The organism is Bacillus cereus group sp. RP32, assembly GCF_040459735.1.
In the GTDB taxonomy this organism is placed as follows: domain Bacteria; phylum Bacillota; class Bacilli; order Bacillales; family Bacillaceae_G; genus Bacillus_A; species Bacillus_A wiedmannii.
On the sequence record NZ_JARVHO010000001.1, the window covers coordinates 754,138 to 810,121 of the forward strand.

Genomic DNA, 55,984 nt, shown 5'->3' on the forward strand with positions numbered 1-55,984 from the left:
ATTGCGCAATTTAATGATCAATTTCGTGATGGGATAAAAGGGAGTACCTTTCATATAAATAAGCGTGGGTTTGCATTTGGTGGGCATGTAGACTGTAATCATTTGCAGTATATAGCATCGGGAAGTCTTTTGAGTATGAAAGAAACAGGTCTGTTTCTAGAGCCTGTGCAAAGCATTAACTATGTAGAATGTCATGACAATATGACGATGTGGGATAAACTAATGCGGAGTAATGAAGAACCAGAAGAGATTTTGAAAAAACGTCACCTTCTAGCGAGCGCAATGGTGATTCTTTCGCAAGGCATTCCTTTCTTACATGCTGGGCAAGAGTTTTATCGTACGAAGCAAGGAAATGAAAATAGTTATAATGCAAATGATGAAATTAATCAATTAGATTGGGATCAAAAAGAGGAAGAGATAGAGACCGTTAACTATATAAAAGGTTTAATTGCGATTCGCAAAGAGCACAGAGCATTCCGATTGCAAAACGCAGACCTTATAAAAAAGCACATGACTTTTTTGCACACATCTCCAGAAGTACTTGCATATCACCTAGAGCATGCAGAATCATTTGGACCGTGGAAAGAGATTATAGTTTTATTTAATAGCGGTTTAGAAGCTAAAACGGTGCAACTTCCGAAAGAAGAAACGTGGCATGTGTTAGTAAACGAAAAGCAAGCGAAAATAGAGCCAATTTCTTCATTTAGAGGAAAGGAACTTAGGCTCGCTCCGATTAGCACGTATATATTGACGATAATGTGACAAATCGCTACTTGACGATGAGAATGTAATAAATGTAGAATTGACAAAGGTGACGATTTTGATAAGTTGTCATTCTATGACAGGTTTTGTAAAATAAAATAGAGAGTTTTTGGCTTATGCCAAGTTTTCTTTTCATTTACAGTAAAATATATGAATCCACAACATATGTAGAAATGTTGCGGTTTTTCTTTTCATAACTATAAAAGATAAGGATTTGTTAACGGGTAATGAATATGGAATGGTTGGAACAATTATTAGGAAAAGAGTGGAGTCTTGTACCGGCTGGTGGAGTAACGGGCGATGCGTATATTGCGCAAAACGGACAACAGAAGTTATTTTTAAAGCGGAATACATCGCCCTTTTTAGCGGTATTGTCAGCAGAAGGAATTGTTCCAAAATTACTTTGGACAAGAAGGGTAACGAACGGTGATGTAATTTCTGCTCAAAAATGGCTTCCGGGACAGAAGCTAGAGCCAGAGGATATGAAACTAGAACGTGTTGCGAAGCTTTTGAAGAAAATACACTCTTCTAAAGCGCTTGTACAGATGATTCAAAGACTTGGGAAGCAGCCGCTTCACGCACAAGAGTTATTACAACAACTGCAACTGGTTTTAAGAGGAGATATAAGGGATGATGAAACAATTCAGCAAGGCCTTCAATATTTAATGGATTCATTAAAAGATATTGAATACAATGAATTCGTTGTATGCCATTGTGATGTGAACCATAACAACTGGCTATTGTCGGATGAAGATGAGTTGTTTTTAATTGATTGGGATGGAGCTGTAATTGCTGACCCAGCTCTAGACCTCGGTATGTTATTATATTGGTACATTCCGCGCCACGAATGGAGCGAGTGGCTCAAATATTATGATATTGAAATGGATGAATCGCTGCTTAGGCGTATGAGATGGTATGTAATAGCACAAACGATTTTGTCTATGCAATGGCACACAACAAAAAAACAGCAAGCAGAAGCTGAATATTGGCATCAATATTTACAGCAACTACTTGCTTCAGAGTAATACTTAAGAAAAATTGTCCATTCCAGCAATCCACTGAGTAAGTTGTTCTTGATTATTGGAAATGTGGTTGTCCAAATTAGAGGAAGATTTACCCGATTGACTATAAGAATATACATCGTTTAGCATTGCTTTAGCGTCACTACTTATACTATCGTTTGCGAGTAACGATTGAATGAGACGCTCTAATTGCTCGCATTCAGAAACTGTCCCGCAACAATCACTTTGGTGATTGACTAAAATATCTTTCAGCACTTCTAATTGATGTTGTTGATTAATTGGCATGAACGGATCATCCTTTCGATTGTTTTTCTCTTCAAATGTACGAGAAAAAGCTGTTTCGTCATGGAATGTTTAATGCTGTATGTAGTTTTTATCAAAATGGTACATCTTATACTTGAAAGAAACGGACCGAGTGCTCGTACGTACTTGGTTTTTTGTTTGGGAGATTTATTAAAACAGAGAGAAGGAATTATTCCTTTAAAATAGCTATGTAAAGAGAGGGAGACATCTATGCGTTTAAGACATAAACCATATGCAATGGATCGAATTAATGAGTATTCACATATCGTAATTGGAAACCCAGAGGAGCGCGCTGGTAACTGGAAAGAAGTATTTGGAAATGAGCAACCAATTCATATTGAAGTAGGTACAGGTCGTGGCCGCTTTATGTACGATATGGCAAAAGCAAACCCACATATTAATTATATTGGAATTGAAAAATTCACAAGTGTTGTTGTAGATGCACTTGATAAATTAATTGAAGAAGAAGTACCGAACTTAAAGTTAATTAATAAAGATGCTGAAGATTTAACAGTTTTCTTTGCAAAAGGTGAGATTGACCGCGTTTATTTAAACTTCTCAGACCCATGGCCGAAGAATCGTCATACGAAGCGTCGTCTAACGTATAAAACATTTTTACGCAATTATGAAGAAGTGTTAGTAGAAGGCGGAGAAATTCATTTCAAAACAGATAACCAAGGTTTATTTGAATACTCTCTAATGAGTATGGCTGAGTATGGTATGTTATTAACTTACCTGAGCCTAGATCTTCATAATAGTGATTATGAAGGAAACATTATGACAGAATACGAAGAGAAATTCTCAAGTAAAGGTCATCGTATTTACCGAGTTGAAGCAAAATATCGCACAGAGCCTATGCAGTAATGCATAGGTTTTTTTGCAACTAAAATAATCGGAATTTTATGTTAATATTGAAAGGAAAGGGGGATGAAAAATGGAACAGTTACAAATTGGAGATATAAAAGTGACGTGGCTAAAAGGCGGGAACACACATTTAGATGGGGGGGCAATGTTTGGTGTTGTACCGAAAGTGCTTTGGTCACGTAAATATAAACATAATGATACAAATCATATTTATTTACGAACAGATCCGTTACTTTTGCAAACGAAAGACGGTAATATGCTCATTGATTCCGGAATAGGAAACGGTAAATTGAATGAGAAGATGAAGCGAAATCAAGGTGTAACAGAAGAGTCATCGGTTTATAAATCATTAGAAAAACTAGATTTAAAACCTGAAGATATTCAGTATGTCTTAATGACACACCTGCATTTTGATCATGCATCTGGTTTAACGAAATGGGAAGGTGATCACCTTGTACCATCGTTTCCGAATGCGAAAGTTTACGTAAGCGAAACAGAATGGAATGAAATGAGGAACCCAAATATCAGGTCGCGTAATACATATTGGAAGGAAAATTGGGAGCCGATTGTAGATCAAGTTGTTACATTCCAGCAAGAAATAGAAATTACGGATGAAATAAAAATGGCGCATACAGGTGGTCATAGTGATGGGCATGCAGTTATTACTTTAGAAAGCAAAGGTGAAACGATGATTCATTTAGCAGACCTATTGCCGACGCACGCACATCAAAATGTACTATGGGTGATGGCCTACGATGATTATCCAATGACATCAATTGAAAATAAGAAAAAGTGGATGGAGTATGGCGCTGAAAACGATGCTTGGTTTACGTTTTATCATGACGCGTATTACCGTGCAGTAAAGTGGAATAAGGAAGGACATATTGTAGAAAAGATAGAGCGGAAAACGAGTGTAGAAGCATAAAAATAGGAGGTTGTTCCAGAAGCCAGTTGGGGCAGCCTTTTTATTATTTTCGTTTTTTGTCGGTAAGTCGATATATTTAAAAAATCGCTGATATAATTTCAATTACTATCCAAAATTAAAAAATAAGAGGTTCACCTAATGGGAACCCTCCTTTTTATGCTGCTATAACCTCTAAAACAGTACCTGTTTTAGCATCAACTAAAAATTCAAATCGTTCTTGTATATCATCTAACATTGTTGTAAGACCGCCACGATAAACTTCGTATGCGACATCATATTTTTCAAATGCCTCTGGAACCATATGTACCCAAGAGCCAGTAATTTCACCTTTATGACTTAATGCTTGTTTCACCATTTTCAATGCTTTTTCTGAAGAAATATGGGATTGTTCTTGTACTTTGTTTGCAACAAGATAACCAGCTGCGAACCCAACGCCAAGACCTGCTACTAAACCTTTCCAGCTCATATATTCACCTCAATTCTATAAAATAAAAATAGTGTACCAATAATAATTATAAAGCAAATACAGTTAAAAAAGAAGAAACTAGAAACATTTCGAAAATTTCGTTACAATAAAAGAGGTATTCTACTAAGGTTTGAAAGAAGGGGACTTCGTGAATAAAGAGACATTACAATTATTTCGTACGTTAACAGAATTACAAGGTGCATCAGGTTTCGAACATGATGTACGCCGTTTTATAAAGCAAGAATTAAGCAAATATGCGGATGAAATTGTGCAAGACGGTTTAGGTAGCGTATTTGGTCTGAAAAAAGGGGACGAAACTGGCCCACGTGTTCTTGTAGCAGGTCATATGGATGAAGTAGGTTTCATGGTTACGCAAATTACGAAAAACGGGATGCTTCGTTTTCAAACGTTAGGCGGCTGGTGGAGTCAAGTGTTATTAGCGCAACGTGTACAAGTTATGACGAAGAATGGTCCTGTTATTGGGGTTGTTGGTTCTATTCCTCCTCATTTATTAAGTGACGCGCAACGTGCAAAACCGATGGATATAAAAAATATGTTAATTGATATAGGTGCAGATAGCTACGAAGATGCGATTGAGATTGGTGTAAAACCAGGACAACAAATCGTGCCAATCTGTCCGTTTACGCCGATGGCAAATGAAAAGAAAATTATGGCGAAAGCTTGGGACAACCGTTACGGATGTGGCCTTGCAATCGAATTATTAAAAGAATTAAAAGAAGAAACATTACCAAACACATTATACTCTGGTGCGACTGTACAAGAAGAAGTTGGTCTTCGCGGTGCACAAACTGCTGCAAATATGATTCAACCAGACATTTTCTATGCGCTTGATGCAAGTCCAGCAAACGATGCATCTGGTGATAAAACGCAGTTCGGTCAATTAGGAAAAGGTGCTCTTCTTCGTATTTACGACCGTACAATGGTAACACATAGAGGAATGCGCGAATTCATTTTAGATACAGCAGAAACACACAACATTCCGTACCAATACTTTATTTCACAAGGTGGTACAGATGCGGGCCGTGTACATACAAGTAACTCAGGTATCCCATCAGCAGTAATTGGTGTTTGCGCACGTTACATTCATACACATGCTTCTATTTTACATGTTGATGATTATGCGGCAGCAAAAGAACTCATTACGAAGCTTGTAAGAGCAACGGATAAAACGACGTTAGAGACAATTAAGAATAACGCGTAGAGGAGAAGGGCGAAAAACCCTTCTTTTTTTAGGTTGAATAGATGCCCCAGCGGTGTGTGGTGGCGGTTAGTGCTTAATAGGTGCTCGAATGGTGTATTAAGACCGTGGGTAGGAAGAAAGAAGAAGCCTGTTTTTTTGTTTAGGACCAATAATATTGCGGAAAGCCATCTTCTTTTATAGGTAAAAGGGATTCCACTGTGGTGTGTGATAGTGGTTGGTACTTAATTTGTGCCGAAGCGGATATTGGATGGAACAAAATGATGAATTTTTATAGAGGTGAACGAAATGAAAGTAGTAGTTGGATCGAAGAATAAAACGAAAGTTGGTGCTGTGGAGAAGGTTTGGAAAGATGCTACAATCACATCTCTTTCTGTTCCTTCAGGGGTAGCAAATCAGCCGTTTACAGATGAAGAGACGATGCAAGGAGCGGTTAATAGAGCGAAGCGAGCGCTACAAGAAGGAGAAGCTCAAATTGGTATTGGATTAGAAGGTGGCGTAATGAAAACGGAGCACGGTTTATTTATGTGTAACTGGGGCTCGCTAGCAACAAATACCGGTAAAACATTCGTTGCAGGCGGTGCACGTATTAAGTTACCAGATGATTTTTTAGCACCTCTTGAAGATGGCAAGGAGTTAAGTGAAGTGATGGAAGAGTTTGTACAAAGAAAAGATATTCGTAGTCACGAAGGTGCTATCGGTATTTTTACAGATGATTATGTCGACCGCACGGAATTATTTGTACACGTTGTTAAGTTACTTGTTGGGCAATATAAGTATGACGAAAAGCAAGCATAAACCTTGCACCATGCGCGATGTATGGTAGTATAAAAGAAAGATTATAACATGAAAAAATGCACTCGTTAGAGGAGGAAATATAGATGAAATCATTAGAAAGCATGGAGCAATTCCAACAATTGAAAAATGAAGAGAATGTAGTCTTTATGTTCTCAGCAGAATGGTGCCCAGACTGCCGTTTTGTAGACCCGTTTATGCCAGAAGTAGAAGAGAAATATAGTGATTTCTCATTTTACTATGTAGATCGTGATGAGTTTATTGATCTATGCGTAAAATTAGACGTATTTGGCATTCCGAGCTTTGTAGCGTACAATAAGGGTGAAGAAACAGGTCGCTATGTAAACAAAGATCGTAAAACACAAGAGCAAATCGAAGAGTTCATTGAAGGTTTAAAATAAGGCAATTTGCCAATTGAATTGTAAAACAACCTCTACCTTCGCGGGGGAGGTTATTTTTTTGGAAGGGAGGAAAAAGAGATGAAGATGACAAGTAAAAAGATGAAAGACGAGTTAATGAAGAAATTATCTCGCCCAGAATGGGACTTTCAGTATGATAGCGAGAAAGAAGTTCTACGTATAGAACAGAAAGACTCGAAAAAAGGTATTAACGTATCGCTTCCAGGAGTTGTGGCAAAATGGGAAGTGAATAAAGAAAAAGCAATTGAAGAGGTTGCTTATTACGTACAAGAAGCGTTAATTGCGATGCATAAAGAAGAAAATAGCGCAGCGAAAATTTTACCTGTTATTCGCTCTACTTCTTTCCCGAAACAAGCAGAAGAAGGAAATCCGTTTATTATGACGGATCATACGGCGGAAACACGTATTTACTACGCGTTAGATTCGAATAAAACGTATCGACTCATTGATGAGCGTCTATTACAAAAATTAGAACTTACAGAGCAACAAGTGCGTGAGATGGCATTATTCAACGCTCGCTCATTAGGTTATGAATTTAAACAAGAAACAGTAGCAGGGAATACATTCTACTTTTTAAACACAAATGATGGGTATGATGCGACGCGTATTTTAAACGAATCGTTACTACAATCGATGCGTGAAAAGATTTCTGGTGACATGGTTGTTGCTGTTCCTCACCAAGATGTATTAATTATTGCTGATATCGTCAACGAAATCGGTTATGATATTATTGCACAAATGACAATGAAATTTTTTGCCGAAGGGCATGTTCCGATTACATCACTTTCATTCATATATGAAGATGGAGACTTCGAGCCAATCTTTATTTTAGCGAAGAATCGGAAGAAGACAGATGGAAAAGAGAAAGGATGAACGAAGTGAACGTTTTTTACAACCTTGAAGGAATTGGTGACACTCTAATTGTTGCCTTACAAGATATTACTTTAGAGAACCGTACTTTTGATCGCAAAGGAGATGTTGCACGCGTATACGATCGTGAAGGCAATGTAACAGCAGGATTCAACATCTTTAATGCGTCTTCTTACTTAGAAGTAAAAGAAACAGGTAACCTAACATTAACGAAAGAATTTGTAGAAAAAATCAACGGAATTTTAGCGAAGAACGGCTTTGAAGAAACAGTAGAAGCAGATCTTTCTCCAAAATTTGTTGTAGGCTATGTAGCTGAAAAAGAGAAGCATCCAAATGCTGATAAGCTAAACATTTGTAAAGTAGAAATCGGTACAGAAACATTACAAATCGTATGTGGCGCACCGAACGTTGATGCAGGACAAAAAGTTGTCGTTGCAAAAATCGGCGCTGTAATGCCAAGCGGTATGTTAATTAAACCAGCTGAACTTCGCGGTGTTCCTTCTTCTGGAATGATTTGTTCAGCACGTGAATTAGAGCTTCCAGATGCTCCACAAGAAAAAGGTATTCTTGTATTAGAAGATAGCTTTGAAGTTGGACAAGAGTTCAAATTTTAATTGATGTAAGAAAAGAGAGGTTGTCCTTTTGGACAGCCTCTCTTTTCTGTTGAATCATTGATATATTGCGAGTTGTGACAGATATATTCAAAAAATCGTTCATATGATAAGGATGTCACCTTTTTTCTCAAAAACTATATTGTATTTTATAAACAAACTAGTTAAAATTTAGAAAAGTAGAAGGGGATAGACGTATGAAACAACAACTAAAAATCGCAGAACTTCTGAAACGAATTGAAACTTCAAAACAGCAAGATATCGAACTAGGTTCCTATGAAATATATGTGTTTAGCGAAAATGAATTAGAAAAAGGACAAATCGGTTATCGATATGATAAACATAAAAATTCATTAATAAGTGAAGAACATGGAAAATGGAAAGAAGAATGGATTGTTATCGGATACGAAACAGATATGGGGGATCCGATTTTCGTAAATATGGCTGATGGTGCGTATTTAGTTTATACGGCAGAGCGTGGTACAGAAGCGTGGCAACCCGTTCATATTGGAAATATGGATGAGATTATAAAACAATTATAAAAAACTTTGAGACCGGTGCAAAGTGATGGGAGAAACACATGAAGTATATAAAAATAATGAGCATAATTGTATTCATTGGAATATATATGGGAGGTTGTTCGCAAGAAGAGCCGAAAAAAGAAGTAACATCTTCTATGCAGGAAAAAAAACAAGATAACAGGGAAGACGCACCGGTAGAAAAGCAGCAAGAAGAACAAGAAAAGAAAGAAGAACCGCAAGCAGTTCAAACGAATGAGCAAGTGGAGCAGAAGCAGGAGGAAGTGCCGGCCGAGGAAAAGAAAGAGGAAGCTACGCCAGCGCAGCCAACAGAGCAACCGCTGCAAAATAATGAACAAAAAGTAGAGAGTAATGAAAAACAAGGAAAGTTTCTTGTTGTTATTGATCCGGGGCATCAACAAAAAGCAAATTTAAATTTGGAGCCGATCGGGCCAGGAGCAACGACGCAAAAATATAAAGTGACAGATGGTACAACTGGTGTTGTGACGAAAAAAAGAGAGGCTGTTCTTGTATTAGAAATGGCTTCCGTATTAAAAGAAAAGTTAGAAGCAAAGGGAATACAAGTATTAATGACGAGAACGTCACAAGATGTGGATATAAGTAATAAAGAACGCGCGACATTTGCGAATGATCATAAGGCGAATTTATTTTTACGTCTTCATGCAGATGGCTCTGAAAATCCGAATCAAAGTGGATTTGCTGTATTAACGCCGGCAGAAGGAAGTCCGTACACGAAAGAGATTTATGCTGAAAGTCTTCAAATCTCTCAAACGATTGTAAATAAAATGAGAGAGAATCATCAAGTGAAAGTAAATGGAATTAAATTCAGGGATGACCTTTCTGGATTTAATTGGGCAAAGGTTCCTGGCGTACTATTAGAACTTGGATTTATGTCAAATTCTGAAGAAGATAAAAAATTATCTGACCCACAGTATGTAAATTCTTTATTGCAAAGTGTAACGGATAGTGTAGATGAGTATCGGAAGAGTGAAGCTTAAACGCAGTCTTACATGGAAGGCTGCGTTTTTCCATATGAAAACACTCGTAAATTAGAATGTTGTGGATAAATATGACATGCTTAATTTTACCTGCACTTTTTGCCGAATGCTGATACAATAAAGGATGTTACTATTTAGTAGAAAGAGTGGTAAGCATGTTAGATTGGATGAAAAAGCTGTTTAACAAAGAGGAAGAACAAACAGCGATAAATAAAGAAGTACCAAAGCAAATCGAAAGTCAGCCGAAGATCCCTCGTGTAAACCACTACACTGAAGCAAGAGAAGCACAAATGGCAAGTCGGAATGCAGGTAAATGCCGTTTTCCATTAGTACCGGATAATGGGTTTGATGAAGAGGATGTTATAGCAACAGGGCATTTTGAAGAACAACCTGTTCAAGTTGTAACATATGAAAATCAGCCTACTCAAAAAGGGATCAAAGTGGAAAGAAGTAGACGACAGTATGTGGAAAAGGTAGTTTCTACATATGAAGAGCCGGCAGTACAATATGAACCGGAGAGAGAGCCTGTCGTAAAGAAAGCATCTGCACCTTCGCAAGAAAGTAACCGTAGACCATTTCGTCCAACAGAAATGATCTCGCCAATTTACGGATATAATCGTCCTTCTGTAGAGAAAAAGGTAGAAAAGCAGGAGGAAAAAAAGGAAAGAGAAGATCTTGAAATATCTGTAGAGGGCAAATCAGTCGTTGATGCATGGTTAGAGAAAAAAGGATATACATTATCTGATTTCTCAGAAGGACAAGCAACGAATTCTTCCAGTCATGAAGGTGTTGATCAGCGAGATCAACAAAGTAAAAAGGAAGAAAAGTCAGTTGTCGATCAATGGCTAGAGAAAAACGGTTATGAAACTGAACGCCAAGAGCCTATAGTAGAAGAAAAAGAAGTGGTTCAAGAAATTAGTGCACAGCAGGCAGTTCCAGCGGGTGAAGTACCTCATCAAACAATTGCTGAGCGTATGGAAGATGCTAAGCAAGAAAGTGATGTAGTGGTCAAAAACATTCTACAAACAGAATTAGTAGATTCTAAAGTAGAGCACGAGGATACAATATTATCAGAAGAAACTAAACGTAATACAGAAATAGAACAACCTACTATTGAAGTAGAAAAGCAAGCTCCAGAAGAATCAGTGATTGTCAAAGCAGAAGAAAAACTTGAAGAAACAATCATCGTGGAAATACCAGAAGAAGTGGAAGTAATTGCAGAAACAGAAGAGTCAGAAGAAGTGGAAGTAATTGCAGAAGCAGAAGAGCTAGAAGAAGTGGAAGTAATTGCAGAAGCAGAAGAGCTAGAAGAAGTGGAAGTAATTGCAGAAGCAGAAGAGCTAGAAGAAGTGGAAGTAATTGCAGAAGCAGAAGAGCTAGAAGAAGTGGAAGTAATTGCGGAAGCAGAAGAGTTAGAAAAAGTGGAAGTAATTGCGGAAACGGAAGCGCCAGAAGAAGCAGAACCTGTAGCACTTGAGGAAACACAGCAAGAAATGGTTTTAAATGAAGCAATTGAACAAACGAATGAATTCATACATGTTGCAGAGGCTGAAGAACAAGCGAAGAAAGATGTTCAAAGCTTTGCGGATGTTTTAATTGCAGAAGAACAACGAGTTGTAGAAGAAGCACCGATTGCGGAAGAGCAACGAGTTGTAGAAGAAGCACCAGTTGCAGAAGGACAACGAGTTGTAGAGGAAGCACCGATTGCGGAAGAGCAACGAGTTGTAGAAGGAGCACCAGTTGCAGAAGGACAACGAGTTGTAGAAGAAGCACCAGTTGCAGAAGGACAACAAGTTGTAGAAGAAGCACCGATTGCGGAAAAGCAACGAGTTGTAGAGGAAGCACCGATTGCAGAAGGACAACAAGTTGTAGAAGAAGCACCGATTGCGGAAGAGCAACGAGTTGTAGAGGAAGCACCGATTACGGAAGAGCAACGAGTTGTAGAGGAAGCACCAGTTGCAGAAGGACAACAAGTTGTAGAGGAAGCACCGATTGCAGAAGAACGACAAGTTGTAGAGGAAACACCGGTCTCAGAAGAGCAACCAATTGTACAAAAAGAAGAACCAAAACGTCAGAAAAAGCGCCATGTCCCATTTAATGTTGTTATGTTGAAACAAGACAGAACGCGATTAATGGAAAGACATGCGGCTAGAGTAAATGCAATGCAACCTTCTATGAGTGAACGAGTAGAGAATAAGCCTGTCCAACAAGTGGAAGAAAAGCCAATGCAGCAAGTAGTAGTGGAACCACAAGTGGAAGAAAGACCAATGCAACAAGTGGCAGTAGAACCACAAGTGGAAGAGAAATCAATACAACAAGTGGTAGTGGAACCACAAGTGGAAGAGAAACCAATGCAGCAAGTAGTGGTGGAATCACAAGTGGAAGAACGTCCAGTGCAGCAAGTGGTGGTAGAGCAAGTACAAAAGCCAACTTCAAGTACGGAAGTACAAGAGAAAGCATATGTTGTAAATCAAAGAGAGAACGATATGCGAAATGTATTGCAAACACCACCGACATATGCAATTCCGCCATTAACACTGTTGTCAATTCCGCAGCAGGCAGCGTTAGATAATACGGAATGGTTGGATGAACAGAAAGAATTATTAGATACAACATTTAATAATTTCCACGTTGGTGCACATGTTATTAACGTATCGCAAGGTCCAGCGGTAACTCGTTTTGAAGTACAGCCAGACCCAGGTGTGAAAGTAAATAAAATTACAAACTTAAGTGATGATATTAAACTGAGTTTAGCAGCGAAAGATATTCGTATTGAAGCACCGATTCCAGGGAAGAGTGCGATTGGAATCGAAGTTCCAAATAAAGAAAGTAAGCCAGTATTCCTTCGTGAAATTTTAAGAAGTCCTGTGTTTACAAAGAGCGAATCACCGCTTACAGTTGCGCTAGGACTTGATATTTCAGGCGATCCAATTGTAACGGATATTCGAAAAATGCCACATGGACTTATTGCGGGTGCAACGGGTTCTGGTAAAAGTGTGTGCATTAACGCAATTTTAACGAGCATTTTATATAAAGCGAAACCGCATGAAGTGAAGCTAATGTTAATCGATCCGAAGATGGTTGAGCTTGCACCATACAATTCTGTTCCGCATCTTGTAGCACCTGTTATTACGGATGTAAAAGCAGCGACAGCTGCATTAAAGTGGGCGGTTGAAGAAATGGAGCGTCGTTATGAATTGTTTGCGCACGCTGGTGCTCGTGATTTAACTCGTTATAATACGATTGTAAGTGGGCGAGAAATTCCAGGAGAGACATTACCTTATATCGTTATTGTCATTGACGAGTTAGCCGATTTAATGATGGTAGCACCTGGTGATGTTGAGGAAGCGATTTGTCGTATTGCGCAAAAAGCACGTGCTTGTGGTATTCATTTATTAGTAGCAACGCAGCGTCCGTCTGTAGATGTTATTACAGGTTTAATTAAGTCAAACATTCCAACGCGTATTGCGTTTACTGTATCATCTCAAGTTGATTCGCGTACGATTATTGATATTGGGGGCGCGGAGAAATTACTTGGCCGTGGTGATATGCTATTTTTAGGAAACGGTACGTCTAAACCAGTTCGTGTACAAGGTGTATATGTATCGGATGATGAGATTGAGAAAACAGTTGATCATGTGAGAAAGCAAATGAAGCCGAATTACTTATTTAAGCAAGAGGATTTATTAGCGAAAACAGAACAAGCTGAGTCGGAAGACGAATTGTTCTTTGATGCATGTCAATTTGTTGTAGAACAAGGGGGAGCGTCCACATCTTCTGTACAGCGAAAATTCCGCATCGGTTATAATCGCGCGGCACGTCTCATTGAAGAGATGGAATCGCAAGGGATTATTTCTGAAGGAAGAGGAACGAAACCGAGAGATGTCCTTATTTCTGAGGATGAATTCGCTGCTATGCAGGAAACAAATGTATAGTAAACGGTTTTGCTGTATACTAATAGAAAATGTTGGATAGTAAAGTAGGGAGTAAAGCGACATGAAAGAAATTGAATTAAAATTAAAAGGTGAAATAAATAGACTAACAAATAGAACATTTAAATTTGACGAACGTGTTGGAGAAGGTTGGTTCTCCGCCGTTTACTTTTTAAAGACTAGAGAAATCATTGAAGAATTTCGCCCGAAAAGTGTTGTGACGATGCAATTTTTCCAAAAGGAAAATGCAGTTCTTTGCGGAACAGATGAAGTGATTGCGTTGCTACAAACATTTGCCAAAAATCCTGAGGAACTTGAAATTAATTCTTTAAAAGATGGCGATAATATTAGTCCGTTTGAAACAGTGTTAACAATTCATGGTCCTTATGAAAATTTCGGATTTTTAGAAGGTGTCATTGATGGGATTTTAGCCCGTCGTACATCAGTTGCGACAAACGTATATAACGTTGTCCAAGCTGCGCGTAGCGTAGATAAAGAAAAACCAGTTATTTTCATGGGAGATCGTGACGATCATTATACGCAACAAGCTGGTGACGGTTATGCAGCATACATCGGAGGTATGAGCGCACAAGCGACGCATGCGATGAATGAATGGTGGGGTAGAAGTGGTATGGGGACAATGCCTCACGCATTAATTCAAATGTTTAATGGTGATGTTGTGGAAGCGGCAAAAGCATATCATAAGAAATTCCCAGAAGATGAATTAGTTGTATTAATTGATTACAATAATGATGTCATTACAGATGCACTTCGCGTAGCGCGTGAATTTGGATCAACATTAAAAGGTGTACGTGTAGATACGTCGCGCACGATGATTGATCAATACTTCATTCGCCATCCAGAAGTACTTGGAACATTCGATCCACGTGGTGTAAACCCATCACTTGTATTCGCACTTCGTAAAGCACTTGATGAAGAAGGATTCCAGCATGTAGACATCGTTGTAACTGGTGGATTTGATGAGAAGCGTATTCGTGAATTTGAAGCTCAAAACGTACCTGTTGATATATACGGAGTAGGAAGTAGCTTATTAAAAATGAATATTGGCTTTACTGGTGATAACGTAGAATTAAATGGAAAACCAGAAGCGAAAGCTGGTCGTAAATATCGTCCAAACCCACGTCTAGAGCGTGTTCAATTAGAAAAAAGAGAAGATATGTAAAAGAGAGAAAAACTGATAGGTGATTGACCCTATCAGTTTTTCTGTTATCATAGTATAGCGGCTTCTTTTTTGCTATAATGGATTTGTTATGGACATAAAAAAGAAGTACGTACGAGTTTATCCTGATAAGTGAAGGGAAAGAATAACTTCACTACATCAAAAATGTATGATGATTACCAAAATAAGAAAAGATTCATATACTGTCTTATAGATAGGCCGTTGTATTAGTTCGAAATGTTGGAGGTTCTTTAAGATGACAGTTTACCATTTTGTAGGAATTAAAGGAACAGGAATGAGTTCATTAGCTCAAATTCTTCATGACATGAAGCATACTGTTCAAGGGTCTGATTATGAAAAGCGTTTCTTTACACAAACAGCGTTGGAAAAGCGTAATATCTCGATCCTTCCTTTTGATAAAAATAATGTAAAAGAAGGACAAGTGATTATTGCAGGAAATGCATTTCCTGATACGCATGAAGAAATTGTAGCAGCAAAAGAATTAAACATCCCAGTACATCGTTACCATCACTTCTTAGGTGATCTTATGAACCAATACACAAGTGTTGCTGTAACTGGTGCACATGGAAAAACATCAACAACTGGTTTGTTAGCCCATGTAATGCAAGGTGCACACCCTACATCTTACCTCATTGGAGATGGAACAGGGCATGGGGTAGAAAATAGTAAGTATTTTGTATTTGAAGCTTGTGAGTATCGTCGTCATTTCTTGTCTTACAATCCAGACTATGCAATTATGACAAACATTGATTTTGATCATCCAGATTATTTCTCAGATATCAATGATGTATTCAATGCATTCCAAGAGATGGCATTGCAAGTGAAAAAAGGTATTATTGCATGTGGAGATGATGAAGAACTTCAAAAAATTCAAGCGAAAGTACCTGTTATTTTCTATGGATTTGGAGAAGATAATGATTTCCAAGCACGTAATATTCAAAAGAGAACAGATGGTACTATTTTCGATGTATTCGTTCGTAATACGTACTATGACACGTTCAAAATTACAGGATACGGCAACCACAGCGTATTAAATGCATTAGCAGTAATCGCGCTTTGCCATTATGAAAACGTTGATGTAGAAGCAGTTAAGCATCAGTTAACAACTTTTGAAGGCGTAAAACGTCGCTTTAATGAAAAGCCAATGGGAGAGCAAGTTATTATCGATGACTACGCACACCATCCGACAGAAATTAATGCAACGATTGAAGCAGCTCGTCAAAAACATCCAGAGCGTGAAGTTGTCGCTGTATTCCAGCCGCATACATTCTCACGTACAGAAAAGTTCTTAGATGAGTTCGCTGAAAGCTTAAGCAAAGCTGACCAAGTATACTTATGTGATATTTTCGGATCAGCGCGCGAAAACAAAGGTGAATTAACAATTGAAGATCTGCAAAAGCGTATTGACGGTGCAGAACTAATTACAGATACAACAACGGATGTATTAAAGAAACATAAAAACGGCGTTCTAATTTTCATGGGCGCAGGAGACATCCAAAAATTCGAAGCAGCTTACGTAAAAGAAGTTCAAGTTGCAGAGAAGTAATAGAAAAGACGTATAGCTGTGGCTGTGCGTCTTTTTTTGTTGTGTTCGATATATTTTAAAAAGCGTTAATCTGTTGATATTGTTTATTCTTTTTGTATAGTTGTTTTAATAAAAAGATATATAGTGAACTAAAAAATACATATCCGATTAAATAATAGAATGAAAACATATCGAATTGTTTTGTTATCATAATTCGAATAGCGAAAAAAGTAAACGGAAGAGCGATTAAAAGCCTTGAGCTAATGGAAATTATTGTTTTAAAGTATTTTAATAAATCTATATTCCAATGGTTTTCTCTAAAGATAAACCAAATGTTGCTTGCAATAAAGGCTAGTAAAAATGGTAAATTTGCAGAAAAATTTATAAAACCGAGTACAATAGGCACTGATAAAGCGCCGAGTGGAGCGATAGATAGGCCGGAATAATATTTAATAAATGTATTTGTAGATTGCTGTGCATCTTGAATAACATCTGTATATTCTCCTGCAATTTCCTTTGCTAATTCTTTTGGAGGAAGAAATTCTTCAATCACTTGTGAAGGAATGCTCGCTAATGGTATCCCTTCACTTTCTTTACATAATGCATTTTCATATAAATCCGATTTGATCTCTAGCACATGTTGTTCTCTTGCTGACGTAGGTAGGTTCATTAAACCTTTATGAAGATCGTGTAAGAAAGAAGTAATGAGTTCATTTGAAAAGAATTGTTCTTTATTCATTTTTTATCCTCTCCTTTAGCTAGTAACATTAGAGCATGATACACTGCATCATAATCATGTAAGCGACTATTTAAAATTTCTCTCCCTTCGTCTGTAATTCGATAGTATTTTCTTTTTGGGCCATCACCGGACTCTTCCCAATAGGAAATAGCCCAATTGTTTTTCGTGATTCGATTTAATATGGGGTAAATCGAACCGTTTGGGATATGAAACACAGGGATATCTTGTAATGTACTTGTAATTTCGTATCCGTACATAGGTTGTTTACTTATTAAAGACAAAATAGCGAGATCAAAAACACCTTTACGTAATTGAATTATAAAATTATCATTTTTTTCCATACTTTAACTATATATGACTCATATCTAGATATCAATCATATATAGTGGTTGTTCATATATAAAATTCAAAAGAAAGTGTGAATATTTAACAATTTACATCTGTAAGTGTTAGAATAATAAGAAAACTGAAAGGGAGCTAAAAAACATGTTCACACTTCGAGTAGACGATGAAATCGAATTACAGTTATTAGAGAAGCATCATAAAGAGGAACTATATCAATTAATAGACCAAAACCGTAATCATTTACGAAGATGGCTTCCTTGGGTAGATGGGATGAAATCAGCTGGTGCGTATGATGAGATTTGTCCGATGTGGTTAAAGAAGTTTGCAGAGGGAGACGGTTTTGAAAGTGGCATACGTTATAAAGGAAAGCTCGTTGGGATGGTAGGCATTCATCCGGTAAGTTGGGGAAAGAAAGCGGCCAGTCTCGGATATTACCTGGCAGAAGATGCTGGTGGGAAAGGTATTATGACGCGTAGCGTGAAAGCTGTACTTCACTATGCATTTGAGGATTTAAAATTAAATAAAGTGGAAATTAGATGCGGTGTTGAAAATGTGAAAAGCCGCGCTATTCCAGAGCGTTTAGGTTTTAAGTTAGATGGTATTTTAAGAGATGATGAATGGCTATATGATCATTTTCACGATATCGCTGTATATAGTTTACTAGCTTCAGAGTGGAAGGAGATTCGATGAACGAGAAGATACGTATTATTCCGTATGAAAGTACGTTTCAAGATGAAGTAGTAGATCTTATCGTGCATATTCAGCAAAAAGAGTACAATGTCCCCATTACGAAAGAAGAGCAGCCAGACCTGCTTGAAATAGAAACATTTTATCAAAGGAATCATGGAAACTTTTGGGTAGCAACTTATGATGATAAAGTAGTTGGAACAGTAGCTTTATTAGATATTGAGAATCAGCAAGTAGCGTTAAGAAAAATGTTCGTAAAAAAAGAATTTCGCGGAAAAGAGTGGGGCGCATCATATAAGTTGCTCCAAACAGCAATTTCGTGGGCTGAGAATAAAAAGCTGAAAGATATTTACTTAGGAACGACAGTGAAGTTTTTAGCAGCGCATCACTTTTATGAAAAGAATAATTTCCAAAGTGTGAGTATAGACGAGTTACCAAAAAGTTTTCCAGTGTTACAGGTAGATAAGAAATTCTATAGGTACATTGTTTGAAAAGGTCATTCAGAAATGGCCTTTTTTTATGAACTAAAATGGAAAAAGTGGTATAATTTGGGGTAGGGGGTGCGTGTATGAACATTCCGATTCAAAGAAGTAAATCGGTAGTAATTTTCGTTTGTCTCACGTTAGTTTTTATGTTCGTATATCCACTTGTCATGATTATCTCAAATAAAGAGCAGTGGATGTCTGCGTTAATTGGAATGGGTTTATGTTTCCTTGTAAATGTACCACTCGTTTGGGAAGTATTTATTAAAAAGCATAAAGTAGAAAATGGTGTATTAAAGTACGGCATTTTAAATAACGATATTGTATTGAAAGAGATACGAATGGTTCGTCAAGTTGGGAAATCCCTTGAAGTTACGACGAATGCATATAAAGTACATATAATTGCGATGCCGCAAAATATGGAGCAGTTTTTGGAGCTTGTAGAAAAAGAGAACCCACATGTGAAAATAGAAATGGTAGGTAAAAAATGAAATATGTAAAACCTTTATTCTGTTTAGAAATTTTGTTTGTGCTTGTTGGTTGCACTAGAGTATATATGAAATGGGATCTGCCTCTATATGTACCAATATTAATAGGTACTATCGCAGTGGCGCTTTTATATTATTTTCATTTTCAGCAAACAAAAATTGAGAAAAGTAGCTCTATGTAGTACAGAAGGGTTAGAAATGAAAAAAATCTGTATGTTGTTTTTGTTTCTGATAACAGCATCCTTTCTTGTAATAGGGTGTAGTACGAAGAAGGAAAAGGCAGATATGAACTTAGAAAAGGCACAAAAGGTTGAAATTGAAACACTTACGGATTCAAGTGATAAAAAAGTAATTACTGATAAGAAAGAAATTGAAAAGCTGTTTGAAGTCATGAAAATGGATAAGTGGGAAATGCAGTCGGCTCCTTTAGATACTCCGCAAGGGAAAACATTTAAAATGTACCAAGAGGATACAAAAAAATTATCGGAGTCGAGTAATGATAAAAAAGAGTTACATGAAATTGGTACGATGACAGTATATAAAGATGTCCCTTATGTCGAAGTTGAAATGAAAAATAAGAAAATGAGTTTTAAAGTGCCAGAAGATGTGGCGAAAGATTTATTAAATTATTAATAATAAAAACGCTCGGAGAACATCCCGAGCGTTTTTATTATTATTTTAAGTTCTCTGGGTTTAAAGCTTCTAGTTCAGATACAACGAAGCGTCCGTCTTTACGGATTAGTACGTCGTCGAAGTAAATTTCGCCGCCGCCGTATTCAGGGCGCTGGATGCATACTAAATCCCAGTGAATGTTCGAGTTGTTGCCGTTCCATGCATCTTCGTAAGCTTGTCCAGGTGTAAAGTGGAAGCTGCCATCGATTTTTTCATCGAATAGGATGTCTCCCATTGGATGTAAGATGTATGGGTTTACGCCAATTGCGAACTCACCAACGAAGCGTGCGCCTTCGTCTGTATCGAAGATTTTGTTAATGCGCTCTGTATCGTTTGCAGTTGCTTCAACGATTTGACCGTTCTCAAATTTAAGTTGTACATTTTCAAATGTATAACCGTTGTAAGGAGATGGTGTGTTGTAAGAAACTGTACCATTAACAGAATCGCGAACTGGTGCAGAGTATACTTCACCGTCTGGAATGTTTAAATGACCGGAGCATTTAATAGCTGGAATATCTTTAATAGAGAATGTTAAGTCAGTTCCAGGGCCAGTTAGGCGAACTTTATCAGTTTTATTCATTAATGTAACAAGGCTATCCATCGCCTTATCCATTTTACCGTAGTCTAAGTTACAAACTTCGAAGTAGAAGTCTTCGAAAGCTTCTGTGCTCATTTTAGCAAGCTGCGCCATAGAAGCATTTGGGTAGCGAAGAACAACCCAGCGCGTTTTCGGAACGCGGATGTCTCTATGAACTTTCTTACCAACTGTTTGACCGTGAATTTGCATTCTTTCACTTGGCACGTCAGCTTGTTCGTTAATGTTATCGCCAGAGCGAAGACCGATATAAGCGTCCATATCTTTCATTACGCTTGCTTCATATGCAGCGATTTGTTCAAAATGTTCTTCAGTAGCACCCATTAATAAAGAGCGATCTACTTGATGATCTTTTAAAGAAACGAAGGGGAAACCACCAGCTGCATATGCTTCTTTTACAAGTGCAGTTACAAGTTCTTTTTGTAAGCCAAAGTTTTCAATTAATACTTTTTCGCCTTTTTGTAAGCGGATAGAGTAGTTAATTAAATTGTATGCTAACTTTTCAATGCGTGGATCTTTCATATGTAAAGCCTCCCTACTAATTATGTATCCTCTCCTATTGTAACCTACTTAGTGGAATTTGTTGAATCATTTATGTTAAAGTTAACGAATAAGTATGAAAATTCTAATGAAAAGATAGGGATTAGAACGAAACGGAAAATGATTGTATAATAGGGGAAAGTATGAAAAAGATAAAGGAAGTGATGAAATGCAAGTTCTTTTATATGTAAGTGCGGCTATTATCGCGGTTGCTTTCGCTGTATTAGTAGTATATGTATGCAGAACGTTGTTATCGGTTCAAAAGACGTTAGAAAACGTTGCAAGCACGTTAGAAGGTTTAGAAAAGCAAATGCAAGGGATTAGCGTAGAGACGGAGCAATTATTACATAAAACAAATGCGTTAGCTGATGACATTCAACAGAAGTCACAATCATTAAATAAAGTAGTATCGGGCGTAGATGGAATTGGAACGACAATCCATTCTTTAAATACGAAACTTCGTAATGTATCAGATTCTGTTACGGACGAAATTGAAAACAATGCAGATAAAGTAGCGCAAGTTGTACAGTGGAGTAGCGCAGCAATTGAAGTATACAATCATTATCGTGCGACAAGACAAGAGAAAAAGGTTGAAAAAGAAGAGCGTAAATTAGAAAGACTTGAGAAAAAAGCTGAAAAGAAAGAAAAGCGCTCTAGATTTCGTATGAGAGGTGAATCGTGATGAATATGACAAAAATTGAAGTAATTGAAGAACTTGAAGTATTAGTAGAAAAAAACGAGCCTTATGTTCTTTTTAAACATAGTACGACATGCCCGATTAGTCACGGTGCATATACAGAATTTCAAGCGTATTGTAGTGAAGAAAGAGCAGTACCAGCGTATTACTTATACGTACAAGATGCGAGAGATGTTTCGAATCGTGTTGCAGAACAGTACAGCATTAAACATGAATCTCCGCAAGTGTTATACATAAAAGATGGGATGGTAGTATGGAATACGTCTCATTGGAACATTAAAAAAGACGCTTTAGAAGAGAATATTAAGTAAAAAGAAGCAAGCTAAAGGTGCTTGCTTCTTTTTTTTGTTTTTGTTGAAATATATTTAATGGTACACTGTTAATAGTTCAAATTAAATAACTAGATTGTTGAAAGTAGGTTTTAAGTAATGAAGAAAATGGCATTATCCTTCGCGGTCGTAAGTTTATTACTGGGAGCTTGTAGTAATAATACGATTAGTAAGAAGGATGAAGTTATACAGAAGGATACGAAAGAAAAAAGCATGATCCCGAGAACTGCTGTTTCGAAAGATTATTATAGAACTGTAATTCCTTTAAAAGAACAAAAGGTTATAAATACAGCTAATATAAAAACAAATTCTAAATTAGATTTAGCAGAGTATGAAAATGGTTTAATGAATATTGCAGCGCAGCAATTTGATACAGAAAATCATGTACTACAATTAAATCAGTATATTCCAGAGAAGTTAGTTGATGAACTAGTCGCAAAAGTAGAAGCGCCAGTTTTGACGAATATTATAGAACAAGACTATTTCGGAAAACAGAATTCAAACGAACTAAGTTTATCTGGTGTTATGATCGGTTTAGCCATGTCTTCAAGTGTATCGAATGAAGAAGCTATGTCTAAGGGTATTGAAGTTGCCAAGCAACTTATTGAAGCGATTAATAAAAATGACAAGTATAATAAGTCTCCAATTACGTTTGCTATCTTTAAGCAAGAAAGTACAAGTTCTTTAAAAAATGGAACGTATATTGCTAGTGCTACCGTTCAAAAGAATGATACGAACCTTGGAAATTGGAGTACGATCGATGAACAAGTGTATTCATATCCTTCTGATGAATTTAAACAAGCACATGGAGAAGATAATACAAAAATAACTGACTTTGCTGATGCGATGAAAGGTTTTTCTACTGGAGACTTTATCCCAGTAAATGCTAAGGTTTCTTATAAGAAAAATCAAATGGATACATTAAATATGAATATTGTTATTAAATATAACGGTAAAACAGAATTAATGGCTCTTACCCAACTGGCTGCTCAAAGTATGTTAGAAAAATTACCTAAAGATGCGAAAGTACAATTGCAGATAAAGTCTGAGAGTAAAATCGAGGCAATTATTATAAAAGAGAAAAACAGCGAAAAACCGTTTGTTTCCTTCTTATAAAAAAGACAGTGTTTAAACTGTCTTTTTTTTATTGTAAGTGAAAATGTACGAAGGGAAAGAGCGACGCGTAATACGCTTCCTATATCCGCTGCGCCGATTTTAAAGAAAGTAACACATTTACCTGTCGTTGCCGATGTAACGCATTCTACAGGGCGCCGCACACCTCCAAATCCAGCGCATCAAATGACTACCATTGTCGTTTTCTGTCGGTAAGTCGATATATTTAAAAAATTGCTGATATAATTGGAGTTGTGGTCGATATATTTGGAAAATCGCTCATATATTTCGAGTTGTGATCGATATATTCGAAAAATCGCCGATATAAATTTCATTTACTATCTACTATCGTATTGCTTAAAATAAGGTTTCTACGTATTGAATATCTATATTTTTACAAAAAATGCCCTTTTTTTCATGAAAAATACGAAAATACGAGAAAAGAAGCGAATTTTTTCGAAACTTTTGCGGGAAAATATTGTATGAGCCTGCGTTTTTATCGTATCATTAGTAAAAGGAAGAACTCGGGACGATTGGTGGCATCTGCAAATAGAGTTGATGTCTTTTTTTCATTCAAGTAACCGATACATAAAAATAGATAACAAAAATAGAAGGAGTGTGCGATGAGATGAACGTAACAATTTATGATGTAGCGCGTGAAGCAAACGTTTCAATGGCTACCGTATCTCGTGTAGTGAACGGTAATCCAAATGTAAAGCCTACAACAAGAAAGAAAGTATTAGAAGCAATTGATCGTTTAGGGTACCGCCCAAATGCGGTAGCACGTGGACTAGCAAGTAAGAAGACAACTACAGTAGGTGTTATTATTCCTGATATCTCAAATACCTTTTATGCAGAACTTGCTCGTGGAATTGAAGATATCGCAACAATGTACAAATATAACATCATTTTAAGTAACTCTGACCAAAACAAAGAGAAAGAGTTCCATTTATTAAATACGATGCTTGGAAAACAAGTGGACGGAATTGTTTTCATGGGTGAAGATATTACAGACATTCACATTGAAGAATTCAAAAAGTCTCCAGTACCAATCGTATTAGCAGCGTCATTTGATGAGCAAAATGAAACGCCATCAGTAAATATTGATTACACGCAAGCAGCTTACGACGCAATGAAGCACTTTATTGAGCAAGGGCATACGCGTATCGGTTTCGTCTCTGGTCCTTTCATTAATAAAGCGGGAAGCGCGAAGAAGTTACAAGGTTATAAAAAAGCTTTAGAAGAAGCAGGTATTTCATATGATGAAAATCTTATAATCGATGGAGATTACACATATGATTCAGGTATCGAAGCATTCGAAAAGCTTTGGAGCAGTGATGAAAAGCCAACAGCAATCTTCGTATCTTCTGACGAAATGGCACTAGGTGTAATCCATGCAGCACAAGATGCTGGATTAAACGTACCAACTGATGTAGAAGTACTTGGTTTCGATAATACACGCCTTGCATTAATGGTTCGTCCGCAACTTTCAACAGTTGTACAACCAATGTATGATATCGGTGCAGTAGCAATGCGTCTATTAACAAAGTATATGAACAAAGAAAAAGTGGAAGATCACACTGTTATCTTACCTCACCGTATCCAATTTAGAGATTCAACGAAATAATTATAAAAAAGCTCACAGCAATTGCTGTGAGCTTTTATTCGTATTCAGGGTAGTATGTTTTAACTATTGTATCTACCGTTTCATTTTTTTTAACGTGTAAAAATCTTGCGTACAACTCTGTTCCTGTTTCAAATGAAGTATCATTTAATTCAAATACATGTAGCACTTTTCGAAACTTCCATGTGACTTGTTCACCGTACACATTATCGTACGATTCTTCAGAGTGTATAGCTATTTTTTTGCCTAATTCGTGAGCTTCCTCTAGGTCGTTTGCTTTAACGAGGATAATACTTTCTTCAAAAAGTTTATCGTGATTTTCTTCATAATGCTCATCCATTTTCGTAGGATGAGGCTCACCAGAATGAACAGATTCAAATAATAATTTTACAGCGTACATATTATGCTGCATGTTTCACCTTATAAATAATACTTGCGACAAGCGAAGCAGGTATTGTAAATACGTTGCTTTGATAATGATAGTGTATTTGGGATTCTTCATAAGACATGTTGTCATATAGTTCGTTTTGTGAAACGTTCATTTTTTTCTGTTTTTTCTTTAATATCTTAATATAGTTATACTGTATTGGGACGAGAATGATGAAATAGGCTAATACGATTAGTGAAATCCAAACCATTATGAACACTCCCTTGTAAAGAATATTTATATATGGTAATTATATATATTTATATAAAAAATATCCATTTTTCTGGTGGTCAATTTTCTTTCCAAAATGCAAAAAGATCTTCAGGACTTCGTAAATTATGTTCCAGGCATGTTTGTGAAGTGCGCTTAAAACTTTGTATTAACTGTTCTAACCGAGAAGGATCATATTGTTTTACATTGCCAGCAATAATAGTTTCATCTTTATCTAAGTTAAGTGATAATTTTAGCAAAGTTATATTTGTTTCTAATTGTACAACTTCGACATAAAAAAACTTTTTGTCTAAGTCGATTGTAATATAATCGAATCGCTCTACTTGTTTAAAATATCCTACAATATTATTTTCCAATTGAAATCCTCCTGGATATATGGCCTATTGGTGACTTCGCTACAAAATGGTATTGTTCCTTGTTATATGTCACATAAGTGCAAATTTAACTATTATAGGGCAATGTCATGTATAATAGAAAGAAAAGGCTTGTGAGGGGGGAGAAGAGATGATCGTTCTTTGGATAATTACGCTTTGTATGACTGCTATTTTTGCATATATGACGTTAAAACAAAATGGCTTAAAGCGATTTGTTCCAGGAAGTATTCTTGCAGGAATTGCCCTTATCACGTATGTAATTTCTATTTTTATTGAAAGTGTATCAGTGGACATGAGCACAAGTTTAATGTTCATGGGTATTACACTATTTGCAGGTAGTATTATGGTACTTATGGTTGCAGGTATTATTTTATTTATTCATATGAATTCGGAAACGTTATAGCATATAGAAAAGGCATGTCCCGAGGGGCATGCCTTTTTATCCGTTCAATTATGCTCTATCTTTAGAAGAATTTTGTTGTTTTAATAAGTCGCGAATTTCGCTAAGAAGAACTTCTTCTTTTGTTGGTTCTGGAATTTCTTCTGTCTTTTCTTCTTCTTCTCTTTTAGATGTTAGTTTGTTGAACACTTTAACGAACATAAAGATAGAAGCTGCAATAATTAAGAAATCAAAAATAGTTTGGATGAAGTTACCATACATAACAGCAGATTTACCATATCCAAAATGTAAATCTGTAAAGTTAACGCCACCTAATACCATACCAAGTAATGGTGTGATAATATCTTTTACTAAAGAACTAACGATTTTACCAAATGCAGCACCGATTACAACCCCGACAGCTAAATCGATTACATTCCCTTTGAATGCGAACTTTTTAAACTCGTTCCACATGTGTTAATCCCATCCTTTCCACGATTCAATATGAAATTTATAATTCCTATCAACATATTCTATAGAAATTTGTGAGAGAAATAAAGGGGAAATGGGAATGAAAGTAAATTCTGAAAAATGTATCCGTTTTAATTTTTGTTTACATTCTCCAGTAGAGATTGCAGCAGCTGCTGCGTTTTTAATCCTTCTAATCCATCTACAACAGGCTTTGTATCTCCTTGTACACATTCAATAAAATGATGAACAGCATCTTCAAAACCACGTTGTTTTAACGTCGTATCCCATGATGGTGAACCAATCTGAGAAACTGCATTTTCCTGCTCAACTTCAAATGTGTTCATATTTTTTACGCGAATGATTTTACCTGTCGTTACAAGTTCAATTTGTTCTAAATTTGTACCGGCGTGGCGGTGCATTGCGGTAGAAAGTAACAGTCCACTTGGCGTTGTATATGTGTGATGTCCGTAAAGAAGTTCATTCTTTTCATTTATTTGCATCATATTATGAACGACGTTAAGATCATCATTAGCTAACCAGCGAGCAGTATCTACAATATGTAAGTAATCATCTAACATAGTAAAGTCGTACGTATATGGCCCCACTTTATTTGTGCGGTGTTTTTCAATTCGAACCCATGAAATATTATGAGCTTGCTCTTTTGCAGCAACATACATAGGAACGAATCGGCGATTAAATCCGACCATTAACTTTCTGTTATGCTTTTCGCTCAACTCGACTAGTTGCTCAGCTTGTTCCACTGTAGCTGCTAGCGGCTTATCAACATAAACGTCAATTCCTTTTTTCAGAAGTTCAGAAACGATTTCATAATGTGTAGCAGTTGAACTATGGACGAAGATTGCATCACATTCTGAAGCTAACGTTTCAATAGAATGAAAGTCTTGAATGCGGTATTGTTGGCAAACTTGTTTCCTTTTCTCCGCGTTAGGTGTAAATGCCCCTACAAAATTCCAATTTGTTTCTTTTGTAAGTGTTGGAAGATAGGCCTTTTGCGCAATACTTCCAAGTCCAATCATCCCAATTTTAGGTTTGTTCATGTTTATTCCCACCCTATTAATATTGATGTAACAGGCTAAATGTAGCATAGGGTGGGGGAGGAAGGCAAAAAATAGCTTTTTACTTATTCCCTTCTAACAAAATCTTCTCTATCTCTTCAAAGTTATGAGCGCGAGCATGCTCTAACGGGGTAACACCATCGTTGTCTGGAATATTTACATCTGCACCGTGCTCAATAAGAAGGCGAATGACTTGTTGCTGTGTTTCATTTCCGTTACTTAGTACGATGGCTTCCATTAAAGCGGTCCATCCGAGGTTATTTACATGGTTTACATCGATATTTGTTCGGGTAAGGAGTTCTTTTATAACATCAATATAGCCGTGTTCTGATGCGGGAATAAGAGCTGTTCCGCCGTACCGATTCGTAAGCGATGGATCAGCGCCGGCATCGATCGTTAGTTTTAAAATATCCAAGTAGCCTTCAGCACCGGCGTATAGAAAGGGATTGTTTTTCATATCATCTTGTATATTTACGTTAGCACCAGCTTCGATAAGCGTTTTTGCGGTTTTTACATCATTTTTGTATGTAGCAATCATAAGAGGAGTACGTCCTTTACTGTCCATTATATTTGTGTCAGCCCCTTTTTTGAGTAACGATATAACAGTATTCATTTCTTGTTTCTCAGTAGCTGCTAGTAGCGCTGTCTCCATGCTTGTCATCTCCTTTTTAACTTCTTGTTCTTGTGAGCAACCTTGTAAAAACATTACGCAACATATCATGCTTAATGTTTTTTTGAACATGGAATTTCAACCTCCTCATTTCAACTGTAAAAGAAGAACATTAAATTTTTATAAACTGACGCTAAAATTACTATAAAATCGCTTGAGTATTTGAACATATATTTTTATGCTTATGAATAACATGGTTTGTTAAAGTGAGGATGTAACATATGTCTATTAAAACAAGATTTTTATTCTCTTATATCGCTGTTATTCTCGTTTCCATCACGCTCATATTAGTTGCGGGATTTTTAATTGTTTTTTCCATAACAGGAGACTTGGAATCAGTAAAAAATTTCTATAAAAGTTCCTATATTCAAAAGCCGCTTACGCCAGAAGAAGAGAATACGTATATTGAATTGAAATTAGCGGCAAAGAAAAATCAATCACAACTATTAGATGAATCGTTCGTTTCATCACTTGAAAAAGAAGGTGTGAAAATAGTTGTAAGAAAGGGAGAAACCATTTCTTATGCTACAAAAATATTTGAAGGTGTATCTTTAAAAGAAGCCATTCCGAAATTTGAATCAGCAAATATTAATAGTCGTGGTACAACAGAACTAGGCGATACATTTTATCGATATGTAAAATTTGATTTTTATTTTCCCGGAGATGAAGAAGGGAGTATATTTGTACTAAAAAGGCAAAGTTCATTTGTAGATCTTACACAAAAATTATTTCCAATTTTATTCGTAGCACTTTTACTGTTAGCGATATTACTCATTGGATTAGTAAGTTATTTCGTCTCAAGAAGTGTGATAAAACCAATTTTTGTGTTGAAAGATGCGACTGGGAGAATTAAAGAAGGGAATTTAGATTTTCAAATTCCAGTTACATCCCATGATGAAATCGGGCAATTAAATCAAGGGTTTGAGGAAATGAGAAAGAAATTAAAAGAGTCGATAGAGATGCAAACGCAGTATGAAGAAAATCGAAAAGAGCTCATTTCCAATATATCTCATGATTTAAAAACACCGATCACATCTATTATCGGATATGTAGAAGGCATAAAAGATGGAGTCGCAAATACGCCAGAGAAAATGGATAAGTATTTAACGACCATTCATACGAAGGCAAAACATATGGATACACTTATTGATGAGCTCTTTTTGTTTTCGAAGTTTGATTTGAATCGAGTTCCCTTTCAGTTTGAAACGATAGAGTTAAACGTGTTTATGCAAGAATTATTAGAAGAGATGCAGATGGATTTAAGTGAGGAAGGTATAGAAGTTTACTTACAATTACATTCATCACCACTATATGTAACGGCTGATTGCGAAAAGATAAATAGAGTGATATCAAATTTAATTCATAATAGTGTGAAATACATGGATAAAGAAGAGAAGAAAATTACTGTAACAGTATTGAATGATAACAATAAAGTTATTGTGAAAGTGATGGACAATGGGGCAGGTATAGAAGCTGATACGCTGCCGTATATATTTGAGCGGTTTTATCGTGCAGAGCAATCGCGAAATTCTAGCACAGGTGGAAGTGGACTTGGCTTAGCGATAGCGAAGCAAATTGTTGAAGAACATGGCGGAGAAATTTGGGCGGAAAGTAAGCTTGGGGAAGGTACAAGTATTTTCTTCTCATTGAAAAAAGTACAGGAATGTGGTGAGTAGAATGAAGAGGATTTTACTAGTAGAAGATGAAATAAGTATTGCAGAATTACAGCGAGATTATTTAGAAATTAGTGATTTTCAAGTCGATGTAGAACATTCAGGAGAAGTAGGTCTACAAATGGCTCTTCAGGAAGATTATGATTTAATTATTTTAGATATTATGCTTCCGAAAATGAACGGTTTTGAAATTTGTAAACAAATACGTGCTATAAAAGATATTCCGATTTTACTTGTTTCAGCAAAGAAGGAAGATATAGATAAAATTCGCGGACTCGGTTTAGGAGCGGATGATTATATAACGAAACCGTTTAGCCCGAGTGAATTAGTCGCAAGGGTAAAAGCTCATATTTCTCGTTATGAAAGATTATCAGGAAATGTGAGTAAGCAACGTGATACGTTATACATTCACGGAATTTCTATTGATCAGCGAGCGAGAAAAGTTTTTATAAACAATGAAGAAATTGCGTTTACAACGAAAGAATTTGATTTATTAACATTCTTTGTAACGCATCCAAACCAAGTATTAAATAAAGAACAGTTATTTGAACGTATTTGGGGACTAGACTCAGCTGGCGATTTAGCCACCGTCGTTGTTCACATTAGAAAGCTACGTGAAAAAATTGAAAGAGATCCTGCTCACCCGCAATATATTGAAACAGTATGGGGAGCTGGTTATCGCTTTAACGTGTAATGTACCTGCCGAATAATTGGCAGGTTTTTTATGTTATTTGAACGAAAAGGGAATAATAGGTAATTTATGTTAAAATATAAAGAGAGATAAAACATAGGAGAGCATGAGAGGGCGTGCTACATTTTGAGAGATACATTAAAAGATAATAAATCAAACAAGGCTTTAAAGATTGGAACTAATATCATACTTATCTTATTAATTATCGGTGCAATACAAATGTTTTATGATGGAGATTCTACGAATGATCATTTCGGTGGGCTATTTATGATGGTCTTTTTTGGAATTACAATAATTTCTAGTTTTATGATAAGTTTAAAAGAAGGAGATAAAAAGGCAGTATTACTTGATGTAGGTTTAATGATTTTTTTGTTCTTCTTGTTGTTTCTAGTGTGAAATATTTCTTTTGAAAAGCTCATAGTCTTATAGAGACTATGAGCTTTCCTTAATAATAGCGGTACTAGTGTAACGATTTATAAAATGTTTGAGTAGTAGAAGTAAACTGAGCAGATTCTTCTAAAAAAGGATAATGGTTACTCTCCTCAAATATCACAAAGATAGAATTACGTATGCCATCATGCATTTCGATAGAACATTGAATTGGGCACTGCACATCGTGTCTTCCGCAAATAATTAGCGTTTTTATGTTGATAGAAGGTAAGTACTTTCTTAAATCAAATGAAGGATATTCGTGAGAGAAAGCATTCATCCGGCTAGCGGACATTGTTTTTTGGATTGGTTTACAAAAATAAGAGTTGTAGTTTTCTGGTTTATACAATGATAATTTTGTCCTCTTAGTAGATAGTTCTTTCCGTTCTTCACTTGTAAGGTGAGGGCTTTTTAAGTTTTCGATGAGCTGTTGCATATAATGAAACTGAGGATGTGCTGGGTGATAAATGCAAAATGGTGTTTCGGTATAATTACTTGCTGCGGCTCCAACGATGACTAATGATTGTAAGAAATTTGGATATGTAATCGCATATAAAAGTCCAAGCATACCGCCTGTTGAGTGGCCAGCGAAATGCCATGTTGGGAGTTGTAAAGCTTCCCGTATTGCTTCTAAGTCGTGAACCGTTTCAATCATACTTAATTCGTTTTCTGAATTGGCTTTTGCAGAGTTACCAGCGTCTCGTAAATTAATGAGGAATACACGATGCGTAGCAGTAAAAACATCCGCAAAGTAATCACCAGTTTCATTAAATTTTGAATAGTGATGTGTAATGCAAAGCGGTTCGCCATTTCCCTTTGTAAAAAGTTCAAATGTGCCACGTTTCGTGTTGATTATTTGTTGTGTCCACATAATATCACGACCTTTTCTCATAAAAATTGGACTGGCTAATTCTTAAATAAAATATATCGGCGCAACTCGAAATATATCAGCGATTATCAAAATATATCGACTTACCGACAGAAACCGACAATAAGTAAAAGGAGGCCATTAAAAAACGAGCCTCCTTTTCGTTTAGTACAAAGATTTTGTCATATTATTCCGAATAATTTCAAGAGATTTCGTTACAGTTAATGCGTTCTTTTCTTCAATTTCTGGTTTACGGGGGATCGGTTTATACATGTTGTCTGGATCTTCCCATGTGAGGGGAAGTTCTGTTTCAGCTTGTCCTTTCCAAGCGTCAATCCATTCTGGAGGGAGATAACCTGAGATGTTTTGGATGTTGTTCATTTCGAGCCAAATGAGTGCCCAAGCTCTTGGGACGACGCGCCAATGGTCATAGCCACCGCCGCCGACAGCGATCCAGCGACCTTCGCAATATTCATTAGCGATTTCGCGAGCGAGCTTCGGTATTTCACGATAAATATTCATCGTTGCGCAAAGGTGTGTAAGTGGGTCGTAATAATGTGCGTCAGCACCATTTTGCGTTAAAATAATATCCGGTTTAAAGTATGCGGCAACTTCTTTTACGACAGTTCGATATGAATCTAAAAACGATTCGTCTTCTGTAAAGGCATCGAGTGGAACGTTAAAAGAATAACTATAGCCATTACCTTGTCCGCGTTCATTTACAGCGCCAGTTCCAGGGAATAAATAGCGCCCAGTTTCATGTAATGAAATGGTGCATACGTTAGGATCATCGTAAAAAGACCACTGTACACCATCACCGTGATGAGCATCTGTATCAATATATAAAACACGTAAACCGTATTTTTTCTGTATATATTTCATTGCGATGGAACTATCGTTATAAATACAAAAGCCAGATGCCTTGCCGCGGAAGCCATGATGTAAGCCACCGCCTAAATTAAGTGCATGTTTTACTTTCCCGGAAAGAACAGCATCGACAGCAGTTAACGTACCGCCAACGAGTAATGCGCTTGCTTCGTGCATATTTGGAAACATCGGTGTATCTTCTGTTCCGAGTCCATATGTCATCGCAATTGATTTTTCTAACTTACCTTCTCCAGCACGTTTTACCGCGTTTATGTACTCCTCTGTATGAACGTAGGCGATCTCTTCATCTGTAGCCATCCGTGGTGAGATGATTTGGGAGGGAGAGATAAAACCGCCCTTTTGTAATAAATCATACGTGAGTGTGACGCGCAGTTGGTTAAAAGGATGATCAGGGCTAAACGAATAGCCCCGAAAGTCATCCGAATAAATAAATGCGCTACTCATGCTTGCATCCCCATAATATTCGGCCATAATACGCGGTAGCCTTCTGCTTCAAGTGCATCAATCACTTTTAGCGGATTCATCGTTTGAATGCGGAAAACGAGTACTTTATCATTCTCATCTTTTGCTGGATAGACGAGAACGCTCACGATATTTATTTGCGAATCACTAAAAATAGCAACGACTTTTCCAAGAATACCAGGTTCGTTTTTTACTTGAATTTCAATTTGTGAACTTGGTTGATGTGCTCCTGTTAATTTCACTAACGTGTGCAGTACAGTAGATTCAGAAATGATTCCAACTAGCTTTCCAGCCTTTGTAACAGGGAGACAGCCAATTTTATTTTCAAAAAATAAAGTAGCAATTTCTTCAACGAAATCGAGAGGATGGCAAGTCATAACAGGATGTTTCATAATAAGTTCAAGTGGTTGCTTCAGCATATCGAGTGAAACTTGTTCATCTAAAATAGACGGACTTGCATCTCTTACATCCCGATCAGAAATAATGCCTACGACATGATTATTTTGATCGACAATTGGAATGTGCCGAATGCCTTTCGTGCGTATCGTTCGGATTGCTGTTTCGATTGTATCGTTTGGATGTAGTGTCACTACATCTTGATTCATAATTTCTTCTACAATCATTCCAGTTGCCCCCTTTATTAATACATAAAACGATTGTGAAAACGTAGACGATCAAATGCTTGAATAGAATCCGTATCAACACGTTTACCGATGCGGACCATTAAACAGTTAGCAGGATGTGAACAAATTTCAGGATCATCTGTAGCCATCCATTGTAAGCCACCAGCATTCATCATCTTTTCCATTACTTTTCGGTACTCCCAAACATTTAAGCCTGTCTGTTTTAAATCCCAGTGCCAATAATATTCAGTCGTCAATATAATGTAATCTTCCATATAATCGTCCATCATTGAAACTTCTAATAAGTTTTTTCCGACAGCGCAACCGCGGAAGGCAGGGACAACTTCAATTGCCCCGAGTTCAATTAAGTTTTCCATCTTTCCTTCTGACCATCTTTCAAGTGGATCAGGATATAAGTATGTAACATATCCAACAATCGTTTGGTCATGTCTTGCAATAATGAGACGAGCTTCTGGTAATTTAGAAATTTCGACAATTGCTTTATATTGCTGCTCGGCAGGACGAAACGCAACTAAATCGGGATGAAATTCATACATTTCTAAGTTATGTGTAGAGACAGGACCTTCAATAATTAAAGTGCCTTTCGCTGTTTTTAAGTTTCTAGCATTATATATTTTTTTATGAATCAATGTATTGCTCACCACCTTGAGGGTTTGTGAATCTATTAATATCGTACTTTATAATATATGCGATGTGAATCGAAATTTGTCATTAAAAATTTGTCTAAAAATCAACAAATATACTGAAAATTTTAAATAATATCATTATAATAGATAATAGAATACATAGGAGGGGGATGTAAAGTATGAAAGTAGAAACGCTTCCTGTCATTAAAGGAGAAAATAATTTGCCGAATTATGATGAGGCATACGCGAATTTTAACTGGGAAGAGGTTAATAAAAACTTTACTTGGAATGAAACAGGCCGAGTAAATATGGCGTATGAGGCAATTGATAAGCATGCGAAATCCGATCGTAAAAATAAAGTAGCCCTTTATTATCAAGATGGATCGCGAAAAGAGAAATATACATTTAAGGAAATGAAGGATTTTTCTAATAAAGCAGGAAACGTCCTGAAAAATTATGGCGATGTAGAAAAAGGCGATCGCGTTTTTATTTTTATGCCGCGTTCTCCAGAATTATATTTTGCCCTTCTTGGTGCAGTGAAATTAGGGGCAATCGTTGGTCCGCTATTTGAAGCGTTTATGGAAGGCGCAGTTCGCGATCGTTTAGAAGATAGTGAAGCGAAGGTGTTAATTACAACTCCTGAATTGTTAGAGCGCGTACCATTAAATGATTTACCTGCTTTAAAAACAGTCTTCCTTGTTGGAGATAATGTAGAAGAAGGCGGTAAAACGGTAGCGTTCAATCCTTTATTTGAACAAGCTTCAAAAGAATTACATATTGAATGGTTAGGCCGTGAAGACGGTTTAATTCTACATTACACGTCTGGTTCTACCGGTAAGCCAAAAGGTGTGCTTCATGCACAAAATGCAATGGTGCAGCACTATCAAACGGCGAAATGGGTATTAGATTTAAAAGAAGACGATGTATATTGGTGTACAGCTGACCCAGGCTGGGTAACTGGAACAGCTTACGGTATTTTCGCACCGTGGTTAGTTGGAGCATCCAATGTTATTTTAGGTGGCCGCTTTAGCCCAGAAGCGTGGTATGAAGCACTGCAAGATTACGGTGTAACAGTTTGGTATAGTGCACCAACAGCATTCCGTATGTTAATGGGAGCTGGACAAGACGCAATTAAAAAATATGATTTATCACAAGTTCGTCACGTATTAAGCGTTGGTGAACCGTTAAATCCAGAAGTAATTCGCTGGGGTATGAACGCATTTGGACTTCGTATTCATGATACGTGGTGGATGACAGAAACAGGTGGACAAGTTATTTGTAACTACCCTTGTATGGAAATCCGTCCAGGTTCAATGGGTAAACCAATTCCAGGTGTGAAAGCAGCGATTGTTGATAATGAAGGAAATGAAGTTCCTCCATACACAATGGGTAACTTAGCAATTGGTAAAGGTTGGCCAGCGATGATGCGTGGAATCTGGAATAACCAGCAAAAGTATGAATCTTACTTTATGCCGGGAGATTGGTACGTATCAGGTGACTCTGCTTATATGGATGAAGATGGATACTTCTGGTTCCAAGGGCGTATTGATGATGTAATTATGACGTCAGGTGAGCGAGTTGGTCCGTTTGAAGTAGAAAGCAAATTAATCGAGCATGCTGCTGTTGCAGAGGCTGGTGTAATTGGTATTCCTGATCCAGTGCGCGGAGAAATCATTAAAGCATTTATCGCGCTTCGAGCAGGATACGAACCATCTGATGAATTAAAAGAAGAGATTCGTCAATTTGTAAAGAAAGGCCTAGCAGCTCATGCAGCGCCAAGACAAATTGAATTTAGAGATAAATTACCGAAAACGAGAAGTGGTAAAATTATGCGCCGCGTATTAAAAGCGTGGGAGTTAAACTTACCAACAGGTGACTTATCAACGATGGAAGATTAAGAGAGAAAGGTCTGAACGAAACAACGTTCAGACCTTTCTTTTTTATTCTCTCTTTAACCTACATAGAAGTTAAAGAGGGAATAAAATGAAAACAGAAAAAGAAAAAATGATACTAGGAGAAATGTATATACCGACTGATCCAGTTGTAGTACAAGAGAGGGGGCAATCTCGTATATTAACAAGAAAGTTAAATGAAACATTAGAAGTAAAATTAGAATAACGTAGTAGAATCGTAAAAGAACTATTCGGAATGATTGGAGATAACAATTACATTGGCAAAAATTTTTACGCGAATTTTGAATGTACAATTTTAGATGTATGCCCAGTAACAATTGGAGATAATGTCGTTATCACATCTGGCGCAGTTGTAACGAAAGATGTGCCAGATTATGTAGTAGTTGGCGGGAATCCTGCAAAGATTATAAAAAAATAAAATAATATTTGAACGAAGTGCCTTCCTCGTCTGTATACATTTATGAAAGAATAGATAAGGGAGGCTTTTTTATGTCTAATAAATTACTTCTTACTTTTGCCTTAATTGGAACTATAGTTGTGTTTTCTTGTGGCTTGCTATTACCGATGCCAATCGGATTTAAAGTATCAATGATTACAGCTGGAGTTATGATGATTGTTATGTTTTTAATCATTATTCCATTTGATAGAAAACATATAGTAAGAAAAAATGGATATAAAATTGATTTTACAAAAACAAAAGTGTACTTTCGCTGGAATGTATTTGATACGATTTCAGCTTGCCTGGCAGTGTATGCATGTATATGTGTGCAAGTATTAAATATTTTAGTTTCAACCGGCGAGACAATTCAAAACCCGTATGTTCAATTTTTTACGAATCAATCACAAGTATGGATTATTGTCGCAAGTTGCTATTTAATTTCCCGTATTTCATTAACGTTAAAAGGAATAAAGGAGATCAAAAATCATGGCGCAGATTGGGATTGAGGAGGAACTTATGCTTGCGTATCAAAGTGGAGATAAGCAGGCTGGGGAAAAACTATACGTTTTAATCAAACCAGCGCTATACACATTTTTATATCGATTTAACCGAGATGAACAATTGAGTATCGACCTTGTCCAAGATACGTTTTTGACGCTAGAGCGTAAGAAACATATGTATGAACTTGAAAAAGGTAAAATAAAAACGTATTTATTTCAAATTGGTTATCGTCTTATGATCAATAAATTAAATAGGAGAAAAAAGTGGCGTACGCTTTTGCCATTTTTAGTGCCGATTCCGGAAAAAGAATTTTCTCACGAAGATCGGCTCACAGTAAGAGAAGCAATTTTGAAAGTTCCAGAAGAGCAAAGAGCGGTCCTAATCCTTTCTTATTATCATGACATGCAGCAAAAAGAAATTGCAGAGATATTAAACATTCCGATTGGAACGGTGAAATCGAGACTTCATAACGGAATAAAGAAATTGAAACAATTGCTGGAGGTGGATGAAATTGAGCGAAAATCCCTTTAAGAGTGAATGTAAATTAAAGCAGCATTTAGATAGTGATCATGTAGAGATACCAGATTTTCCAAAAACGGTAAGTCGCTTCGATCGATTAATCGGATTTCTTGGTTCTCCAGCGAAAGATCCTGTGGAGGCGACCATTGGGAATGATTTATCGGTTGTATTTCATGTGTCGTTATTAGTTGGGGTTCCAATTCTTTCCCTTGTTACGATACTCTTTGTGACGTTGTAAAGGATTGGCAAGGAGAGAAACCCGACCTCTATTTGACACGCCTATATAAATGATGGTATAAAGAAAAGTATATGAATAATTGAGCGTGGAAAGGGAGAAGTAGTGATCATTTCCCTGTTTTAGAGAGCTGATGGTCGGTGGAAATCAGCACATAGATGATCGCGAATTACGCCCCTAGAGCATCTTTTTTCGATTGAATTGTATTCAAAAGGGAAAAGACGGTGCTAAGCCGTTATGTAAATAAGGTGGTAGGCTTTTTTGGTCTGCAACTAGGGTGGTAACGCGATAATCAAAATCGTCCCTTATTTGAAGGGGCGATTTTTTTATGTTTTCAACCTTCACGCCAGTAATGAACTTAAAGGAGAGTATGTAGGATATGGGTATTTTACAAGATCTTGAATTTCGCGGTCTAATTAATCAGCAAACAGACGCTGAGGGACTTGAGCAATTATTAGAAAAAGAAAGCGTTAAATTATACTGTGGTTTCGATCCGACAGCGGATAGCTTACACATCGGTCATATGTTACCAGTATTAATGTTACGTCGTTTCCAATTAGCTGGTCATCAACCAATCGCACTTGTTGGCGGAGGTACTGGTATGATCGGTGACCCAAGTGGTAAAAAAGCAGAGCGTACATTAAATACGAAAGATACAGTTGCTTACTACACAGAAAGCATTAAAAACCAACTTTCAAACTTCTTAGAGTTCGAAAACGTGGACAACCCAGCAACAATGGCTAACAACTATGACTGGCTTGGTAACTTAGATGTAATTTCATTCTTACGCGATATCGGTAAAAACTTCGGTTTAAACTATATGTTAGCAAAAGATACAGTAGCATCTCGTTTAGATACTGGTATTTCATTCACTGAGTTCAGTTACATGATTTTACAATCATACGACTTCTTAAACTTATACCAACACCATAATTGCCGCCTGCAAATCGGTGGTAGTGACCAATGGGGTAACATTACAGCTGGTCTTGAATTAATCCGTAAATCAGAAGAAGATGCGAAAGCATTCGGTTTAACAATTCCACTAGTTACAAAATCTGACGGTACGAAGTTTGGTAAAACAGAAGGCGGCGCAATTTGGTTAGACCCAGAGAAAACAACTCCTTACGAGTTCTACCAATTCTGGATCAACACAGATGACCGCGATGTTGTTAAATACTTAAAATACTTCACATTCTTATCTCATGAAGAAATTCTTGAGCTTGAAAAGCAAGTAGCTGAAGCACCAGAAAAACGTGCAGCACAAAAAGCATTAGGTGCTGAAATGACAAAACTTGTTCACGGCGAAGAAGCATTAGAGCAAGCGATTAAAATTTCAGCTGCATTATTCAGCGGTTCTGTAGCAGAACTGACTGCAAGCGAAATCGAGCAAGGATTCAAAGACGTACCATCTGTAGAACGTACGGCAGAAGATACAGTATTAATCGACTTACTTGTAGAAAGCAAAATCTCTCCATCAAAACGTCAAGCACGTGAAGATGTAACGAACGGGGCAATCTACGTAAACGGTGAGCGTACACAAGCATTAGACTACGTTGTAACAGAAAACGACCGCATCGAAGGTAAATTCACAATCATTCGCCGCGGTAAAAAGAAATATTTCTTAATTCGTTACTAATCAGAAACGAATATAAAACAAATAGTACCCCGAATTGTAGGCTGAAAAGTTTATGATTCGGGGTTTTTATGTATGAATTTAGATTACCTTACGAGTTCTTGTAAATAGAATATGAAGAATTAATACGAGCATATAAAGTAAGCTAATGAGCATAACAATAAATGCTGTTGGATAAAATTTTGCCGCATATATAAAGAAATCGATTTGATAAATATCTTCGTAACTTGAAACGGTGCCTTTAAAGTAATTTGTAAACTTAGCGCTATATTTCCATTCATCAGGATCATCTATTAAATTACTTCCCTGATACCAATTAATAAGTGCGGAAGTAATAAACAACATACATGCACTACCTAATTGAACCATTTGATTTATTGTCAAAATGAATCAACCTCCTATTTTATGGTTATTATAGCGTGCATTCGTATTCTTGTAACCTTTTTGTTGTAATCTCCTTTTCGAGTTCATACGGAAATCACATGTAAGCGGTATGATAAATGTATAACAACTAGAAAGGAGTGGTAAAACAAAATGTCACTAGAAGCGCTCATTATTTTTTCTTTGCTAAACGCGGGTCAGCTTGCAGAGAATTCGAAGGTGGATGTACATAAAGAGCAGAAAGATGCTTATGTATATGTTCAACAAGAGGAAAATAAATAATTTTATTTTATATATAAACGAAAAAAGCCAATCCAGAGGATTGGCTTTTTGTCATTAACGAGAGTAGAACTCTACGATTAATGCTTCGTTGATTTCAGCTGCTAACTCAGAACGCTCAGCGTGACGAGTGTAAGTAGCTTCTAATTTATCAGCATCGAAAGTTAAGTATTCTGGTACGAAGTTGTTAACTTCGATCGCTTCTTTAACAACAACAAGGCTGTTAGATTTTTCGCGAACGCTGATTGTTTGACCAGGTTTTACACGGTAAGATGGGATATCTACGCGAGATCCATCAACTGTGATGTGGCCGTGGTTTACTAATTGGCGAGCTGCACGACGAGTGCGAGCTAAGCCCATACGGTAAACTAGGTTGTCAAGACGAGCTTCAAGAAGGATCATGAAGTTTTCGCCGTGCTTACCAGGCATTTTACCTGCTTGGTCAAATGTGCGACGGAATTGACGCTCAGTCATGCCGTACATGTGACGAAGTTTTTGTTTCTCTTGTAATTGTAAACCGTATTCTGAAAGTTTCTTACGTTGGTTAGGACCGTGAGGACCTGGTGCGTAAGGGCGTTTTTCTAATTCTTTTCCTGTGCCGCTTAGAGAGATTCCAAGACGACGAGACAGTTTCCAAGCTGGACCTGTATAACGAGCCATAGTTGACTCCTCCTTTAAAAATGTTTTTATTTACGTAAAATAAAAACAGACGTAATCGATATTTACGGGCATTTTGTTTTCATGTACCTTCGCTCCAGCAGCAGGGAGTTACGAGATACACCTCCGTAGAGGAACAAAATACAAACGATAAACTCACATTACAAGGCTGCCTTTTTATTTTACACAAACGCTATTATATCTTTTACCCAGAGTTTCGTCAAGCGAGTACGTTTTTGTTTTATGCATATAAATTTTGGAAATTAATAAGAAGGAATTTAAAACGATATAAAAGAAGTGATAGAAACACAAATAAAACGCTTACATAAAATGTAGTAAAAAATGTTCATTAATTTTTTGTTGATGAATATGCGGCGATAAAGTGAAACTTTACTCAGTGGTGGGGGCATCCCTCATCACTGAGTATTAGTTGAACGAATCGGGCTTTTATGGGCAGTTGATCCTCCACCTAACTTTTTTGCTTTCACTGAATTTTGATGTGGGGGCCTTACTGCCCGGCAAATAGCGGGATAAAAACATAAAAGGGGATGTTTTTATGAAAAAGAAGCATATGGAGACAGCGTTAATTCATCACGGGTATACATCTGAGGAACATAAAGGAAGTTTAACACCACCGTTATTTCAAACGTCTACATTTACATTTGAGACTGCGCAGCAAGGAGAGGCGAGTTTTGCGGGAGTGGATCCGTCTTATATTTACTCAAGACTTGGAAATCCAACTGTAAAATTATTTGAAGAACGTATGGCGGTGTTAGAAGGAGGAGAAGAAGCACTTGCTTTCGGATCCGGTATGGCAGCCATTTCCGCAACGTTAATTGGTTTTTTAAAAGCTGGAGATCATATTATTTGTTCAAATGGATTATACGGGTGCACGTACGGTTTTTTAGAAGTGTTAGAAGAGAAATTTATGATTACGCATTCGTTTTGTGATATGGAGACAGAGGCTGATATTGAAAATAAGATTCGCCCAAATACAAAGCTTATTTTCGTTGAAACACCGATTAATCCAACGATGAAATTAATCGATTTAAAACAAGTAATTCGGGTTGCGAAGCGAAATGGTTTACTTGTCATTGTTGATAATACGTTTTGTTCACCGTATTTACAAAGACCGCTTGAGCTTGGTTGTGACGCGGTTGTTCATAGTGCGACAAAATATATTGGTGGTCATGGCGATGTTGTGGCGGGTGTAACGATTTGTAAAACGAAAGCATTAGCTGAAAAAATTCGCCCGATGCGAAAAGATATCGGTGGTATTATGGCGCCGTTTGATGCGTGGTTATTGTTACGCGGATTAAAGACGTTAGCGGTAAGAATGGACCGTCATTGTGATAATGCCGAAAAAATTGTATCGTTCCTGAAAAATCATGATGCGGTCGAAGGTGTTTGGTATCCAGAAGGAGAGTTAGCATCTCGCCAAATGAAACGGGGCGGTGGTGTGATTTCTTTTTCAATTAAAGGCGGAAAAGAAGAGACGCAAGCGTTTATCAATGACCTTCACTTTATTACAATTGCCGTAAGTTTAGGGGATACAGAAACGTTAATTCAGCATCCGGCAACGATGACGCACGCTGCGATTCCAGCTGAGCTAAGACAAGAAATGGGTATTTACGATAATTTAATACGTTTATCTGTCGGTTTAGAATCATGGGAGGATATCGTTTCTGATTTAGAGCAGGCACTAAAGAAAATATCTACTGTTAGTAATCAATAAAAAAGAGTGAGCTATCGGTTTCGTACGTGATGTACGCAATCGATAACTCACTCTTTTCTTTTTTAAATATGTTTTAGGAGTGTTTCCACAAACTTTTCTAAATAGCGCTGATCTATTTCATCAAAACGATTTTTTTCAGGGCTATCAATATCAAGTACACCAATGACATTTCCTTCTTTCACGATCGGTACAACGATTTCTGAATTCGAAGCACTGTCGCAAGCGATATGTCCTGGAAATTGGTGAACGTCTGCTACAAGCTGCGTTGTTTTTGTTTCAGCTGCAACGCCGCAAACGCCTCGTCCAAATGGAATGCGCACGCAAGCAGGCATTCCTTGGAAAGGTCCAAGAACAAGCTGATTTCCGTCTGTTACATAAAAGCCAACCCAATTCACAAGATCTAAAAATTGATTTAATAATGCGGACGCATTTGATAAGTTTGCGACTACGTTCGGTTCGCCAGTTAATAATGCATCCAGTTGTTTAATTACTGTCTCGTATTGCTCTTCACGAGAACCTGCATAACTTTCTTTTGTAAACATGGAAACAACTCCCTTTTTATCGAGATGTGTAAAATATTAGCAAAATACGATGTATTTCACATGACTTTGTCGATAGAAAATTAAAGGAATTTGTCTTAAAAGTCAAGAAATTTAAACTATAGCTGTTCAGTGAGAGGAAGTGAGCGCATGAAACAGACGAAACAAAAAGTAATTGATGCGGCAATATCGTTGTTTAACACGAAAGGTTATGATGGAACGTCGGTGCGAGAAATTGCAAAGCGAGCGGATGTGAATGTAGCGAATATTTCATATTATTTTGCTGGAAAGCAAGGTTTATTAGAACAGCTTATTACTGACTTTTTAGAAGGATATATTCATGTGATTGAAATGTCGTTCGAACAGAGAGAATATTTGTCGGCTAAAGATGTGATGGTGCAAATGGTGCGCGGGATTTTACGATATCAATTTGAAAATAGGGAACTGACACGTTTCTTCTACCGAGAGCTTTCACTTGATACGACATTAATTCGCGAAGTGATGACCATTTACTTTTCTAAAGAAAGATATTATATAGAGCAAATGATTAGACAGGGACAAATGAAGCAGGAATTTAAAAAGGTATCTTTTACAATGTTTATGACGCAATTAAAAGGCATGATGAATATGCCGTTTTTATATCCGCAATATATATCAGAAGTGCTGCATTCTTTTCCGTCTGAGACATTTTTCATAGACATGTACACGAAAGAAATTGAGCAATGGATGGAGCAAACATTATGTATAACGAATATGTACTATGAATTGCCAAGAGCTGTTCATATGTGAAAAATCCCCACCTAACGAACTGAGGTGGGGATTTTTGTGCTTTCTTTCCTTTGCCATACATTGTTGCATAAGAGCGCGATAATTGTTAATGAGGCTCCGGCAATTTCAATTTTGTCGACTGTATAACCTCGAAAGATGGAACCGATAAGTGCAAGTACAGGAACTAAATTCATAAATAATATGCCGTTAATAGATGAAATATAGCGATTTCCTGTGTTCCAGCAAAATACAGCGATAACACCTGCAACAATCGACATATACAAGAGTTCAAAACGAACGCTCATAATTGTATGAAGTGACGGCATAGTAACGATGTTTGTGTAAGTGAAGAAAGTGACGATAACGATGAGTGAAACCGAGCCGAATAAACAAGTTAACGTCGTATATCGAAGTGGTGACCAAGATTGAAAACGAGCACCACCGTTCGTATAAATGACCCAGCAAGTAACGCCGCATAGCATAAGTATATTTGTTGAGAGGTGACTGGCAGCTCCAAATAATAAGTGAATATTTCCTTTTGAAATGACGAGCATAACACCGAGCAATGCAACGAACATACAAAGGAATGTGTAGTTTTGTGGGCGTTTGTTTTTTGTTATCCACTGCAATAATAAAGCGATGAGTGGCATAAGAGACTGAATCATCGCAGCATGAATGGCCCCAGAAGGCCCGGCAAGTTGTTGGCCGTAAAAAATGAGAAAACCATATCCAGCGAAACCGACTGTTCCGTAAAAGAATAACGAAAGTGTTCTTTTCTCTAAGCGGAGTGAAGTTTTTCCTTCAGTAATGAATAGCAAAATAAGAAAAATAATAGCTGCTGATCCGTATCGGATAGTTGTGAAGAAGAACGGATCAATAAACTGCAGGGCATTTGCCATGACAGGAAACATAAAACCCCAAGCCGTTACGGCAAGTAAGCATAGGAGGGATCCGAGTAGCATTTGTTTTTTGTCCAAGAGTATCTTTCCCCTTTACATTTCGTTATAGTAAGTTGATGAAATAAGTATAAAGAGTAATTGTTTATAGAAGGAAATATCGATTTTTTATGACAGTTATAACTTTATGTTAGAGGTGTGTAAGATGGATTTGGAGGCAGTACGATCGTTTATTGAAGTGAAGAATACGCGAAGTTTATCGAAGGCGAGTAAGCTTTTACATATTTCTCAACCGGCGCTTAGTAAGCAAATTCAAAGGTTAGAAGCGGATTTAGAGGTTACTTTACTGAAGCGTTCCGCGCAAGGAGTGGAATTAACAGAAGCTGGAGAGTTATTTATAACAAGAATGTTACCGATTTTGAAACACATATATGAAGTGAAAACCGAAATGAAGACTTTTCAAGAGAAGCGGAAAATTTCTATAGGTATATTGCCAAGTTTAGCAGCTCATTACATATCAAAATGTAAAGATGTATTAGGCGAAGAACTCGAAGTAGAATGGAAAATTGAGCATACGAAAGTACTAATGGGACTCTTTAAAGAACGGAAGATTGAAGCGATGTTCGTCGATTCAGTAGTAGAAGGCGCTACGTGTATAAAAGAAATGCGAGAAGAAAAAATTGTTTGTGTCGTTTCAAATGATCATCTTTATAAAGAGAAAACAGTTATCCGAATGGAAGATTTGCAAAATGAAAAGTTAATCGTATACCCAGAAATCTGTGATGTAAGGAAAATGATTACGAATATGTTTCAGGGGATAGGTGCGAAACCAATCATTGCATTTGAAACTTCTTATGCAGAACCGATGCTTGCGATGGTCGGAGCTGGACTAGGTATTACGTTACTTTCAGAAATGTCAGTAAAGCAAGCGGTAAAGCAAGGGAATGTGCATGCGATTTCTATTGAACCACCACTTGCACGCAAAATTTATTTCGTATCCCATATGGAAGAGAACCCGTTATTGCAATCATTTGATGATGGAAGCTAATCCAAACAGAAGATTGAGAAAGATTACAATTGCATTGAAAGAAACATGAAATTTTAAAAAAAACTAGGTCAAAAACAAGCCATTACATGGTATGATTAGTACATTGTTAGTTGTTAAATATAGGGGGATTCCCTTTTTATACATAATGCCTTCCATTTCATAAACGGAACGGACAAAAAAAGAGATATAACTAGGAGGCTTTTTTGCATGGATTCTATCCTGACGATCGTTATCATTGTAGTAAGCTCTATTCTAGTGCTGCTCATGATAGAGCTTGTGATAAGAAATCGTTCATATAAAGATATTGAAGCACTGGAGCAGTGGAAACAAGAGATAAAAGATAAACCTGTGGCAGATGAACTAAAACGGGTGAAAGATTTAAACATGACGGGTCAAACAGAAGAACTGTTTGGTAAATGGCGTGAAGAATGGGATGAGATTGTATCAACAACCCTTCCGAAAGCAGACAAAGATTTAGCGCAAGCGCGAAAATTCGCCTCGCAATTCTCCTTCCGAAAAGCAAAGCATGCGATGAATGAATCCATAAGTGGTTTAGATGACGCTGATAATCGTATTACAGATATTTTAAATGAATTACAGCAATTGTTAGAAAGCCATGAAAAAAATAGCTCGGAAATTGAAGAGTTACGTGATACATATCGTAGTATGAAGAAGAGTGTTCTTGCTCATAGACATATGTATGGAGCAGCAGAGCAGAAAATCGAAGAGATGCTAGATGCTGAATCTAATAAGTTTAAAAGCTTTGAAGAGGCAACAGATAATGGTGACTATTTAAAAGCGAGAGAAATTGTTATTAGTTTAGAAGAAGGTTTGGCAAGCTTAGAAATCATTATTCATCAAATTCCGGATTTATTGGTAGAGTGTCAAGCGACGTTACCAGTTCAGCTGGAAGATTTATTACAAGGACATAATGATATGGTAAGACAAGGTTATGTATTAGAGTATTTGGAAGTCCCTAAAGAAGTTCGTGATATGACGACACAACTACACACATGTTTAATGGATATACAGGAGCTTCATATAACAGAAGCCGCTGAAAAAGTAGAAAACTTAAAAACGCGTTTAGATGGCTTCTATGATCAACTGGAACAAGAAGTACATGCGAGACATTATGTGGAGCAAAAAACACTTTCTGTTTATGAAGACTTAGAAGAAATTCGTACTGAAACGATTGAAACAAAAGCAGAAACACAACTTGTGAAACAAAGTTATCAGCTACAAGATAAGGACATTGAGTCTCAAAAAGTAATTGAAAAGCAAATGCATATTTTAACGAAACGTTTTGAAATGCTGCGATTACGCGTTGCGGAACAAGATATAGCCTTCTCTATTATTCGTGAGGAACTAGAAGAGGTTTATGAGCAATGTGAAACGTTAAAAGTACTTCATGCAGAATATAAAGAAATGCTGCAAACGATGCGTAAAGAAGAATTTGAAGCACGTGAGAAGTTACAAGAAATGCGAAATATCATTTTTGAAACGAAACGTTTTATGCAAAAGTCGAATTTGCCAGGTCTTCCAGAAAGCATTATGGAAGATTTACAAAGAGGACAAATGGCAATGCAAGCTGTATATGAACAGTTAGAAGTGAAACCGTTAAATATGAATGCTGTAAATAGCAGTTTAGAAGAAGCGTACACAACTGTTAATGGTGTAGCTGAAATGACAGAAGAGTTAATTGGACAAGCGTATTTAGTTGAAAAATTAATTCAATACGGTAATCGTTACCGCAGTCATGATGAGAACCTTGCAGAGAGCTTAAATTATGCGGAGAAATTATTCCGTGAATATCAATACGATGCAGCTTTAGAACAAGCGGCTTCTGTACTAGAGCAACTTGAACCTGGCGTTGTTCAAAAAATAGCTGAATATGTGGACAATGAACAAACCCTTTCATAAGGGTTTGTTTTTTTGTGTAATTTTGGGGACGATGTTGCTATAATGAATAGCGGAATACAGTAAGGTTATTCGTTTTAAAATATAGTGAAACTGTAGTCAGTAGGGTCATCCTCGCTAATTATCGGCCTTCACAATCGGGATAAAATGGAACCTTTGAGTAGTCTTAGCGTAATTACACGTATTTGTGATATGATTATATGATGTGATAGCGCTGAAAGGGGAAGAACGATGATCTATTTTGATAATAGTGCGACGACGAAGCCATATCCAGAAGCCCTTCAATCGTACGTAACGGTTGCTGGAAAATATTTTGGAAACCCTTCTTCTATTCATTCGCTTGGGGGAGAGGCAGAGCGTCTATTAACACAATCGAGAACGATTGCAGCGCAGCTTCTTCACGTTAAACCTTCTGAGATTATTTTCACATCAGGTGGAACGGAAGGGAATAACCTTGCGATTAAAGGAATAGCGATGAGGAATCGTTCGCGCGGTAAACATATCATTACAACAAATATTGAACACGCGTCTGTGTTTGAAGCATATAAACAATTAGAAGATCTCGGTTTTGATGTAACATATTTACCGGTTAATGAGCATGGTGTTGTATCGGTAGAGGATGTAAAACGAGCACTTCGTGAAGATACGATTCTTGTGTCAATTATTCACGTGAACAACGAGACTGGAGCAATTCAGCCTGTTGCTGAAATTGGAACGTTATTATCGAACTATCCGAAAATAAGATTCCATGTGGACCATGTACAAGGGATAGGAAAAGTACCGCTTGATTTATATGCTTCTCATATTGATCTTTGCTCAATATCTGGACATAAATTCCACAGTGTAAAAGGAACGGGTCTTCTTTATGTACGTGATGGCGTAAGGTTAGATCCAATTTTATCAGGTGGTCAACAAGAGCTTAAGTATCGCTCTGGTACAGAAAACTTACCTGGCATTGTAGCGATGGTGAAAGCACTTCGCATGACAATGGAACAAGTGAAAGAAAAGATAGCTCATTTGCACAATTTACAAACAGAGCTTGTCCGTTTCTTTAAAGAGATGGAAGATGTAACGATCAATACGTCGCTTGCATATGCAGCACCGCACATTTTAAATGTGTCATTTGTGGGTTTAAAACCAGAAGTGGTCGTTCATGCTTTAGAAGAGCACGGTGTATATGTATCGACGAAGTCTGCTTGTTCTTCAAAAGCAAATGAAGTGAGCAGAGTGTTAGTGTCAATGGGAGTACCCCATGCCGCTGCTGCAAGTGCTATTCGCATTAGTTTGGCACCAGAAAACACGATGGAAGAAGTAAAACAATTTGAAGGTATTGTGAAAGAGACGATGCCAAAATTATATGAAGTGATGAGGTAAAGGAATATGATGACATATGAATATATTTTAGTTCGTTATGGAGAGATGACGACTAAAGGTAAGAACCGTTCTAAATTTGTAAGCACATTGAAAGATAACGTAAAGTTCAAACTGAAAAAGTTCCCAAATATTAAAATCGATGCAACGCATGACCGTATGTACATTCAATTAAATGGCGAAGATCATGAAGCAATTTCTGAAAGATTGAAAGATGTATTCGGTATTCATAAGTTTAACTTAGCGATGAAAGTACCATCAGAATTAGAAGATATTAAAAAGGGTGCATTAGCAGCTTTCTTACAAGTAAAAGATGATGTGAAAACATTTAAAATTACAGTGCACCGTTCTGATAAGCGCTTCCCAATGAAGACGATGGAGTTACTTCCAGAAATCGGTGGACACATTTTAGAAAATACAGAGGATATCACAGTAGATGTTCATAATCCAGATGTGAATGTACGTATAGAAATTCGCAGTGGTTACAGCTATATTATGTGTGGTGAGCATATGGGAGCTGGTGGTTTGCCAGTTGGTGTTGGCGGAAAAGTAATGGTACTTCTTTCTGGTGGTATCGATAGCCCAGTAGCAACGTACTTAACGATGAAACGCGGCGTGTCTGTGGAAGCAGTTCATTTCCATAGCCCACCTTTCACAAGCGAGCGTGCGAAACAAAAAGTAATCGATTTAGCACAAGAGTTAACGAAGTACTGTAAACGTGTAACGCTTCACCTTGTTCCATTTACAGAAGTGCAAAAAACGATTAATAAAGAAATTCCATCTAGCTATTCAATGACAGTTATGCGCCGTATGATGATGCGTATTACAGAGCGTATCGCAGAGGAGCGTAATGCACTTGCCATCACGACTGGTGAAAGTCTTGGACAAGTAGCAAGCCAAACATTAGATAGTATGCATACGATTAACGAAGTAACAAACTATCCAGTTATTCGTCCACTTATTACGATGGATAAATTAGAAATTATTAAAATCGCTGAAGAAATCGGCACATATGATATTTCAATTCGTCCGTACGAAGATTGCTGTACAGTATTCACACCAGCAAGCCCAGCGACGAAGCCGAAGCGTGAAAAAGCGAATCGTTTTGAAGCGAAATACGATTTCACACCATTAATCGATGAAGCTGTAGCGAACAAAGAAACAATTGTATTACAAACGGTAGAAGTAGTGGCGGAAGAAGACAAATTCGAAGAACTTTTCTAAAACCATAAATTACCATATCTAAAACGTGTATGAAGTCATGTTATTTATCACACTCTATACTCACAAGGAGGTGATATAACATGTCACGTAGCACAAATAAATTAGCGGTTCCTGGTGCTGAATCAGCATTAGACCAAATGAAATACGAAATCGCTCAAGAGTTTGGTGTTCAACTTGGAGCAGATGCAACAGCTCGCGCTAACGGTTCTGTTGGTGGTGAAATCACTAAACGTCTAGTTTCACTAGCTGAGCAACAATTAGGCGGTTACCAAAAATAATCCCATATAAGATGGCTTAGAAAGAGCGGGTTTTCCCGCTCTTTCTTTTTGTTGTTTGCATCGGTATACATTCATTTCGACATAGACATAAAAAATTTGTCAAAAGAAGAGGGTTCAAAATTAACTGAAAATTCTTTATTATATAAGAGAGGCATAGAAATGGAGGAGGATATTGTATGAAGAGAGAGGAATTGTTGGCGCCACCGTCTTATAATTTAGTTTCTGAAATAGAGAAATATACAGGTGATAAAGATAAGCTTGCTTTAATTTGGCAAGATGATAAAGGGAATAGACGAGAAGTTACATACGCTGAGCTTATGAAAGGTGCGAATAAAATTGGAAACGCTTTTATAAAGAGTGGTCTGCAAAAAGGGGACAAGCTCCTCATTATGATGCCGCGCTTAATTGAAGCGTACATGACGTATATCGCTGCGATTAAAGCAGGATTTGTCGTAATTCCGAGTTCGGAAATGTTGCGCAAAAAGGATATAGAATATCGCATTGGGCACGGGGAAGTAAAAGCAATCGTAAGTTATGAGCCGTACATTGGGCAGTTTGATGATATAGAAGCGATGGAATCTCTTCAAAAATTCGTTCTGAGCGAGCAGTCAGTAGATGGATGGATTAATTTAAAAACAGCGTTAGAAACAGAAAGTGACCTGTTAGAAATGGCGAAGACAGATAAAGAAGATATGGTCTTTTTATCTTACACGTCAGGAACGACAGGAAATCCAAAAGGTGTTGTTCATACGCATGCATGGGCATACGCTCATTTGCGCACGAGCGCTCAAAATTGGCTCGGAATTGAAGAGGATGATGTTGTATGGGCGACGGCTAGTCCAGGTTGGCAAAAGTGGATTTGGAGCCCGTTTTTAGCAACTCTCGGATCAGGAGCGACAGGATTTGTATACAACGGTAAATTTGAACCGAAAACATATTTAAATTTATTAGACGATAATAAGGTGAATGTACTTTGTTGTACGCCGACTGAGTATAGATTAATGGCAAAAGTAGAAAGTTTAAGCCAGTACAATTTAGAAGCGTTACATAGCGCTGTATCCGCAGGTGAGCCATTAAATAGAGAAGTCATTGAAACGTTCCAAAAGCACTTTAATATTACAGTAAGAGACGGCTACGGGCAAACGGAAAATACATTGCTTGTTGGTGTAATGAAAGGAATGGATATTAGACCAGGATCAATGGGAAAACCAACGCCAGGCAACCACGTTGATATTGTAGATGAGGAAGGTATTCCGGTACAGGTAGGAGAAGTTGGTGATATTGCAGTTCACATTGAAACACCAGCCCTCTTTAAACAATATTATAAAGACGATGAGCGCACAGCGATGCAATTCTGCGGTGATTATTATATTACCGGTGATAAAGCGAAGAAAGATGAAGACGGCTATTTCTGGTTTGAAGGGCGCGGTGATGATATTATTATTAGCTCTGGTTATACAATTGGGCCGTTTGAAGTAGAAGATGCGCTCGTAAAACATCCTTATGTAAGAGAGTGTGCGGTTGTCGCAAGCCCTGATGAAATTCGCGGAAGTGTCGTGAAGGCATTTATCGTATTAAGAGAGAATATAGACAAGAATGAAGAAACATTAATTCCAGTACTCCAACAACACGTCAAAGAACTCACTGCACCATATAAATACCCTCGCAAAATTGAATTTGTAGATGAACTACCAAAAACGATTTCCGGAAAAATTCGCCGTATTGAGCTTAGAAAGCAAGAGATGGAGATTCCGTCAAAATAATTTTAAAAACAGTGAAGGAAATAGTTGAATGAAATGCCAAACAATGATAATATAAAAACGAACACAAGTTCGATTTTTATAAACTTAAAAAAGAGGTGTCCGTATGATTTTAGGTATTAATCCGTACTTAGTTTTAGATGGTAGTGGGCAAGAGGCTGTACAGTTTTATAAAGAGGCGTTAGACGCAAAAGTAGAAATCATGCAAACTTTTGGTGACATGCCTGAAAATCCAGAATACCCGATTCCAGCTGAAGCAAAAGAGCGCGTTTTACATGCTACTTTAAAAGTTGGTAATACGGACCTTATGATTTCTGATACATTCCCAGGTCAAGGGCATGCAATCGGATCTCAAGTAACAATTGCAATTCAAATTAGTAATGCAGAAAAAGCGAAAGAAGTATTCGAAAAGTTACAAGAGGGTGGAGAAGTTATTATGCCACTTCAAGAAACGTTCTGGAGCCCAGCATACGGACAACTTAAAGATAAATTTAGCATTGAATGGCAAATCACAACGAACCCTACTGAACAAAAGTAATTTTTAGAAAAGCACCATTTTTAATCGAAATGGTGCTTTTTTTATACGCTCTAATTTCGTAGACTAAAGGGAAAAGGGGGATGAGCATATGGGAGAAATTTGGTATGGCGGCACCATTTACACGATGCGAGAAGAGAATGAAAAAGTAGAAGCTATTTATGTTGAAAAGGGCATGATTGTTGATGCTGGGAGTAAGGAAGAGCTAGAAAGTCGATATTCAGACGTGAAGTTGTATGACTTAAAAGGCAAAACGATGATCCCAGGTCTCGTTGATAGTCATATGCATCTTATTGGGCACGGGGAGAGGTTACTCCGTCTAGACTTATCAAATTGTACATCTTATAGCGAAGTGTTGACTCTTGTTCAGAAGCGAGTAGAAGAAACGCCAAAAGGTTCTTGGGTTATTGGAGAAGGCTGGAATGAAAATAATTTTACAGATACAAAACAAGTTCATGTACGTGATTTAGATGAAATCTCTAAAGAACACCCCATTTTATTAAAGCGCGTTTGTCGCCACGTTACATGGGTGAATTCATACATATTGCAAGAAGCGAACATAACAGAAACGACGCAAGACCCGAAAGGAGGAAAAGTCGGCCGGGACGCATTGAATAATTTAACAGGGCTTTTATATGAACAAGGACAAGAACTAATAAAACATGTTCAGCCTGAAATTGATGAAGCCTACTTACAAAGAGCTCTGCAAACAGCGATTAAAGATTGCTGGCAATACGGACTCGTCGGTGGGCATACGGAAGATTTAAATTATTACGGTGGTTTTAGAAAAACGCATAATGCGTTTTCTCATGTTATAAAAGAAATGCCCTTTAAAGCGCATTTGCTCGTTCACCATGAAGTGGCACATGAGCGAAAAGAATATGAAAATGAGCATTATATTGAATTTGGAGCGATGAAAATTTTTTCTGATGGCTCTTTTGGCGGAAGAACAGCTTTATTAAGTGAACCGTATGAAGATGCGCAGGAAACAAATGGAGTTGCAATCTTCTCACGTGAAGAGCTTGCGGAGTTAGTGAAAAAAGCACGGGATTTACATATGCCAGTTGCGATTCATACAATAGGTGATTTATCGCTTGAATATGTCATTGATGCACTTGAATTATATCCACCAGCAGAAGGGTTTCGCGATCGTATTATTCATTGTCAGTTAGCTCGTGAAGAATTGATTGAGAGAATGCAACACTTGCCGGCTATTATCGATATTCAGCCCGTCTTTGTGTCATCGGACTTCCCATCAGTCATTGAAAAACTAGGCGAGCATCGTCTTCGATATGCATATGCTTGGAAGACGTTACTAGAAGCGGAATTACACTGCAACGGTGGGTCTGACGCGCCAATTGAACAAGTGAATCCGTTTTTAGGCATATATAGTGCTGTTACACGTAGAAGTTTTATTGACGGCGTATGCTATATGCCAGAGGAAAGATTAACGGTATATGAAGCTATCTCTTTATTTACAACAGGAAGTGCCTATGCAATCGGAAAAGAAGCGAAGCGAGGGAAAATCGCAAAGGGATATGAAGCGGACTTTACGATATTAGATCGAAATATTTTTGAAATAGAAGTAGCAGAAATAAAAGAAGTACAAGCAGCGATGACTGTAATTGATGGGAAGATTGTGTATAGAAAAGAAGCGTGAAAATATATCAGCGATTTTCGGAATATATCGACCGCAACTTGAAATATATCAGCGATTATTGGAATATATCAACCGCAAACCGGAATATATCAGCGATTATTAAAATATATCGACTTATCGACAAGAAATGACAAAAATGGCGGCCGATAGCGAGAGAAATAAAAAACCGCCGAATTATGGAATATCATAATTCGGCGGTTTTTTTCATGTTATAAAAATGTTCTCTGTACTTTTTCCCAGAAGGAATTGTTTTTTAATTTAACTGTTTTAATTTGTTTATCGCTTAAGCGTACAACAGCTTTTTCCACTTGTTTAATGCTAAGCGCTTCATTATCCAGACCGATAACAGGATAATCGTTACCGTCTGGTTTTAGTTTTAAAGTTAATGTACGTTCGTGATTTAAAATGAACGGTGAACCGAGCGTACGGTATGTGTTGTTATTTAATGATGCTAGTTCGCTTACTTGGAAGCACGGAATAAGTGGATCAACAACCGCGCCATGTAATGATTTATTGTAAGCTGTACTTCCTGTTGGGGTAGAAACAACTAAACCGTCCCCTCTAAATGTTTCGAAATATAGATCATCAACGTGAACGTCTACAACGAATGTTTTAATGATGCTAGAACGTAATGAGAACTCATTTAAACAATAGAAAGATGTACCGTGATCTACATCTACCTGAATTGTTGGATATTTACGCACTTCAATTTCATTTTTTGTAATTTCTTGAAGGGCTGTATCAACGTGATCAATATGGAAATCGCAGTAGAAAGAAATCTCATCTTTCGTAGAAATCCCTGCGTATAAGCAATCTTCTCTAAAACCAGTTTTACGAACGGCTTGTAAGAAAGTTGCATCATCTCCAACACTGACGATAGCGTTTGCATTTTTTGGATGATCTAATATGGTAAATCCATTCTCTTCTAAAATACGATAGATTGGTTTCATTTTTTCAACGAGCGTTGCTTTGTCATCACCATAAAAGAAAAATAAATTGCGACGATCTGCCATTATGTATCCCTC

At 37.2% G+C, this 55,984-nt stretch carries 64 protein-coding genes, 2 pseudogenes and 1 other annotated feature (1 of these 67 cut by a window edge); of the genes and pseudogenes, 46 read left to right on the forward strand and 20 right to left on the reverse strand.

The features are described from left to right. A protein-coding gene (pulA, locus tag QCI46_RS03850; RefSeq protein ID WP_353839630.1) for a type I pullulanase crosses the window boundary here: on the forward strand, nt 1-762 show its 3' end. The gene continues 1,380 nt to the left of window position 1, outside the view; the window shows 762 of its 2,142 coding nt (coding positions 1,381-2,142); the start codon falls outside the window, past its left edge; its stop codon occupies nt 760-762. 227 nt (nt 763-989) lie between these two features. Beyond that, nucleotides 990-1,787 (forward strand): phosphotransferase family protein, encoded by a 798-nt coding sequence (locus QCI46_RS03855; protein ID WP_087984845.1) that lies wholly within the window; start codon nt 990-992, stop codon nt 1,785-1,787. A gap of 3 nt (nt 1,788-1,790) precedes the next feature. Here QCI46_RS03855 and QCI46_RS03860 read toward each other — a convergent pair whose 3' ends face one another. After that, a complete protein-coding gene (locus QCI46_RS03860; RefSeq protein WP_001122236.1) occupies nt 1,791-2,069 on the reverse strand; it encodes a YtzH-like family protein in 279 nt (92 codons plus the stop codon). A 228-nt stretch (nt 2,070-2,297) separates the two neighbouring features. On the opposite strand from QCI46_RS03860, the gene trmB reads away from it, so the two are divergent. Together trmB and QCI46_RS03870 are read left to right on the forward strand one after the other, a co-directional pair. Beyond that, entirely contained in the window at nt 2,298-2,951 is a 654-nt protein-coding gene (gene trmB, locus QCI46_RS03865; protein WP_001239384.1) for a tRNA (guanosine(46)-N7)-methyltransferase TrmB, read from the forward strand. A gap of 70 nt (nt 2,952-3,021) precedes the next feature. Then, complete coding sequence (locus QCI46_RS03870) at nt 3,022-3,876, forward strand: YtnP family quorum-quenching lactonase (RefSeq protein ID WP_353839631.1); 855 nt, start codon at nt 3,022-3,024, stop codon at nt 3,874-3,876. Between the two features lie 154 nt (nt 3,877-4,030). Here QCI46_RS03870 and QCI46_RS03875 read toward each other — a convergent pair whose 3' ends face one another. Further along, nucleotides 4,031-4,342, reverse strand: a complete 312-nt coding sequence (locus tag QCI46_RS03875) for a PepSY domain-containing protein (protein ID WP_048540743.1) — start codon at nt 4,340-4,342, stop codon at nt 4,031-4,033. A gap of 148 nt (nt 4,343-4,490) precedes the next feature. Here QCI46_RS03875 and QCI46_RS03880 point away from each other — a divergent pair, with 148 nt between their 5' ends. The 10 genes from QCI46_RS03880 (at nt 4,491) to murC (ending at nt 16,472) form a co-directional block, all read left to right on the forward strand. Continuing rightward, nucleotides 4,491-5,564, forward strand: coding sequence for a M42 family metallopeptidase (locus QCI46_RS03880; RefSeq protein ID WP_353839632.1), 1,074 nt, complete (start codon nt 4,491-4,493; stop codon nt 5,562-5,564). Nucleotides 5,565-5,849: 285 nt separating this feature from the next. After that, entirely contained in the window at nt 5,850-6,359 is a 510-nt protein-coding gene (locus tag QCI46_RS03885; RefSeq protein ID WP_353839633.1) for a DUF84 family protein, read from the forward strand. An 83-nt stretch (nt 6,360-6,442) separates the two neighbouring features. Next, nucleotides 6,443-6,757 (forward strand): thioredoxin family protein, encoded by a 315-nt coding sequence (locus tag QCI46_RS03890; protein ID WP_000838193.1) that lies wholly within the window; start codon nt 6,443-6,445, stop codon nt 6,755-6,757. Between the two features lie 78 nt (nt 6,758-6,835). Continuing rightward, nucleotides 6,836-7,648 (forward strand): DUF1444 domain-containing protein, encoded by an 813-nt coding sequence (locus QCI46_RS03895; protein WP_353839634.1) that lies wholly within the window; start codon nt 6,836-6,838, stop codon nt 7,646-7,648. After that, on the forward strand, nt 7,645-8,259 hold the full coding sequence (gene ytpR / locus QCI46_RS03900; RefSeq protein ID WP_353839635.1) for a YtpR family tRNA-binding protein: 615 nt from the start codon (nt 7,645-7,647) through the stop codon (nt 8,257-8,259). The genes QCI46_RS03895 and ytpR overlap by 4 nt, the downstream gene beginning before the upstream one ends. A 194-nt stretch (nt 8,260-8,453) precedes the next feature. Then, nucleotides 8,454-8,798, forward strand: coding sequence for a thiamine transporter (locus QCI46_RS03905; protein ID WP_353839636.1), 345 nt, complete (start codon nt 8,454-8,456; stop codon nt 8,796-8,798). Nucleotides 8,799-8,836: 38 nt separating this feature from the next. Continuing rightward, entirely contained in the window at nt 8,837-9,793 is a 957-nt protein-coding gene (locus QCI46_RS03910) for an N-acetylmuramoyl-L-alanine amidase (protein WP_353839637.1), read from the forward strand. A 155-nt stretch (nt 9,794-9,948) separates the two neighbouring features. Next, the gene (locus QCI46_RS03915) at nt 9,949-13,728 is read left to right on the forward strand and encodes a DNA translocase FtsK (RefSeq protein WP_353839638.1); all 3,780 of its coding nucleotides are present in this window, start codon (nt 9,949-9,951) and stop codon (nt 13,726-13,728) included. A 61-nt stretch (nt 13,729-13,789) separates the two neighbouring features. Continuing rightward, nucleotides 13,790-14,908, forward strand: coding sequence for a nicotinate phosphoribosyltransferase (locus QCI46_RS03920; protein ID WP_000658380.1), 1,119 nt, complete (start codon nt 13,790-13,792; stop codon nt 14,906-14,908). Between the two features lie 253 nt (nt 14,909-15,161). Next, a complete protein-coding gene (gene murC / locus QCI46_RS03925) occupies nt 15,162-16,472 on the forward strand; it encodes a UDP-N-acetylmuramate--L-alanine ligase (protein ID WP_000219461.1) in 1,311 nt (436 codons plus the stop codon). Nucleotides 16,473-16,527: 55 nt separating this feature from the next. Here murC and QCI46_RS03930 read toward each other — a convergent pair whose 3' ends face one another. Together QCI46_RS03930 and QCI46_RS03935 are read right to left on the reverse strand one after the other, a co-directional pair. Continuing rightward, nucleotides 16,528-17,190: an HAAS signaling domain-containing protein gene (locus QCI46_RS03930; protein ID WP_353839639.1), complete on the reverse strand. Its 663-nt coding sequence runs from the start codon at nt 17,188-17,190 to the stop codon at nt 16,528-16,530. Then, complete coding sequence (locus tag QCI46_RS03935; RefSeq protein ID WP_353839640.1) at nt 17,187-17,531, reverse strand: PadR family transcriptional regulator; 345 nt, start codon at nt 17,529-17,531, stop codon at nt 17,187-17,189. Before QCI46_RS03935 ends, QCI46_RS03930 begins: the two co-directional genes overlap by 4 nt. Nucleotides 17,532-17,676: 145 nt before the next feature. On the opposite strand from QCI46_RS03935, the gene QCI46_RS03940 reads away from it, so the two are divergent. From QCI46_RS03940 to QCI46_RS03960, 5 genes are all read left to right on the forward strand, one after another. Then, on the forward strand, nt 17,677-18,225 hold the full coding sequence (locus QCI46_RS03940) for a GNAT family N-acetyltransferase (protein ID WP_098089137.1): 549 nt from the start codon (nt 17,677-17,679) through the stop codon (nt 18,223-18,225). Further along, a complete protein-coding gene (locus QCI46_RS03945; RefSeq protein ID WP_353839641.1) occupies nt 18,222-18,713 on the forward strand; it encodes a GNAT family N-acetyltransferase in 492 nt (163 codons plus the stop codon). The genes QCI46_RS03940 and QCI46_RS03945 overlap by 4 nt, the downstream gene beginning before the upstream one ends. A gap of 77 nt (nt 18,714-18,790) precedes the next feature. Then, nucleotides 18,791-19,195: a PH domain-containing protein gene (locus tag QCI46_RS03950; RefSeq protein ID WP_353839642.1), complete on the forward strand. Its 405-nt coding sequence runs from the start codon at nt 18,791-18,793 to the stop codon at nt 19,193-19,195. Next, nucleotides 19,192-19,374 carry a hypothetical protein gene (locus QCI46_RS03955; protein WP_353839643.1) on the forward strand — a complete coding sequence of 61 codons (183 nt, stop codon included), beginning with the start codon at nt 19,192-19,194 and terminating at the stop codon, nt 19,372-19,374. The genes QCI46_RS03950 and QCI46_RS03955 overlap by 4 nt, the downstream gene beginning before the upstream one ends. Before the next feature lie 16 nt (nt 19,375-19,390). After that, nucleotides 19,391-19,825 (forward strand): hypothetical protein, encoded by a 435-nt coding sequence (locus tag QCI46_RS03960; RefSeq protein ID WP_353839644.1) that lies wholly within the window; start codon nt 19,391-19,393, stop codon nt 19,823-19,825. Nucleotides 19,826-19,865: 40 nt separating this feature from the next. On the opposite strand, the gene QCI46_RS03965 is transcribed toward QCI46_RS03960, so the two are convergent. Further along, nucleotides 19,866-20,981: an aminopeptidase gene (locus QCI46_RS03965; protein ID WP_046956172.1), complete on the reverse strand. Its 1,116-nt coding sequence runs from the start codon at nt 20,979-20,981 to the stop codon at nt 19,866-19,868. Nucleotides 20,982-21,168: 187 nt separating this feature from the next. Here QCI46_RS03965 and QCI46_RS03970 point away from each other — a divergent pair, with 187 nt between their 5' ends. The 5 genes and pseudogenes from QCI46_RS03970 to ccpA all read left to right on the forward strand — a co-directional run bounded on the left by QCI46_RS03970 (nt 21,169) and on the right by ccpA (nt 24,765). Then, nucleotides 21,169-21,681, forward strand: coding sequence for a DUF948 domain-containing protein (locus QCI46_RS03970; protein ID WP_353839645.1), 513 nt, complete (start codon nt 21,169-21,171; stop codon nt 21,679-21,681). After that, nucleotides 21,681-22,007, forward strand: a complete 327-nt coding sequence (ytxJ, locus tag QCI46_RS03975) for a bacillithiol system redox-active protein YtxJ (RefSeq protein ID WP_142329923.1) — start codon at nt 21,681-21,683, stop codon at nt 22,005-22,007. The genes QCI46_RS03970 and ytxJ overlap by 1 nt, the downstream gene beginning before the upstream one ends. Before the next feature lie 117 nt (nt 22,008-22,124). Next, the gene (locus tag QCI46_RS03980; protein WP_353839646.1) at nt 22,125-23,141 is read left to right on the forward strand and encodes a CamS family sex pheromone protein; all 1,017 of its coding nucleotides are present in this window, start codon (nt 22,125-22,127) and stop codon (nt 23,139-23,141) included. A 54-nt stretch (nt 23,142-23,195) separates the two neighbouring features. Continuing rightward, nucleotides 23,196-23,300 (forward strand): annotated as a pseudogene (locus tag QCI46_RS29850) (hypothetical protein); the annotation flags it as partial. A gap of 466 nt (nt 23,301-23,766) precedes the next feature. Beyond that, nucleotides 23,767-24,765 (forward strand): catabolite control protein A, encoded by a 999-nt coding sequence (gene ccpA / locus QCI46_RS03985; protein WP_001103309.1) that lies wholly within the window; start codon nt 23,767-23,769, stop codon nt 24,763-24,765. A gap of 34 nt (nt 24,766-24,799) precedes the next feature. On the opposite strand, the gene QCI46_RS03990 is transcribed toward ccpA, so the two are convergent. From QCI46_RS03990 to dhp61, 3 genes are all read right to left on the reverse strand, one after another. Further along, nucleotides 24,800-25,162 carry a DUF4288 domain-containing protein gene (locus QCI46_RS03990; RefSeq protein WP_353841830.1) on the reverse strand — a complete coding sequence of 121 codons (363 nt, stop codon included), beginning with the start codon at nt 25,160-25,162 and terminating at the stop codon, nt 24,800-24,802. A gap of 1 nt (nt 25,163) precedes the next feature. Next, complete coding sequence (locus tag QCI46_RS03995; protein WP_060486593.1) at nt 25,164-25,400, reverse strand: DUF3949 domain-containing protein; 237 nt, start codon at nt 25,398-25,400, stop codon at nt 25,164-25,166. Nucleotides 25,401-25,479: 79 nt separating this feature from the next. Then, on the reverse strand, nt 25,480-25,776 hold the full coding sequence (gene dhp61, locus QCI46_RS04000) for a protein Dhp61 (RefSeq protein WP_353839647.1): 297 nt from the start codon (nt 25,774-25,776) through the stop codon (nt 25,480-25,482). A gap of 148 nt (nt 25,777-25,924) precedes the next feature. On the opposite strand from dhp61, the gene QCI46_RS04005 reads away from it, so the two are divergent. Next, complete coding sequence (locus QCI46_RS04005) at nt 25,925-26,197, forward strand: DUF3917 domain-containing protein (protein ID WP_000636592.1); 273 nt, start codon at nt 25,925-25,927, stop codon at nt 26,195-26,197. 48 nt (nt 26,198-26,245) lie between these two features. Here the strand turns inward: QCI46_RS04005 and mscL are convergent, their stop codons facing one another. From mscL to QCI46_RS04020, 3 genes are all read right to left on the reverse strand, one after another. Further along, nucleotides 26,246-26,647, reverse strand: a complete 402-nt coding sequence (gene mscL / locus QCI46_RS04010) for a large conductance mechanosensitive channel protein MscL (protein ID WP_000267007.1) — start codon at nt 26,645-26,647, stop codon at nt 26,246-26,248. A 128-nt stretch (nt 26,648-26,775) separates the two neighbouring features. Beyond that, nucleotides 26,776-27,702, reverse strand: coding sequence for a Gfo/Idh/MocA family protein (locus QCI46_RS04015; RefSeq protein WP_353839648.1), 927 nt, complete (start codon nt 27,700-27,702; stop codon nt 26,776-26,778). Nucleotides 27,703-27,781: 79 nt separating this feature from the next. Next, complete coding sequence (locus tag QCI46_RS04020) at nt 27,782-28,462, reverse strand: ankyrin repeat domain-containing protein (RefSeq protein WP_353839649.1); 681 nt, start codon at nt 28,460-28,462, stop codon at nt 27,782-27,784. A 149-nt stretch (nt 28,463-28,611) separates the two neighbouring features. Here QCI46_RS04020 and QCI46_RS04025 point away from each other — a divergent pair, with 149 nt between their 5' ends. From QCI46_RS04025 to QCI46_RS04035, 3 genes are all read left to right on the forward strand, one after another. Then, the gene (locus QCI46_RS04025) at nt 28,612-30,066 is read left to right on the forward strand and encodes a sensor histidine kinase (RefSeq protein ID WP_353839650.1); all 1,455 of its coding nucleotides are present in this window, start codon (nt 28,612-28,614) and stop codon (nt 30,064-30,066) included. A gap of 1 nt (nt 30,067) precedes the next feature. Continuing rightward, nucleotides 30,068-30,757 (forward strand): response regulator transcription factor, encoded by a 690-nt coding sequence (locus QCI46_RS04030; RefSeq protein WP_000821767.1) that lies wholly within the window; start codon nt 30,068-30,070, stop codon nt 30,755-30,757. A 123-nt stretch (nt 30,758-30,880) separates the two neighbouring features. Further along, the gene (locus tag QCI46_RS04035) at nt 30,881-31,150 is read left to right on the forward strand and encodes a hypothetical protein (protein ID WP_353839651.1); all 270 of its coding nucleotides are present in this window, start codon (nt 30,881-30,883) and stop codon (nt 31,148-31,150) included. A gap of 64 nt (nt 31,151-31,214) precedes the next feature. Here QCI46_RS04035 and QCI46_RS04040 read toward each other — a convergent pair whose 3' ends face one another. The 4 genes from QCI46_RS04040 to acuA all read right to left on the reverse strand — a co-directional run bounded on the left by QCI46_RS04040 (nt 31,215) and on the right by acuA (nt 34,674). After that, nucleotides 31,215-32,075 carry an alpha/beta fold hydrolase gene (locus QCI46_RS04040; protein WP_353839652.1) on the reverse strand — a complete coding sequence of 287 codons (861 nt, stop codon included), beginning with the start codon at nt 32,073-32,075 and terminating at the stop codon, nt 31,215-31,217. A 141-nt stretch (nt 32,076-32,216) separates the two neighbouring features. After that, complete coding sequence (gene acuC / locus QCI46_RS04045; RefSeq protein WP_000092821.1) at nt 32,217-33,383, reverse strand: acetoin utilization protein AcuC; 1,167 nt, start codon at nt 33,381-33,383, stop codon at nt 32,217-32,219. Continuing rightward, complete coding sequence (locus QCI46_RS04050; protein ID WP_353839654.1) at nt 33,380-34,024, reverse strand: acetoin utilization AcuB family protein; 645 nt, start codon at nt 34,022-34,024, stop codon at nt 33,380-33,382. Before QCI46_RS04050 ends, acuC begins: the two co-directional genes overlap by 4 nt. A 17-nt stretch (nt 34,025-34,041) precedes the next feature. Beyond that, complete coding sequence (gene acuA / locus QCI46_RS04055) at nt 34,042-34,674, reverse strand: acetoin utilization protein acetyltransferase AcuA (RefSeq protein ID WP_000581396.1); 633 nt, start codon at nt 34,672-34,674, stop codon at nt 34,042-34,044. A 176-nt stretch (nt 34,675-34,850) separates the two neighbouring features. On the opposite strand from acuA, the gene acsA reads away from it, so the two are divergent. The 7 genes and pseudogenes from acsA to tyrS all read left to right on the forward strand — a co-directional run bounded on the left by acsA (nt 34,851) and on the right by tyrS (nt 39,914). Beyond that, nucleotides 34,851-36,569 carry an acetate--CoA ligase gene (gene acsA, locus QCI46_RS04060; RefSeq protein ID WP_046956190.1) on the forward strand — a complete coding sequence of 573 codons (1,719 nt, stop codon included), beginning with the start codon at nt 34,851-34,853 and terminating at the stop codon, nt 36,567-36,569. A gap of 85 nt (nt 36,570-36,654) precedes the next feature. Next, nucleotides 36,655-36,789, forward strand: coding sequence for a maltose acetyltransferase domain-containing protein (locus QCI46_RS29855; RefSeq protein WP_483299010.1), 135 nt, complete (start codon nt 36,655-36,657; stop codon nt 36,787-36,789). 102 nt (nt 36,790-36,891) lie between these two features. Beyond that, nucleotides 36,892-36,996, forward strand: a pseudogene (locus tag QCI46_RS29860) (acetyltransferase); the annotation flags it as partial. A gap of 77 nt (nt 36,997-37,073) precedes the next feature. Beyond that, nucleotides 37,074-37,529: a hypothetical protein gene (locus QCI46_RS04070; RefSeq protein WP_353839655.1), complete on the forward strand. Its 456-nt coding sequence runs from the start codon at nt 37,074-37,076 to the stop codon at nt 37,527-37,529. Continuing rightward, nucleotides 37,510-38,055 (forward strand): RNA polymerase sigma factor, encoded by a 546-nt coding sequence (locus tag QCI46_RS04075; RefSeq protein WP_000057185.1) that lies wholly within the window; start codon nt 37,510-37,512, stop codon nt 38,053-38,055. The genes QCI46_RS04070 and QCI46_RS04075 overlap by 20 nt, the downstream gene beginning before the upstream one ends. Further along, complete coding sequence (locus tag QCI46_RS04080) at nt 38,036-38,281, forward strand: hypothetical protein (protein ID WP_088609306.1); 246 nt, start codon at nt 38,036-38,038, stop codon at nt 38,279-38,281. The genes QCI46_RS04075 and QCI46_RS04080 overlap by 20 nt, the downstream gene beginning before the upstream one ends. A gap of 77 nt (nt 38,282-38,358) precedes the next feature. Beyond that, nucleotides 38,359-38,587, forward strand: a binding site (T-box leader). Between the two features lie 70 nt (nt 38,588-38,657). Continuing rightward, nucleotides 38,658-39,914, forward strand: a complete 1,257-nt coding sequence (gene tyrS, locus QCI46_RS04085; RefSeq protein WP_353839656.1) for a tyrosine--tRNA ligase — start codon at nt 38,658-38,660, stop codon at nt 39,912-39,914. Between the two features lie 78 nt (nt 39,915-39,992). Here the strand turns inward: tyrS and QCI46_RS04090 are convergent, their stop codons facing one another. Further along, the gene (locus QCI46_RS04090) at nt 39,993-40,295 is read right to left on the reverse strand and encodes a YjdJ family protein (RefSeq protein ID WP_353839657.1); all 303 of its coding nucleotides are present in this window, start codon (nt 40,293-40,295) and stop codon (nt 39,993-39,995) included. A 150-nt stretch (nt 40,296-40,445) separates the two neighbouring features. Between QCI46_RS04090 and QCI46_RS04095 the strand changes: the two genes are divergently transcribed. After that, on the forward strand, nt 40,446-40,574 hold the full coding sequence (locus QCI46_RS04095; protein ID WP_087985417.1) for a transporter: 129 nt from the start codon (nt 40,446-40,448) through the stop codon (nt 40,572-40,574). Nucleotides 40,575-40,628: 54 nt separating this feature from the next. On the opposite strand, the gene rpsD is transcribed toward QCI46_RS04095, so the two are convergent. Continuing rightward, nucleotides 40,629-41,231, reverse strand: a complete 603-nt coding sequence (rpsD, locus tag QCI46_RS04100; protein ID WP_000135322.1) for a 30S ribosomal protein S4 — start codon at nt 41,229-41,231, stop codon at nt 40,629-40,631. 553 nt (nt 41,232-41,784) lie between these two features. On the opposite strand from rpsD, the gene megL reads away from it, so the two are divergent. Continuing rightward, on the forward strand, nt 41,785-42,963 hold the full coding sequence (megL, locus tag QCI46_RS04105; RefSeq protein ID WP_000726583.1) for a methionine gamma-lyase: 1,179 nt from the start codon (nt 41,785-41,787) through the stop codon (nt 42,961-42,963). A gap of 62 nt (nt 42,964-43,025) precedes the next feature. Here the strand turns inward: megL and QCI46_RS04110 are convergent, their stop codons facing one another. After that, nucleotides 43,026-43,505 carry a GAF domain-containing protein gene (locus tag QCI46_RS04110; protein WP_353839658.1) on the reverse strand — a complete coding sequence of 160 codons (480 nt, stop codon included), beginning with the start codon at nt 43,503-43,505 and terminating at the stop codon, nt 43,026-43,028. Nucleotides 43,506-43,652: 147 nt separating this feature from the next. On the opposite strand from QCI46_RS04110, the gene refZ reads away from it, so the two are divergent. Then, complete coding sequence (gene refZ, locus QCI46_RS04115; RefSeq protein ID WP_000814938.1) at nt 43,653-44,291, forward strand: forespore capture DNA-binding protein RefZ; 639 nt, start codon at nt 43,653-43,655, stop codon at nt 44,289-44,291. Nucleotides 44,292-44,302: 11 nt separating this feature from the next. Here the strand turns inward: refZ and QCI46_RS04120 are convergent, their stop codons facing one another. After that, nucleotides 44,303-45,247, reverse strand: a complete 945-nt coding sequence (locus QCI46_RS04120; protein WP_137051916.1) for a DMT family transporter — start codon at nt 45,245-45,247, stop codon at nt 44,303-44,305. Nucleotides 45,248-45,371: 124 nt separating this feature from the next. Here QCI46_RS04120 and QCI46_RS04125 point away from each other — a divergent pair, with 124 nt between their 5' ends. From QCI46_RS04125 to QCI46_RS04160, 8 genes are all read left to right on the forward strand, one after another. Continuing rightward, nucleotides 45,372-46,214: a LysR family transcriptional regulator gene (locus QCI46_RS04125; protein WP_353839659.1), complete on the forward strand. Its 843-nt coding sequence runs from the start codon at nt 45,372-45,374 to the stop codon at nt 46,212-46,214. A 207-nt stretch (nt 46,215-46,421) separates the two neighbouring features. Next, entirely contained in the window at nt 46,422-48,134 is a 1,713-nt protein-coding gene (ezrA, locus tag QCI46_RS04130; protein WP_060486568.1) for a septation ring formation regulator EzrA, read from the forward strand. 228 nt (nt 48,135-48,362) lie between these two features. Continuing rightward, the gene (locus QCI46_RS04135) at nt 48,363-49,505 is read left to right on the forward strand and encodes a cysteine desulfurase family protein (RefSeq protein ID WP_073516726.1); all 1,143 of its coding nucleotides are present in this window, start codon (nt 48,363-48,365) and stop codon (nt 49,503-49,505) included. 6 nt (nt 49,506-49,511) lie between these two features. Then, nucleotides 49,512-50,726, forward strand: coding sequence for a tRNA uracil 4-sulfurtransferase ThiI (gene thiI / locus QCI46_RS04140; protein WP_088123518.1), 1,215 nt, complete (start codon nt 49,512-49,514; stop codon nt 50,724-50,726). 80 nt (nt 50,727-50,806) lie between these two features. Continuing rightward, nucleotides 50,807-51,004 carry an alpha/beta-type small acid-soluble spore protein gene (locus tag QCI46_RS04145; RefSeq protein WP_000091640.1) on the forward strand — a complete coding sequence of 66 codons (198 nt, stop codon included), beginning with the start codon at nt 50,807-50,809 and terminating at the stop codon, nt 51,002-51,004. Nucleotides 51,005-51,180: 176 nt separating this feature from the next. Beyond that, a complete protein-coding gene (mbcS, locus tag QCI46_RS04150) occupies nt 51,181-52,767 on the forward strand; it encodes an acyl-CoA synthetase MbcS (RefSeq protein ID WP_353839660.1) in 1,587 nt (528 codons plus the stop codon). A gap of 103 nt (nt 52,768-52,870) precedes the next feature. Beyond that, nucleotides 52,871-53,302 (forward strand): VOC family protein, encoded by a 432-nt coding sequence (locus tag QCI46_RS04155; protein ID WP_048544430.1) that lies wholly within the window; start codon nt 52,871-52,873, stop codon nt 53,300-53,302. Nucleotides 53,303-53,390: 88 nt separating this feature from the next. Beyond that, the gene (locus tag QCI46_RS04160; protein ID WP_353839661.1) at nt 53,391-54,959 is read left to right on the forward strand and encodes an amidohydrolase; all 1,569 of its coding nucleotides are present in this window, start codon (nt 53,391-53,393) and stop codon (nt 54,957-54,959) included. 209 nt (nt 54,960-55,168) lie between these two features. Here QCI46_RS04160 and QCI46_RS04165 read toward each other — a convergent pair whose 3' ends face one another. Then, on the reverse strand, nt 55,169-55,972 hold the full coding sequence (locus QCI46_RS04165) for an NAD kinase (RefSeq protein WP_172553993.1): 804 nt from the start codon (nt 55,970-55,972) through the stop codon (nt 55,169-55,171). Nucleotides 55,973-55,984: the final 12 nt, after the last annotated feature.

Excerpts from the sequence above, each read along its gene's own strand:
- QCI46_RS04110 (WP_353839658.1), bottom strand. The coding sequence starts at position 43,505 with ATGTTTACAAAAGAAAGTTATGCAGGTTCTCGTGAAGAGCAATACGAG.
- QCI46_RS03970 (WP_353839645.1), top strand. The coding sequence starts at position 21,169 with ATGCAAGTTCTTTTATATGTAAGTGCGGCTATTATCGCGGTTGCTTTC.
- trmB (WP_001239384.1), top strand. The coding sequence starts at position 2,298 with ATGCGTTTAAGACATAAACCATATGCAATGGATCGAATTAATGAGTAT.
- QCI46_RS04135 (WP_073516726.1), top strand. The coding sequence starts at position 48,363 with ATGATCTATTTTGATAATAGTGCGACGACGAAGCCATATCCAGAAGCC.
- QCI46_RS04160 (WP_353839661.1), top strand. The coding sequence starts at position 53,391 with ATGGGAGAAATTTGGTATGGCGGCACCATTTACACGATGCGAGAAGAG.
- megL (WP_000726583.1), top strand. The coding sequence starts at position 41,785 with ATGAAAAAGAAGCATATGGAGACAGCGTTAATTCATCACGGGTATACA.
- ezrA (WP_060486568.1), top strand. The coding sequence starts at position 46,422 with ATGGATTCTATCCTGACGATCGTTATCATTGTAGTAAGCTCTATTCTA.
- QCI46_RS03905 (WP_353839636.1), top strand. The coding sequence starts at position 8,454 with ATGAAACAACAACTAAAAATCGCAGAACTTCTGAAACGAATTGAAACT.
- QCI46_RS04070 (WP_353839655.1), top strand. The coding sequence starts at position 37,074 with ATGTCTAATAAATTACTTCTTACTTTTGCCTTAATTGGAACTATAGTT.
- QCI46_RS03940 (WP_098089137.1), top strand. The coding sequence starts at position 17,677 with ATGTTCACACTTCGAGTAGACGATGAAATCGAATTACAGTTATTAGAG.
- rpsD (WP_000135322.1), bottom strand. The coding sequence starts at position 41,231 with ATGGCTCGTTATACAGGTCCAGCTTGGAAACTGTCTCGTCGTCTTGGA.
- QCI46_RS03945 (WP_353839641.1), top strand. The coding sequence starts at position 18,222 with ATGAACGAGAAGATACGTATTATTCCGTATGAAAGTACGTTTCAAGAT.
- QCI46_RS04020 (WP_353839649.1), bottom strand. The coding sequence starts at position 28,462 with ATGTTCAAAAAAACATTAAGCATGATATGTTGCGTAATGTTTTTACAA.
- murC (WP_000219461.1), top strand. The coding sequence starts at position 15,162 with ATGACAGTTTACCATTTTGTAGGAATTAAAGGAACAGGAATGAGTTCA.
- QCI46_RS04155 (WP_048544430.1), top strand. The coding sequence starts at position 52,871 with ATGATTTTAGGTATTAATCCGTACTTAGTTTTAGATGGTAGTGGGCAA.
- QCI46_RS04005 (WP_000636592.1), top strand. The coding sequence starts at position 25,925 with ATGATCGTTCTTTGGATAATTACGCTTTGTATGACTGCTATTTTTGCA.
- QCI46_RS04095 (WP_087985417.1), top strand. The coding sequence starts at position 40,446 with ATGTCACTAGAAGCGCTCATTATTTTTTCTTTGCTAAACGCGGGTCAG.
- refZ (WP_000814938.1), top strand. The coding sequence starts at position 43,653 with ATGAAACAGACGAAACAAAAAGTAATTGATGCGGCAATATCGTTGTTT.
- QCI46_RS03955 (WP_353839643.1), top strand. The coding sequence starts at position 19,192 with ATGAAATATGTAAAACCTTTATTCTGTTTAGAAATTTTGTTTGTGCTT.
- acsA (WP_046956190.1), top strand. The coding sequence starts at position 34,851 with ATGAAAGTAGAAACGCTTCCTGTCATTAAAGGAGAAAATAATTTGCCG.
- QCI46_RS03860 (WP_001122236.1), bottom strand. The coding sequence starts at position 2,069 with ATGCCAATTAATCAACAACATCAATTAGAAGTGCTGAAAGATATTTTA.
- QCI46_RS04165 (WP_172553993.1), bottom strand. The coding sequence starts at position 55,972 with ATGGCAGATCGTCGCAATTTATTTTTCTTTTATGGTGATGACAAAGCA.
- QCI46_RS03965 (WP_046956172.1), bottom strand. The coding sequence starts at position 20,981 with ATGAAAGATCCACGCATTGAAAAGTTAGCATACAATTTAATTAACTAC.
- QCI46_RS03890 (WP_000838193.1), top strand. The coding sequence starts at position 6,443 with ATGAAATCATTAGAAAGCATGGAGCAATTCCAACAATTGAAAAATGAA.
- QCI46_RS03980 (WP_353839646.1), top strand. The coding sequence starts at position 22,125 with ATGAAGAAAATGGCATTATCCTTCGCGGTCGTAAGTTTATTACTGGGA.
- QCI46_RS03915 (WP_353839638.1), top strand. The coding sequence starts at position 9,949 with ATGTTAGATTGGATGAAAAAGCTGTTTAACAAAGAGGAAGAACAAACA.
- QCI46_RS03990 (WP_353841830.1), bottom strand. The coding sequence starts at position 25,162 with ATGTACGCTGTAAAATTATTATTTGAATCTGTTCATTCTGGTGAGCCT.
- tyrS (WP_353839656.1), top strand. The coding sequence starts at position 38,658 with ATGGGTATTTTACAAGATCTTGAATTTCGCGGTCTAATTAATCAGCAA.
- QCI46_RS04030 (WP_000821767.1), top strand. The coding sequence starts at position 30,068 with ATGAAGAGGATTTTACTAGTAGAAGATGAAATAAGTATTGCAGAATTA.
- thiI (WP_088123518.1), top strand. The coding sequence starts at position 49,512 with ATGATGACATATGAATATATTTTAGTTCGTTATGGAGAGATGACGACT.
- QCI46_RS03910 (WP_353839637.1), top strand. The coding sequence starts at position 8,837 with ATGAAGTATATAAAAATAATGAGCATAATTGTATTCATTGGAATATAT.
- QCI46_RS04075 (WP_000057185.1), top strand. The coding sequence starts at position 37,510 with ATGGCGCAGATTGGGATTGAGGAGGAACTTATGCTTGCGTATCAAAGT.
- QCI46_RS03920 (WP_000658380.1), top strand. The coding sequence starts at position 13,790 with ATGAAAGAAATTGAATTAAAATTAAAAGGTGAAATAAATAGACTAACA.
- QCI46_RS03885 (WP_353839633.1), top strand. The coding sequence starts at position 5,850 with ATGAAAGTAGTAGTTGGATCGAAGAATAAAACGAAAGTTGGTGCTGTG.
- mbcS (WP_353839660.1), top strand. The coding sequence starts at position 51,181 with ATGAAGAGAGAGGAATTGTTGGCGCCACCGTCTTATAATTTAGTTTCT.
- QCI46_RS03855 (WP_087984845.1), top strand. The coding sequence starts at position 990 with ATGAATATGGAATGGTTGGAACAATTATTAGGAAAAGAGTGGAGTCTT.
- mscL (WP_000267007.1), bottom strand. The coding sequence starts at position 26,647 with ATGTGGAACGAGTTTAAAAAGTTCGCATTCAAAGGGAATGTAATCGAT.
- QCI46_RS03895 (WP_353839634.1), top strand. The coding sequence starts at position 6,836 with ATGAAGATGACAAGTAAAAAGATGAAAGACGAGTTAATGAAGAAATTA.
- QCI46_RS03875 (WP_048540743.1), bottom strand. The coding sequence starts at position 4,342 with ATGAGCTGGAAAGGTTTAGTAGCAGGTCTTGGCGTTGGGTTCGCAGCT.
- ytpR (WP_353839635.1), top strand. The coding sequence starts at position 7,645 with ATGAACGAAGTGAACGTTTTTTACAACCTTGAAGGAATTGGTGACACT.
- ccpA (WP_001103309.1), top strand. The coding sequence starts at position 23,767 with ATGAACGTAACAATTTATGATGTAGCGCGTGAAGCAAACGTTTCAATG.
- QCI46_RS29855 (WP_483299010.1), top strand. The coding sequence starts at position 36,655 with ATGAAAACAGAAAAAGAAAAAATGATACTAGGAGAAATGTATATACCG.
- acuC (WP_000092821.1), bottom strand. The coding sequence starts at position 33,383 with ATGAGTAGCGCATTTATTTATTCGGATGACTTTCGGGGCTATTCGTTT.
- QCI46_RS03950 (WP_353839642.1), top strand. The coding sequence starts at position 18,791 with ATGAACATTCCGATTCAAAGAAGTAAATCGGTAGTAATTTTCGTTTGT.
- QCI46_RS03960 (WP_353839644.1), top strand. The coding sequence starts at position 19,391 with ATGAAAAAAATCTGTATGTTGTTTTTGTTTCTGATAACAGCATCCTTT.
- QCI46_RS04040 (WP_353839652.1), bottom strand. The coding sequence starts at position 32,075 with ATGAGAAAAGGTCGTGATATTATGTGGACACAACAAATAATCAACACG.
- ytxJ (WP_142329923.1), top strand. The coding sequence starts at position 21,681 with ATGAATATGACAAAAATTGAAGTAATTGAAGAACTTGAAGTATTAGTA.
- QCI46_RS03995 (WP_060486593.1), bottom strand. The coding sequence starts at position 25,400 with ATGGTTTGGATTTCACTAATCGTATTAGCCTATTTCATCATTCTCGTC.
- QCI46_RS04125 (WP_353839659.1), top strand. The coding sequence starts at position 45,372 with ATGGATTTGGAGGCAGTACGATCGTTTATTGAAGTGAAGAATACGCGA.
- QCI46_RS03935 (WP_353839640.1), bottom strand. The coding sequence starts at position 17,531 with ATGGAAAAAAATGATAATTTTATAATTCAATTACGTAAAGGTGTTTTT.
- QCI46_RS04050 (WP_353839654.1), bottom strand. The coding sequence starts at position 34,024 with ATGATTGTAGAAGAAATTATGAATCAAGATGTAGTGACACTACATCCA.
- QCI46_RS04145 (WP_000091640.1), top strand. The coding sequence starts at position 50,807 with ATGTCACGTAGCACAAATAAATTAGCGGTTCCTGGTGCTGAATCAGCA.
- QCI46_RS03930 (WP_353839639.1), bottom strand. The coding sequence starts at position 17,190 with ATGAATAAAGAACAATTCTTTTCAAATGAACTCATTACTTCTTTCTTA.
- QCI46_RS04015 (WP_353839648.1), bottom strand. The coding sequence starts at position 27,702 with ATGAACAAACCTAAAATTGGGATGATTGGACTTGGAAGTATTGCGCAA.
- QCI46_RS04025 (WP_353839650.1), top strand. The coding sequence starts at position 28,612 with ATGTCTATTAAAACAAGATTTTTATTCTCTTATATCGCTGTTATTCTC.
- QCI46_RS03870 (WP_353839631.1), top strand. The coding sequence starts at position 3,022 with ATGGAACAGTTACAAATTGGAGATATAAAAGTGACGTGGCTAAAAGGC.